This is a genomic window from Streptomyces sp. yr375, from assembly GCF_900110755.1.
Lineage (GTDB): Bacteria > Actinomycetota > Actinomycetes > Streptomycetales > Streptomycetaceae > Streptomyces.
On the sequence record NZ_FOFF01000018.1, the window covers coordinates 55,573 to 110,322 of the forward strand.

Here is a 54,750-nt window from a genome sequence, read left to right on the forward strand (position 1 = left end):
AATTTCCTGCGGGGGTAATCCCGCAGGTCAGTTCCGCCAGGCTCGGGGCGGGGTCGCCGCACGCAGGAGACCCCGCCCCGGGAACCGGCAGACACACAGGAGATAGACGTGATCCAGCAGGAGTCGCGACTGCGCGTCGCCGACAACACTGGTGCGAAGGAAATCCTTTGCATCCGTGTACTCGGTGGCTCCGGTCGCCGCTACGCGGGCATCGGTGACGTCATCGTCGCCACCGTCAAGGACGCGATCCCCGGCGGCAACGTGAAGAAGGGTGACGTCATCAAGGCGGTCATCGTTCGCACCGTCAAGGAGCGCCGCCGTCCGGACGGCTCGTACATCCGCTTCGACGAGAACGCCGCCGTCATTCTGAAGAACGACGGTGACCCTCGCGGCACCCGCATCTTCGGCCCGGTCGGGCGCGAGCTGCGCGAGAAGAAGTTCATGAAGATCATCTCGCTGGCTCCGGAGGTGCTGTAAGCATGAAGATCAAGAAGGGCGACCTGGTTCAGGTCATCACGGGCAAGGACAAGGGCAAGCAGGGCAAGGTCATCGCGGCCTTCCCCCGCGAGGACCGCGTCCTGGTCGAGGGTGTCAACCGGGTCAAGAAGCACACCAAGGCCGGCCCGACCGCCAAGGGCTCGCAGGCCGGCGGCATCGTCACGACCGAGGCGCCTGTCCACGTCTCCAACGTCCAGTTGGTCGTTGAGAAGGACGGCAACAAGGTTGTCACGCGGGTGGGTTACCGCTTCGACGACGAGGGCAACAAGATCCGCGTTGCCAAGCGGACGGGTGAGGACATCTGATGGCTACCACCACGACTCCGCGTCTCAAGACGAAGTACCGCGAGGAGATCGCGGGCAAGCTGCGTGAGGAGTTCTCCTACGAGAACGTCATGCAGATCCCCGGCCTCGTCAAGATCGTGGTCAACATGGGTGTCGGCGACGCCGCCCGTGACTCCAAGCTCATGGACGGTGCCGTCCGTGACCTGACCACGATCACCGGTCAGAAGCCGGCCATCACCAAGGCCCGCAAGTCCATCGCGCAGTTCAAGCTGCGCGAGGGTCAGCCGATCGGTGCCCACGTCACGCTCCGTGGCGACCGCATGTGGGAGTTCCTGGACCGCACCCTGTCGCTCGCGCTCCCGCGCATCCGCGACTTCCGTGGTCTGTCCCCCAAGCAGTTCGACGGCCGTGGCAACTACACCTTCGGTCTCACGGAGCAGGTCATGTTCCACGAGATCGACCAGGACAAGATCGACCGTGTCCGGGGTATGGACATCACCGTGGTCACCACGGCGACCAACGACGCTGAGGGCCGTGCGCTCCTTCGTCACCTCGGCTTCCCCTTCAAGGAGGCGTGAGCGAGATGGCGAAGAAGGCTCTGATCGCTAAGGCTGCTCGCAAGCCTAAGTTCGCTGTGCGTGCGTACAACCGCTGCCAGCGTTGCGGCCGTCCGCACTCCGTGTACCGCAAGTTCGGCCTCTGCCGTGTGTGCCTTCGTGAGATGGCTCACCGTGGCGAGCTGCCGGGCGTGACCAAGAGCTCCTGGTAAACCCCCTTATAAGGGTTCCAGAGGCTCTCGGTAAGTAAAGGGCATTGGTCAGGTGCCCCTCCCTTCATGGCTTAGGCTGGGAGGGTTGGGCGCCTGACGCCCGTACGACTTACTACGCCGTAGGTCCACCGCGCCGCACCCGTCCCGTCTCGGATCGGGGAGAGGGATGGCGCACCAGGAAACCCCGGCGAGAGAGGCCACAGGCCAATTCATGACCATGACTGATCCGATCGCAGACATGCTTACGCGTCTGCGGAACGCGAACTCGGCGTACCACGACTCCGTGACGATGCCGGCATCGAAGATCAAGTCTCACATCGCGGAGATCCTCCAGCAGGAGGGCTTCATCACGGGCTGGAAGGTCGAGGACGCCGAGGTCGGCAAGAACCTCGTTCTCGAGCTGAAGTTCGGCCCGAACCGTGAGCGCTCCATCGCGGGCATCAAGCGGATCTCAAAGCCCGGTCTCCGGGTTTACGCGAAGTCCACCTCCCTGCCCAAGGTGCTCGGTGGCCTCGGCGTGGCGATCATCTCCACGTCGCACGGTCTCCTCACCGACAAGCAGGCCGGCAAGAAGGGCGTAGGCGGAGAAGTTCTCGCCTACGTCTGGTAGCGGAAGGGAACGGAGGAAACAGCTATGTCGCGCATTGGCAAGCTCCCTATCACGGTTCCCGCCGGCGTGGACGTCACCATCGACGGCCAGACGGTCTCGGTCAAGGGCCCCAAGGGTTCGCTGACCCACACCATCGTCTCGCCGATCGAGATCGCCAAGGCTGAGGACGGCGTTCTGAACGTCACCCGCCCCAACGACGAGCGTCAGAGCAAGGCCCTGCACGGCCTGTCCCGCACGCTGGTGGCGAACATGATCACCGGCGTGACCCAGGGTTACGTGAAGAAGCTCGAGATCAGTGGTGTCGGTTACCGCGTGACCGCGAAGGGCTCGAACCTCGAGTTCGCGCTCGGTTACAGCCACCCGATCACGGTCGAGGCCCCCGAGGGAATCTCCTTCAAGGTCGAGAACCCCACGCGGTTCTCGGTCGAGGGCATCGACAAGCAGAAGGTCGGCGAGGTTGCGGCCAACATCCGCAAGCTGCGCAAGCCCGACCCGTACAAGGCCAAGGGTGTCAAGTACGAGGGCGAAGTCATCCGCCGCAAGGTCGGAAAGGCGGGTAAGTAAGCCATGGCATACGGACAGAAGATCCTCAAGGGCGACGCTTACAAGCGTGCCGCGATCAAGCGTCGCCACATCCGGATCCGTAAGCACATCTCGGGTACGGCTGAGCGTCCGCGTCTCGTCGTGACGCGCTCGAACCGCCACATCGTGGCCCAGGTCATCGACGACATCAAGGGTCACACCCTGGCGTCGGCGTCGACCCTGGACACGGCGATCCGCGGCGGCGAGGGCGACAAGTCCGCGCAGGCCAAGTCGGTCGGCGCCCTGGTCGCCGAGCGCGCCAAGGCCGCCGGTGTCGAGGCTGTCGTGTTCGACCGTGGTGGTAACCAGTACGCCGGGCGCATCGCCGCCCTGGCGGACGCCGCCCGCGAAGCCGGACTCAAGTTCTGAGTCGCCCGTCGCGCTAGCGACCTAGGTCGCTGCGTAGCTAGCGGAAAAAGAGAGAGGTAATCCAATGGCTGGACCCCAGCGCCGCGGAAGCGGTGCCGGTGGCGGCGAGCGGCGGGACCGGAAGGGCCGTGACGGCGGCGCTGCTGCCGCCGAGAAGACCGCGTACGTTGAGCGCGTTGTCGCGATCAACCGTGTCGCCAAGGTTGTGAAGGGTGGTCGTCGCTTCAGCTTCACCGCGCTGGTCGTGGTGGGCGACGGTGACGGCACCGTGGGTGTCGGTTACGGCAAGGCCAAGGAGGTGCCGGCCGCCATCGCCAAGGGTGTTGAGGAGGCCAAGAAGCACTTCTTCAAGGTCCCCCGCATCCAGGGCACCATCCCGCACCCGATCACGGGCGAGAAGGCCGCGGGCGTCGTCCTGCTCAAGCCTGCTTCCCCCGGTACCGGCGTCATCGCCGGTGGCCCGGTGCGTGCCGTGCTCGAGTGCGCCGGCGTTCACGACATCCTGTCGAAGTCGCTCGGTTCGTCGAACGCGATCAACATCGTGCACGCGACCGTGGAGGCCCTGAAGGGCCTGCAGCGTCCCGAGGAGATCGCGGCTCGCCGTGGTCTGCCCCTCGAGGACGTCGCTCCCGCGGCTCTGCTTCGTGCGCGTGCCGGGGCTGGTGCGTAATGGCCCGCCTCAAGATCACGCAGACGAAGTCCTACATCGGCAGCAAGCAGAACCACCGTGACACCCTGCGTTCGCTCGGGCTCAAGCGCCTGAACGACGTGGTCGTCAAGGAGGACCGCCCCGAGTTCCGCGGCATGGTGCACACCGTCCGCCACCTCGTGACGGTTGAGGAGGTCGACTGATCATGGCGGAGAACAACCCGCTCAAGATCCACAACCTCCGTCCCGCCCCGGGCGCCAAGACCGCCAAGACCCGTGTGGGTCGTGGTGAGGCGTCGAAGGGTAAGACGGCCGGTCGTGGTACCAAGGGCACGAAGGCCCGTTACCAGGTTCCGGAGCGCTTCGAGGGTGGCCAGATGCCCCTCCACATGCGTCTTCCGAAGCTGAAGGGCTTCAAGAACCCGTTCAAGACCGAGTTCCAGGTCGTGAACCTCGACAAGCTGGCCGCGCTGTACCCCGAGGGTGGCGAGGTCACCGTCGAGGGTCTCGTCGCCAAGGGCGCGGTTCGCAAGAACAGCCTCGTCAAGGTCCTGGGCCAGGGCGAGATCTCCGTGGCGCTGCAGGTGACGGTCGACGCCGTCTCCGGCTCCGCCAAGGAGAAGATCACCGCCGCCGGCGGTACCGTCACCGAGCTCGTCTGACACATCTCAGGCGCGTCTCGATGACTTGAGCGATCCCGACCGGGGATATCCCACAAATGGGGTATCCCCGGTTGGTCGTTCCTAGGCGGTACTCTCGCCGGTAAGGTGACCTGCACTGCCGACTTTCACCGGGTGCTTCTCATGGGGCACCTTCAACGGCAGTCGACCGTTACTCATGTCGTTGCTGTCGTTGTTCTTTATTGGACCCTCAAGACCGTCACCCTTGACGCAGATGCGCGGGGGTCGCAGGAGGCACCGTGCTCACCGCGTTCGCCCGGGCGTTCAAGACGCCCGACCTGCGCAAGAAGCTCCTCTTCACGCTCGGGATCATCGTGATCTACCGGGTCGGGACGCACATCCCGATCCCCGGTGTCGACTACACGTCCGTTCAGCGGTGTGTGGACGAGGCGTCCGGCAACCAGGGCCTCTTCGGTCTGGTGAACATGTTCAGCGGCGGCGCGCTGCTGCAGATCACCATCTTCGCGCTGGGCATCATGCCGTACATCACGGCCAGCATCATTCTTCAACTGCTGACCGTGGTCATCCCGCGTCTGGAAGCCCTCAAGAAGGAGGGCCAGGCCGGCACGTCGAAGATCACGCAGTACACCCGCTACCTGACCGTGGCGCTCGCCATCCTGCAAGGCACCGGCCTGGTGGCCACCGCCCGCAGCGGCGCCCTGTTCTCCGGTTGCTCGGTCGGCTCGAGCATCGTCCCGGACCGCGCGATCTTCACCACCATCGTCATGGTCATCTGCATGACCGCCGGTACGGCCATGGTCATGTGGCTCGGTGAGCTGATCACCGACCGCGGCATCGGCAACGGCATGTCGATCCTGATGTTCATCTCGATCGCCGCGACGTTCCCGTCCGCGCTGTGGGCCATCAAGAAGCAGGGCACGCTGGCGGACGGCTGGATCGAGTTCGGCACCGTCATCCTGGTCGGCCTGGTCATGGTCGGCCTGGTGGTCTTCGTCGAGCAGGCCCAGCGCCGGATCCCCGTGCAGTACGCGAAGCGCATGATCGGCCGCCGGTCCTACGGCGGTACGTCGACGTACATCCCGCTCAAGGTGAACCAGGCCGGTGTGATCCCGGTCATCTTCGCCTCGTCGCTGCTCTACATCCCGGCCCTCGTCGCCCAGTTCTCCAGCGGGACCTCCGGCTGGAAGACCTGGATCGAGACGAACCTCACCAAGGGTGACCACCCGATCTACATCAGCATGTACTTCTTGCTGATCGTTTTCTTCGCGTTCTTCTACGTGGCGATCTCCTTCAACCCCGAGGAAGTCGCCGACAACATGAAGAAGTATGGTGGCTTCATCCCGGGCATCCGGGCTGGCCGGCCGACCGCTGAGTACCTGTCGTACGTGCTCAACCGGATCACCTGGCCGGGTTCGCTGTATCTGGGTCTGATCGCTCTTGTCCCGACAATGGCGTTGATCGGTTTCGATGCGAACCAGAACTTCCCGTTCGGTGGCACCAGCATCCTGATCATCGTGGGTGTCGGTCTCGAGACGGTGAAGCAGATCGAGAGCCAGCTCCAGCAGCGCAATTACGAAGGGTTCCTCCGCTGATGCGTATCGTCCTCGTCGGGCCGCCGGGCGCCGGAAAAGGAACGCAGGCCACTCGCCTGGCCGAGAAGCTGCGCGTGCCGCACATCTCGACCGGCGACCTGTTCCGCGCCAACATCAGCCAGAAGACGGAGCTCGGGAAACTCGCGAAGTCCTACATGGACGCCGGCAACCTCGTCCCCGACGAGGTCACCATCGCCATGGCCAAGGACCGCATGGAGCAGCCGGACGCCGAACTCGGCTTCCTGCTCGACGGTTTCCCGCGCAACGTCTCGCAGGCCGAGGCGCTCGACGAGGTCCTCACCACCGAGGGCATCAAGCTGGACGCGGTCCTGGACCTGGAAGCCCCGGAGGCGGAGGTCGTCAAGCGGATCGCCGGCCGGCGCATCTGCCGCAACGACTCGGCGCACGTCTTCCACGTGACGTACAAGCAGCCCGCGGAGGCCGGCGTCTGTGACGTCTGCGGCGGCGAGCTGTACCAGCGTGACGACGACTCCGAGGACACCGTCCGCACCCGGCTCGAGGTCTACCACACCCAGACCGAGCCGATCATCGACTACTACAAGGCGCAGGGACTGGTCGTGACCATCTCCGCGATGGGCAAGGTCGACGAGGTCACGGCGCGCGCCATGGGCGCGCTGCAGCGTGACGAGGACGGCAAGTAGCAGCGGTGCGGCCGGCGTGGTAGCCGCGTTCGGAATCGCGTAGAGAAAGCCCCTGTCGTCCAGCGCGGACGACGGGGGCTTCTTCGCGCCGTCCCCGTGTGCCGTACATGACACCTTCGCCGTTTCGGCGTACATCCGTGCGTGCGCGTATTCTGGAGCGCCGCATACCAGTGGCCAGGAGGCGCAACTCATCATGGTGCAGATCAAGACCCCCGAGCAGATCGCCAAGATGCGGGCGGCGGGGCTGGTCGTCGCCGCCATCCACGCGGCCACGCGCGAGGCGGCGGTGCCGGGGGCGACCACCAAGGACCTGGACGAGGTCGCGCGCAAGGTCCTGGCGGAGCACGGCGCGAAGTCGAACTTCCTGGGGTACGGCGGCTTCCCCGCCACCATCTGCACCTCCGCGAACGACGTGGTCGTCCATGGCATCCCCTCCGACGAGGTCGTCCTCAAGGACGGCGACATCATCTCCATCGACTGCGGCGCGATCGTGGACGGCTGGCACGGGGACGCGGCGTACACGGCGTTCGTCGGCTCCGGGCACGCCCCCGAGCTGATCGAGCTGTCGCGGGTGACCGAGGAGTCGATGTGGGCGGGCATCGCCGCCATGAAGCTCGGCAACCGCCTGGTGGACGTCTCGCGTGCCATCGAGACGTACATCCGCCGGCAGCCCAAGGCCGGTGGCGGGCGGTACGGGATCATCGAGGACTACGGCGGGCACGGCATCGGCACCGAGATGCACATGGACCCGCACCTGCTGAACTACGTGGACCGCCGGCGGGGCAAGGGCCCGAAGCTGGTCCCCGGCTTCTGCCTGGCGATCGAGCCGATGGTGTCGCTCGGCACCGCGCGCACCGAGGTGCTGGAGGACGACTGGACGGTCATCACGACCGACGGCACCTGGTCCTCGCACTGGGAGCACTCGGTCGCGCTGACGGAGGCGGGCCCGCTGGTGCTGACGGCCCCTGACGGCGGCAAGGCGAAGCTGGCGGAGTACGGGATCGTGGCCGCGCCGGACCCGCTGGGCTGAGCCGCCCCCGCGCTTTGTTGCTTAAGGATCTCCGCCTTGGGGCAGACTCTCTCGATTCGTCTTTCCGGGTGCGCTGACGTAGACTGACTCGTCGGCTCTCGTGCACCCGCATGCCTGCATGCGCCCGTAAGGGAAAGCAAGTGAGTCGATCAAGGTAGTCGATTCGAAGGGCGAAGCGTGGCCAAGAAGCAAGGTGCCATCGAGATCGAGGGCACTGTCGTCGAGTCTCTTCCGAACGCCATGTTCAAGGTCGAGCTCCAGAACGGCCACCAGGTCCTGGCACACATCAGCGGCAAGATGCGTATGCACTACATCCGTATCCTCCCTGACGACCGGGTCGTGGTGGAGCTGTCTCCGTACGACCTGACGCGTGGCCGGATCGTCTACCGGTACAAGTAGATCTTGCCTCTGCCCCGTGCGCTGTCTTGTGTGCGGGGTTGCCGGCAACTGACCCGGAGAACCTCACATCCCATGAAGGTCAAGCCGAGCGTCAAGAAGATCTGCGACAAGTGCAGGGTGATCCGCCGTCATGGTCGGGTCATGGTCATTTGCGAGAACCCGCGCCACAAGCAGCGCCAGGGCTGACCGCAGACGGATCACACCCTCTGCATAGACATCGCAGAGACTTCGCGCGACGCGAGCAGAATTTGTTCATACGCAGAGCCCGGGCACGTCACCATGCGTGCTCGACACCCCCGGTTCGGAGGCTGGGGACCCGGTCCGTACCAAATCTTCCATGGGAATCCCGAGGGAATCCAGGGGAAGAGGACGGCGGCTGGGATTCGGTTCTGCGGAAGACCTCCGAGGATCAACTGGAGCCATTGAATGGCACGCGTTTCCGGTGTCGACATTCCGCGCGAAAAGCGCGTGGAGGTCGCCCTCACCTACGTGTTCGGCATCGGCCGGACCCTCTCCCAGGAGACGCTGGCAGCGACCGGCGTCGACCCGAACACCCGCGTTCGCGACCTCTCCGAGGAGCAGCTCGTCGCGATCCGCGAGTACGTGGACGCCAACATCAAGACCGAGGGTGACCTCCGTCGCGAGGTCCAGGCCGACATCCGCCGCAAGGTGGAGATCGGCTGCTACCAGGGTCTCCGTCACCGTCGTGGTCTGCCCGTCCGCGGTCAGCGCACCAGCACGAACGCTCGTACCCGCAAGGGCCCGCGTCGCGCCATCGCCGGCAAGAAGAAGCCGGGCAAGAAGTAGTCCGCAGCGGACAACGCTTCACCAGCGGTCTTCGCTGTAGGACCGACCACCTCCCCGTAGGAGTAATAGATGCCCCCCAAGGGTCGTCAGGGCGCTGCCAAGAAGGTGCGCCGCAAGGAAAAGAAGAACGTCGCGCATGGCCAGGCGCACATCAAGAGCACGTTCAACAACACGATCGTGTCCATCACGGACCCGGCCGGAAACGTGATCTCGTGGGCCTCCGCCGGCCACGTCGGTTTCAAGGGCTCGCGCAAGTCCACGCCGTTCGCCGCGCAGATGGCCGCCGAGTCGGCTGCCCGTCGCGCGCAGGAGCACGGCATGCGCAAGGTCGACGTCTTCGTCAAGGGCCCGGGCGCCGGTCGTGAGACCGCCATCCGTTCCCTCCAGGCGACGGGCCTCGAGGTCGGCTCCATCCAGGACGTCACCCCGACCCCGCACAACGGCTGCCGCCCGCCCAAGCGCCGCCGCGTCTGATTTGGCGCGGCGGCAGTCCCCGCTGTGCGGGGGTATTCCGCGCCGCCGCGTCTGACGTACGGCTGCTTGGTCTGAGGTTTTCGGGCGGTACGGCTCCCTCGTAAGGGTCGTATCGCCCGTACCCTTGTAGGAGCAGAAGGGCGTCAAATAGCGGGCGCCCCTGACTGAAGGATCGCAACATGCTGATTGCTCAGCGTCCCTCGTTGACCGAAGAGGTCGTCGACGAGTTCCGCTCCCGGTTCGTGATCGAGCCGCTGGAGCCGGGCTTCGGCTACACCCTCGGCAACTCCCTCCGCCGTACCCTCCTGTCCTCGATCCCCGGCGCGGCTGTCACCAGCATCCGGATCGACGGCGTGCTGCACGAGTTCACCACCGTGCCGGGCGTCAAGGAGGACGTCACCGACCTCATCCTGAACATCAAGCAGCTCGTCGTCTCCTCGGAGCACGACGAGCCGGTCGTGATGTACCTGCGCAAGCAGGGTCCGGGTCTGGTCACCGCCGCCGACATCGCGCCCCCGGCCGGTGTCGAGGTGCACAACCCCGACCTCGTCCTCGCCACGCTCAACGGCAAGGGCAAGCTGGAGATGGAGCTGACCGTCGAGCGCGGTCGCGGTTACGTCTCCGCCGTGCAGAACAAGCAGGTGGGCCAGGAGATCGGGCGTATTCCGGTCGACTCGATCTACTCGCCGGTTCTCAAGGTCACGTACAAGGTCGAGGCCACGCGTGTCGAGCAGCGCACCGACTTCGACAAGCTGATCGTCGACGTCGAGACCAAGCAGGCCATGCGGCCGCGTGACGCCATGGCGTCCGCCGGTAAGACGCTGGTCGAGCTGTTCGGTCTCGCCCGCGAGCTGAACATCGACGCCGAGGGCATCGACATGGGTCCGTCCCCGACGGACGCCGCCCTCGCCGCTGATCTCGCCCTGCCGATCGAGGAGCTCGAGCTCACCGTTCGGTCGTACAACTGCCTCAAGCGTGAGGGCATCCACTCCGTGGGTGAGCTCGTGGCTCGTTCCGAGGCCGACCTGCTCGACATCCGCAACTTCGGTGCGAAGTCGATCGACGAGGTCAAGGCGAAGCTGGCCGGCATGGGCCTGGCCCTGAAGGACAGCCCGCCCGGATTCGACCCCACCGCCGCCGCCGACGCGTTTGGCGCCGACGACGACGCGGACGCCGGTTTCGTGGAGACCGAGCAGTACTAAGAGCTCGGGCTCGATGGTCCGTACTCGGGTGCGGGTGCGCTGTGGCTGGTCGCGCAGTTCCCCGCGCCCCTTCCGGGACGCCTCTTCGAGGCCGCCCCGGATCTCCGACAGGCGATCGCCTGCTCGGACACTGACCTCGGTACCTGATACGGCCGGGGCAGACACACAGGAGAAGAACCATGCCGAAGCCCACCAAGGGTGCCCGTCTGGGCGGCAGTGCCGCGCACGAGAAGCTGCTCCTCGCGAACCTCGCGAAGGCGCTCTTCGAGCACGGCCGTATCACCACCACCGAGGCGAAGGCGCGCAAGCTGCGTCCGTACGCCGAGCGTCTGGTCACCAAGGGCAAGAAGGGCGACCTTCACAACCGCCGTCAGGTGCTCCAGGTCATCACGGACAAGAGCATCGTGCACACGCTCTTCACCGAGATCGGCCCGCGCTACGAGAACCGCCCCGGTGGCTACACCCGCATCACCAAGATCGGTAACCGTCGTGGCGACAACGCGCCCATGGCCGTCATCGAGCTGGTCGAGGCGCTGACCGTCGCGCAGGCTGCGACGGGTGAGGCCGAGGCCGCCACCAAGCGTGCCGCGAAGGACGCCGAGGCCGCCGCTCCGGTCGAGGTCGTCGAGGACGCCACGCCGGAGGCCGCTGCCGAGGAGTCCAAGGACGCCTGAGGCTCTGCCTGACGTCGGAAGCGGGTCTGCCCTTCGGGGCGGGCCCGCTTTCGCGTTTTTGGAAGCGGACCCGGTCCTGAGAGGATCTCCACGTGAGTGATGAAGCACAGCCCGGACACGTACGGATACGTCTCGACCTCTCCTACGACGGGACCGGGTTCTCCGGGTGGGCCAAGCAGGCCGGGGGCCGGCGGACCGTGCAGGGGGAGATCGAGGACGCCCTGCGGACCGTGACGCGGTCGACGCGGACGTACGAGCTGACGGTGGCCGGGCGTACCGACGCCGGGGTGCACGCGCGCGGCCAGGTCGCTCATGTCGATCTGCCGGTGGACGTCTGGCGCGAGCACCACGAGAAGCTGCTCAAGCGGCTCGCCGGGCGGCTGTCCAGGGATGTGCGGGTGTGGGCGCTGCGGGAGGCGCCCAGCGGCTTCAACGCGCGGTTCTCCGCCGTCTGGCGGCGGTACGCGTACCGGGTCACCGACAACCCCGGGGGCGTCGATCCGCTGCTGCGGGGCCATGTCCTGTGGCACGACTGGCCGCTCGACGTCGACGCCATGAACGAGGCCGCCCGGCTGCTGCTCGGCGAGCACGACTTCGCCGCCTACTGCAAGCGGCGGGAGGGCGCGACCACCATCCGCACCCTCCAGGAACTGAGCCTGGTGCGCGACGACGCCGGGATCATCACCGCGACCGTCCGGGCCGACGCGTTCTGCCACAACATGGTGCGCTCGCTGATCGGGGCGCTGCTGTTCGTGGGGGACGGGCACCGGGGGCCCGAGTGGCCCGGGAAGGTGCTGGGCGCGGGCGTACGGGACTCGGCCGTGCATGTCGTGCGGCCGCACGGGCTGACGCTGGAGGAGGTCGGGTACCCGGCCGACGAGCTGCTCGCCGCGCGGAGCCGGGAGGCGCGGAACAAGCGGACGCTGCCCGGTGCGGCCGGGTGCTGCTGACGACCTCTTACGGCACGTTCTCGCAGGTCAGTTGTTGGCTGCCGCTGACGCCTGGGCCTCGCCGCGCTGGCGGATGCGCTGGAAGGCGAACTCGGCGAGGTCGTCGCCGGTGGTGAAGGCGGCGGTGTCCTTCGTCGTCACGTTCTTGCCGTTGGTGAAGCCGGTGATCGTGAAGTAGGCGTACCGGCCGTAGGAGTTGGTCGTCGAGCGGCAGATCGCGCCCTCGCAGAAGGCCTTGACGTCGCCGCCGGTGAGGGCCTTGACGATGCTGCGGTCGTCGGCCTGGCTCTTGGTCTTCAGGGCCTGCGCCTCGGTGTCGAAGACGGCCACGCCGACCGTCACCGCGAGGTTGTCCTTGGTGTACGTGATGCGCATCATGCGGGTGCAGCCGTTGGCGGTGAGGACCTTGGCCAGGGTGCCGGCGGCGCCCGAGGTGCAGGTGGTGCTGTCCGCCTTGGGGCCCTTCTTGTACACGGCCGCGTCCTTGGTGAGCTGCGTGCCGGGGAAGAGCAGGTCGGGGCCGTTGGGGGCGGTGTCCTTGGCCTTGCTGGCGACGAACTCCTTCGGGTCCAGCGGGGGCGGGGCGCTGGTCGGCGCGAAGGACGGGTCGGTGGACGCGCTCGGCAGGTCGGCGGTCGCGGGCAGCGAGCCGGTCGGCTTGTTCGCCTCGGCGCTGCCGTTCGCCGACACCACGCCCATGGCCACGGCGGTGCCGACGGCGAGGGTGGCGAGCACGCCGCCGCCTATGAGGAACACCCGGCGGCGCTTGTTGCGCGTCTCGGACGCCTCGGCGAGCGCGGCCCAGTCCGGGGTCCGGCCGTCATCGCCGGAGGCCCACGGCTGCTGGGAGTTCGGTTTCCACGGATCCCACTGGGACTGAGGTCCCCCCTGCCCATAGCTCATGGGCCGCATCTTAGACGGGGAGCGGGGGGTGCCGTTCCGGGACGACGGGCATCGCGGGCCCCGGTCTTCCCGGCGGGGGTGCGGGCAAACGCGACATCTCCGGGTGGTTCGGTACGGCGTTGCCGCGGGCCGCCGTACCGTGCGTCGTGGCGCGTGTGGCGCGGGCCACTCGGGACGGGGGGTGCCCAGGGGGTGCCTGTGGCGGTGGTCGGGGGCGGTGGACGGGGCCGTTTTGACCCGGCCGCCCGGACGCGGGTATCCTGCATCTTCGTTGTGTATTGGCGCGCTCTTCTCACGGGACGGGCCCTTACACCGGTCCACCGGGCCGATGACCAGCGACCAGCACGCGGTATGCGTCGCCGCAGTGCGGTCTGGGCTGTCGTGATCGTCTTCGGTGACCTTGTCAGGACCATTCACTGAAGAAGCGAAGGCTACGAACCGTGCGTACGTACAGCCCCAAGCCCGGCGATGTGACGCGCCAGTGGCACGTCATCGACGCTCAGGACATCGTCCTGGGCCGTCTCGCCACCACTGCCGCGTCCCTCCTCCGGGGCAAGCACAAGCCGATCTACGCGCCCCACGTCGACACCGGTGACTTCGTCATCATCATCAACGCCGACAAGGTGCACCTCTCCGGCAACAAGCGGACCCAGAAGATGGCCTACCGCCACTCCGGGTACCCGGGCGGTCTGCGCTCCGTGCGCTACGACGACCTGCTGGCGAACAACCCGGAGAAGGCCGTCGAGAAGGCCGTCAAGGGCATGCTCCCCAAGAACACGCTCGGCCGTCAGATGCTCTCGAAGCTGAAGGTCTACAAGGGTGACGTGCACCCGCACGCGGCGCAGCAGCCTGTGCCGTTCGAGATCACCCAGGTCGCGCAGTAATTCCGGCCACACCACCCCAAGCTGAAGAGAATCTGAGGAGAACCGTGGCCGAGACCACTGCCGAGCAGCCGCTCGAAGAGACCGAGCTCGTCGACATCGACAGCTACACCACCGAGTCCGAGGTCCCCGTCGAGGGTGAGTACACCTCGGAGTCGCTGGCCTCCCGCTTCGGCGAGCCCCAGCCGGCCGCCGGCCTGGGTCGCCGCAAGAACGCCATCGCTCGCGTCCGGATCGTCCCGGGCACCGGCAAGTGGAAGATCAACGGTCGCACCCTCGAGGACTACTTCCCGAACAAGGTGCACCAGCAGGAAGTCAACGAGCCGTTCAAGGTCCTCGAGCTCGAGGGTCGCTACGACGTCGTCGCCCGCATCTCCGGCGGCGGTGTCTCCGGTCAGGCCGGCGCGCTCCGTCTCGGTGTCGCCCGTGCGCTGAACGAGGCCGACGTCGACAACAACCGCGGCGCGCTCAAGAAGGCCGGCTTCCTCACGCGTGACGACCGTGCGGTCGAGCGCAAGAAGGCCGGTCTCAAGAAGGCCCGCAAGGCCCCGCAGTACAGCAAGCGTTAAGCTTCGCTGCCTGCTCGTACGTCATCCGGGTCGGACCGGACCGGTTTCGGTCCGCCCGTCGTACGTACTCCGAACGCCCCGGCGGCACGCCATAGTGTCGTCGGGGCGTTCGTTTTCTCGCAGCCGTGGGCGTATAACGGCACAAGGTGCTCAAAGGCTTGTGTGATCGGATGTTCAGGGCATCCAATGCCTGAATGCGGAGCCGCCGTGGGCCGACCGACCTCGGTCGATCGTCCGACGCACCCGTCACGGCTTTTGAAACTGACGCTTCCTCAGGAGGACAAGTGGGACGACTCTTCGGCACGGACGGCGTGCGCGGTGTCGCCAACGCGGATCTGACGGCGGAGATGGCGCTCGGCCTGTCCGTCGCGGCGGCGCACGTGCTGGCCGAGGCGGGTACGTTCCGGGGGCACCGGCCGGTGGCCGTGGTCGGACGGGATCCGCGTGCGTCCGGGGAGTTCCTGGAGGCCGCCGTGGTGGCGGGCCTGGCGAGTGCGGGTGTGGACGTGCTGAAGGTCGGCGTGCTGCCCACGCCCGCCGTCGCCTACCTCACCGGCGTGCTCGGCGCCGACCTGGGCGTGATGCTCTCCGCCAGCCACAACGCGATGCCCGACAACGGCATCAAGTTCTTCGCGCGCGGCGGCCACAAGCTCGCCGACGAGCTCGAGGACCGGATCGAGTCCGTCTACGACGAGCACCGCACCGGCGCGCCGTGGGACCGGCCGACCGGCAGTGGCGTCGGCCGCGTCCGCTCCTACGACGAGGGGTTCGACCGGTACGTCGCCCACCTCATCGCCGTCCTGCCGAACCGGCTCGACGGGCTGAAGATCGTCCTCGACGAGGCGCACGGCGCCGCTGCGTGGGTGTCGCCGGAGGCGTTCGCGCGGGCCGGCGCGGAGGTCGTGACCATCGGGGCCGAGCCGGACGGGCTCAACATCAACGACGGCTGCGGGTCCACGCACCTGGACAAGCTGAAGGCCGCGGTCATCGAGCACGGGGCCGCGCTCGGCATCGCGCACGACGGGGACGCCGACCGGTGCCTCGCCGTGGACCACACGGGCGAGGAGATCGACGGGGACCAGATCCTCGCCGTGCTCGCGCTGTCCATGCGGGAGCGGGGGGTGCTGCGCTCGGACACCGTCGTCGCGACGGTCATGTCCAACCTCGGCTTCAAGCTGGCGATGGAGCGGGAGGGGATCCGGCTCGTGCAGGCCGCCGTCGGCGACCGGTATGTGCTGGAGGAGATGAAGGAGCACGGGTACGCGCTGGGCGGTGAGCAGTCCGGGCACGTGATCATCCTCGACCATGCGACGACGGGTGACGGGACGCTGACGGGGCTCATGCTGGCGGCTCGGGTCGTCCAGAGCGGGCGGTCGTTGCGGGAACTGGCCGCTGTGATGGAGCGGTTGCCGCAGGTGCTGGTCAATGTGCCGGATGTCGATCGGGCTCGGGTCGGTTCTTCTGCCGAGCTTGCGGCGGCTGTTGGCGAGGCGGAGCGGGAACTCGGTTCCACCGGGCGGGTGTTGCTGCGGCCTTCCGGGACCGAGCCGCTTGTGCGGGTGATGGTTGAGGCCGCTGATATCGATCAGGCTCGGGCTGTTGCCGGGCGGTTGGCGGATGTGGTGAAGTCCGCGCTCGGTTAAGTGCCGGGTGGGGGTGGGGGGTTCTGTCGTTTGCGGGCTGCGGGTTCGTTGTGGCTGGGTGCGCCCACGCGGCGGAGCCGCAAATCGACACAGCCCCGCGCCCCTGGGGCGTCTGCGCTAGCCCCTGATTGCACGTTGCCGTGCCCAAAGCGCTTTCTGGGCCAGTAGCGTCAGCGTGGAGGCCAGGATGATGCCCAGTAGGTTCAGTAGGAGTTGGGTTGTCGAGCCCCAGGTCTGTTCGGTGTCGCCGTAGCTGAGGGCCACGGCCGCGTTGGCGGCTGCCGGGACCGTCGTGACCGAGATGGCCACGCCCACCAGGGCACCGGACTTCGCGGAGGTCAGGGAGAGGGTGCCGGCGATGCCCGCGAGGACGGCGACGATGAAGGAGAACCAGTCCGGCGCGTAGACGAAGGCGGTCTGAGGGCGGTCGGCCTCCAACTGCTCCTTGCTGAACAGGGCCAGGGCGTCCATGAAGAGGCTGAAGCCCACCGTCACCGCCATCGCCACCGCGAAGCCGGCCAGCAGGGCGATCAGTGAGCGCAGGGCCAGTCGGGGAGCGCGCTGCACGATCGACGTGGAGATGCCGGCCAGCGGGCCGAACTCGGGGCCCACGGCCATCGCCCCCACGATCAGGACCGCGTTGTCGAGCACCACACCGCAGGCCGCGATCATCGTGGCGAGGGTGATGAACGCGACGTAGGTGATGGAGAGCGTCGACTCCTCGTGGGTGGCGTCCGTGAGGTGCTCCCACAGGACCGCGTCGGCGCCCTCGCCGGGCGCCTCCGCCTCGGCCTTGTCGGCGCGCAGGGAGAGCGACAGGTCGATGTTCTCGACGGCGATCGAGCCGGTCTTGTCCAGCCCCAACTGCTGGAGGCGGGTGAGGAGTTCGTCCCCCGCCTCGCGTGCCACGTCGCACAGGACGACGTCGCCGGCCGGGTTGCGGGCCGCGCCCGGCACCACCACGAGGTGGGTGGTGCCGACGGTGTTCTCGATCAGGTGGACCACGTCGTCGGTCCGGTCCGACGGTGTGATCAGGCGCAGGTGCAGCATGGGGGCAGGGTAGCCGTCAGAGTTTGCGCAGGCGCAGGCGCTGCACCTTGTGGTCCGGGCCCTTGCGGACCACGAGGGTGGCCCGGCCGCGGGTGGGGGCGATGTTCTCCACCAGGTTGGGCTTGTTGATGGTGTGCCAGAGGGTGCGGGCGTAGTCGACGGCCTCCTCCTCGGAGACCTGGGTGTACTTCGTGAAGTACGAGTCGGGGTTCTGGAAGGCGGTCTGGCGCAGTTTCCGGAACCGGCTGAGGTACCAGCGCTCGATGTCCTCGGCGCTCGCGTCGACGTACACGCTGAAGTCGAAGTAGTCGGCGAGGCCGACGCGGGTGCGGCCGTCCTTGCCGGGGAGGGCGGGCTGCAGGACGTTCAGGCCCTCGACGATGAGGATGTCGGGGCGGCGGACGGTGAGCCTGCGGTCCGGGACGATGTCGTAGATCAGGTGGGAGTAGACGGGCGCTGTGACCTCGTCCTTGCCCGCCTTGATGTCGGCCACGAAGCGGGTCAGGGCGCGGCGGTCGAAGGACTCGGGGAAACCTTTCCGCGCCATCAGGCCGCGGGCCTCCAGTTCCCTGGTGGGGAGCAGGAAGCCGTCCGTGGTGACCAGCTCCACGCGGGGGTGTTCCGGCCAGCGGGACAGGAGCGCCTGGAGGAGCCGGGCGACGGTGGACTTCCCCACGGCCACGGAGCCGGCGACGCCTATCACGAAGGGGGTGCCGGACTGCGAGCCCTGTTCGCCGAGGAAGGTGTTGAGGGCGCCGCGCAGGCCGTCGGTGGCGCCGACGTAGAGGTTGAGGAGGCGGGAGAGCGGGAGGTAGATGTCGCGCACCTCGTCGAGGTCGATGACGTCGCCGAGTCCGCGCAGCTTCTCGACCTCCTCGGCCGTCAGCGGCAACGGCGTCTTCTCGCGCAGCGCGCTCCACTCGCTTCGGGTGAGGTCGACGTAGGGAGTCGCCTCCGGCCTGTGCCGGTGGGCGCTCCGGGGCATCGGGGAGACCGGGGAGATCACACTCCATTGTGAACGGAGTTTGAACGGGGCGGCGGGTGGGGTCCGTCACGGTCCGGGGGTAGGGGTGAGGTTAGGGGGCGTTCGGGCGTGGGAATTTCCGAAATCGGGCACGTGGAGGGTCTTTCGGGGCGGGGATCGGTCGTAGGCTGCCGCGCATGTGCGGAATCGTGGGATACGTGGGGTCTCAGTCGGCGCTCGACGTCGTCATGGCCGGACTGAAGCGGCTGGAGTACCGGGGGTACGACTCGGCGGGTGTCGCCGTGCCGGCCGACGGGGGGCTGGCCGCCGCGAGGAAGGCGGGCAAGCTCGTCAATCTGGAGAAGGAGCTGACGGAACGGCCGTTGCCGGCCGGGACGACGGGCATCGGGCACACGCGGTGGGCCACCCATGGCGGGCCCACCGACGCCAACGCCCATCCTCATCTCGACAACGCGGGGCGCGTCGCCGTCGTGCACAACGGGATCATCGAGAACTTCGCCGCGCTGCGGGGCGAGCTGGCCGAGCGGGGGCACGAGCTGCTCTCCGAGACCGACACCGAGGTCGTGGCGCATCTGCTCGCCGAGGAGTTCTCCGTGACCGCCGACCTGGCGGAGTCCATGCGGCTGGTGTGCCGGCGGCTGGAGGGGGCGTTCACGCTGGTCGCGGTGCATGCCGACGAGCCCGATGTGGTGGTCGGCGCGCGGCGGAACTCACCACTGGTGGTGGGCGTTGGAGAGGGTGAGGCCTTTCTCGCCTCGGACGTCGCCGCGTTCATCGCCCACACGCGGTCGGCGATCGAGCTGGGTCAGGACCAGGTGGTGGAGCTGCGCAGGGACGGCGTGACGGTGACCGGGTTCGACGGCCGTCCGGCGGACGTGCGCTCGTATCACGTCGACTGGGACGCGTCGGCGGCCGAAAAGGGGGGGTATGACTACTTCATGCTCAAGGAGATCGCCGAGCAGCCCAAGGCTGTCGCCGATACCCTGCTGGGCCGTATCGACGCCTCGGGTGCGCTGACCCTCGACGAGGTGCGGATCCCGGCCGCCGAGCTGCGGAAGGTCGACAAGGTCGTCATCGTCGCGTGCGGTACGGCCTTCCACGCGGGCCTCATCGCCAAGTACGCCATCGAGCACTGGACGCGCATCCCGTGCGAGGTGGAGCTGGCCAGCGAGTTCCGCTACCGGGATCCGATCCTCGACTCGACGTCGCTCGTCATCGCCATCTCGCAGTCCGGCGAGACGATGGACACGCTGATGGCGCTGCGGCATGCGCGCGAGCAGGGGTCCAAGGTGCTGGCCATCTGCAACACCAACGGCTCGACCATCCCGCGTGAGTCGGACGCGGTGCTGTACACGCACGCCGGGCCGGAGGTGGCGGTCGCCTCGACGAAGGCGTTCCTGACGCAACTGGTCGCCTGCTATCTGGTCGCGCTGTACCTCGGCCAGGTGCGCGGCACCAAGTGGGGGGACGAGATCCAGGACGTCGTCCGGGACCTCGCGCAGATCTCCGGCTCCGTCGACCGGGTGCTGGAGACCATGGAGCCGGTGCGGGAGCTGGCGCGGTCGCTCGCCGACAAGGACACGGTGCTGTTCCTGGGGCGGCACGTGGGGTATCCCGTCGCGCTGGAGGGTGCGCTGAAGCTGAAGGAGCTGGCGTACATGCACGCGGAGGGGTTCGCCGCGGGGGAGCTGAAGCACGGGCCGATCGCGCTCATCGAGGAGGATCTGCCGGTGGTGGTGGTCGTGCCGTCGCCGCGCGGGCGGTCCGTCCTCCACGACAAGATCGTGTCCAACATCCAGGAGATCCGGGCCCGGGGTGCGCGCACGATCGTGATCGCGGAGGAGGGGGACGAGGCGGTGGTGCCGTACGCCGACCATCTCGTCCGGATCCCCGTCACGCCGACCCTGCTCCAGCCGCTGGTGGCCACGGTGCCGTTGCAGGTCTTCGCGTGCGAACTGGCGACGGCTCGCGGCAACGAGGTGGACCAGCCGCGCAACCTGGCGAAGTCGGTGACGGTGGAGTAGGGGGTGGTGGAGCAGAGGGGGGAGAAGGGGGCGGTGCGTGCGGTTGTGCCTAGGCTCTGAAGCTGCTCAAGTCGCTTGGCTGGTGCGGAGTTTGACGGTCACGATGATGCGTATGACAGGAATCGCGGGGCTGAAGAAGAAGCAGGACTTCGTGCTGGTCGTCCGGGACGCCGATGTGATCGTGGCGGCGCTGCGGGAGGCGCTGGCCGAGGCCTCCGACGGGGAGCGGGCGGGGCTGGCACGCGCCGTCGCGCTCGCCGAGGCCAAGGCCGCCGCCGACACGTCCCGGTTGCGCGCCGACTGGGTCCACGCCCGGCTGGCCGCCGTCGGTTTCACGGGGGACGTCGGCTCGGTCGACGCGGTGAGGGTGCTGCGGAAGGCGGAGCCGACGCTGAGTCTGCTGGCGGCGGTTCTGCTGCAGAAGGATGCGGTGGCTCGTTCGGAGTGATCCACCCGGGGGGGGGGGGCTAGCGTTGTCTGCGGGTTTTTCGGGCCGTGTGCAGTTTCCAGGTGGCGAAGGCCAGGGGGAGTTCCAGGATCCAGACGCCGACGACCGCGTCCCACTCCGGGGCGGCGGCCGCGGACTCGTCGGCGGTGATGATTCCGCAGAGCAGGCCCCAGGACAGTGCCAGCAGGCCGACGAGGCAGAGGGCGGTGGTCCAGGCCCAGGTGGTGGCGGCGCCTGTGGCGGACTGCCTTGCGGCGGTCTGGTTGCGGGGCTGCGGCTGGGGGATGTGGTCGGGGGCGCGGGCCGGCATGCGTACCGTCGCCTCGGAGGGGACGGCCGCGTCCAGTGCCGCTATGCGTTCCGGGGTCACCCCCCGGTACAGCGTGGGTTCCACGGTGACCGAGAAGCCGTCGTGGCCGGTGAGGCTGCGGGCGCCGTCGGGGCGGGTGGTCATCGCGGCGCAGGCGTCGTAGCGGACGGTGATCGGGCCGCGCGGGGTCAGGAGGCTGACGCCCTCGGCGCCGATGACCAGGGTGACCTGCTCGTCCTCCAGGGACTGGTGGCGGGTGCCGGTGACGGTGGCGGAGGTGCTGGAGAACTGGGGGGCGAGGGTGAGGCCCGCCCAGTCGACGCCCCGGCCGGGGACCTGGAGCAGCGCGCTGTCCCAGGCCTCGCGGGCGACCTCGCGCAGGTCGTCCAGGGTCACCGCGTTCAGCTCCGCCTTGTGCTGCTCGGGGGTGAGGATGCGGTGCCCGAGAAGCAGGCTCAGGGCGTACGAGGGGAGGGTGGCGGCCGCGAGGTCGGGGGTGTCGTACCGCTTGAGGAGTTTGGTGCGGACGGAGTCCAGTTCGGACTGCTCGATGCGGCCCGCGCGGAGGCGGGCGAGGGTGTCGACGAAGCCGCCGACGACCGCGTCCTGCTTCTGCGGGAGGGCGTCGGCGTACGCGGTGAGGGTGGCGAAGTCGGCGTCGCGCGGGGAGTAGTCGGCCTCCGCGGTGTAGGAGTAGCCGCCCTCCTGGCGCAGGTCCTGGAACAGGGCCCGGCCCAGGACGTCCGCGAAGACGCCGGCCGCGGTCGAGCGGCGCAGCACGGAGGTGAGGACGACGTGGCCGTCGTCGCCGCTGATGTACGCGGGGGTGGTGGGCAGCGCGCTGGTCGCGGCGGGGGCGGGGAAGCGGGTGCCCTCGGGGAGGGTCAGGTCCAGGCCCTCGGGGACGTGGTCGCTGGTGATCCAGAGGACCGCGTTGTCGCGGGTGAAGCGGGTCCGCGCCCAGTCGCGCACCTGGTCGGGGGTCAGGCTCCAGGTGCCCAGCTCGTTGTAGCTGGGCAGGCCGTAGCCCTGCGCGCCGTAGCGCCACAGCGGCATCCGGTGCTGGGGGCCGCCGCCGCGGCCGGCCGCCTCCGTGCGGAGGATCTCCTTCTCCGTCTCCAGCCGCTGCATCGGCAGGTCGCGCAGCGCCGCGCACACGCTGTTGAGGTACGTGACGACCTCGTCCTCGCTGCCGTGGACGTGGAAGAGGGTGTACGTGTTCGCCGTCGCGCCGTTGTAGTGCAGGTCGGACAGGCCGAGGCGGTGCAGGGCGAGGTGCTCGACGAGGTGGGTGAGGCCGGCGGTGGCCAGCGTCTCGTCGGCCTGGCCCACCCGGAAGAAGAGACCGGCGGTGATCTCGTTGCCGGACGCGGACGCGGACGCGGACGCGGAGGCGGTCGCGGGGGCGGAGGCGTAGAGGGTGGGGATGTGGTGGGTGGTGGTGTGGGAGACGAGGCCGGTGAGGGGCGTGAGGGCGGTGAGGTCGTCTTGCTTGTGCGGGTTCGTGGTCATCGGGTGTCGCCTCCCCGGCTTTCCAGCGCGGACTTGCGGAAGTTGAGGAACGCCGACTTCTTGTCGGGCAGGTACTGCCACGGGAACTCGGACGCGCGGTCGCCGAGGGACGCGAAGTGCGGGGCCGCGTCCGCGAAGTGGTTGCCGAGCGAGAAGGCGAACGCGAACGCGTTGTGCGCGCCGATCGAGTTCCAGTCGGGCCGGTGGTCCGGGTGCAGTACGGAGACCTGGGCGGCGAAGCGCAGGTCGTCGCGGACCGGCAGGCCCCGCATATAGGCCGCGCCCTCGCCGCCCGGCAGGTCGAGCCACTGCTCGATGTGGACGAGGGCGACCAGAGCGGCGGCGTTCGAACCGTCGGGGGCGGCGGTCGCGCACTCGCGGGCGAAGCCGTGCGCCGCGTCCCACGAGCCGCTCCACTTCGGGCACAACTGCTGGAGCAGTTGCGTCTGGGCGCGGTAGTGGTGGGGGTGGTGGGCGGCCAGCCGGTCGTAGCGGCGGCGGGCCTCCGCCTGCCCCAGTTGCAGGCCGCGCGCGGTCATCAGGCGGGCGGTCCAGGCGGGGGCGTACGCGGGGTGCTCGGCGCACACCTCGATCAGTATCTGCTCGGCCCGCCGCAGCCAGTCGTGGAACTGGCCGAACTGCTCCCGCGAGACGTGCTGGGCGCGGGCGCCGCTGCGGATGTCCCAGCCGATGTAGACGTACCGCTCGGCGAGGAGGGTGCGCGGGAGCGGGTCGGCGGGCTGGTCGGCGGCGGCCCGCTCCAGGAAGTTCTCGACGCCGGGGATGTCGGCGAGGAGGCTGGTGGCCGAGGCGAGTTCGTCGACGGAGTCGAGCGCCGCGAAGTAGTCCCGGACGGCCGGCCAGTCTCCGGCCTGCGCGGCGGTGCGCAGCGGGATCAGCTCGGGGGTGTTGTCGTACGGGTCGAATGTCGGCCCCGACCCCGACCCCGGTCCCTGCCCCGGTCCCGGCCCTGAAGAGCCCGCGCCCGTGGGATTGGTGCTGGTGGTGCTGGTCATGCCTCCGCCCCCTGGCGTCACTGTCCGCGGCGCGCGGGCTGGCCCCCCAGGGCGCGCGGCGGGTTCGTCATGTTCCTGACGTCATGTTCCTGACGTCGTCGTCACGTCGTCGTCTTCTGCTCGGCGTCGTCAAGTTCGGCTTGAGGGCGTCGAGTTCACGTTGACGTGATCATGCTGCCGCAGGCTAGCAGCCGACTGTGACAGTGCGGCCTTAGGGTGCTCGGCATGAGCATCATCGGGGTCGGTATCGACGTTGCCGAGATCGAGCGGTTCGCGGCGTCGATGGAACGGACGCCCGGGCTTGCCCAGCGGCTGTTCCTGGAGAGCGAGTTGTTGCTGCCGAGCGGCGAGCGGCGGGGCGCTGCCTCGCTGGCGGCGCGGTTCGCGGCGAAGGAGGCGTTGGCCAAGGCGCTGGGGGCACCGCCCGGGCTGTTGTGGACGGACGCGGAGGTGTACGTCGAGGACAACGGGCGGCCTCGGTTGCGGGTGCGGGGGACTGTCGCCGCGCGGGCGGCCGAACTGGGCGTTCGGTCGTGGCATGTGTCGTTGAGTCATGACGCGGGTGTCGCTTCGGCGGTGGTGATCGCGGAGGGGTGATGGGCGGGGGCTGGTCCCCACGCGCGGACGGGGCTGATGGGCGTGGGGTGAGCTGACCGGGTGCGGTGGTGGGGGCCGTCGGGGGAGACTCGGGGTATGCGTACTGCCTACTGCGTGGAGACCGTTCGTCGTGCCGAGCGGGCCCTGATGGCCCGGGTTCCGGAAGGGGCGCTGATGCAGCGGGCCGCCGCCGGGCTGGCCGCCGCCTGTGCGGATCTGCTGGGGCGGGTGTACGGGCGGCGGATCGTGCTGCTGGTGGGGAGCGGGGACAACGGGGGTGACGCCCTGTACGCCGGGGCTCGGCTGGCCCGGCGGGGGGCGGGGGTGACCGCTGTGCTGCTCGCGCCCGAGCGGACGCATGCCGGGGGGCTGGCGGCTCTGCGGCGGGCCGGGGGGCGCACGGTCGCGGTCGGCGGGGGAGCGGGGGGCGCGTCGGGGGGTGCGCCGGGTGGGGTGTTCGGTGGGGCGGTGAGTGGGGCTGCTCGTGGGGCTGCTCGTGGGGTTGAGGAGGCTGTTCGGCGGGCTGATCTGGTGGTTGACGGCATCGTCGGGATCGGGGGGCGGGGCGGGCTGCGGCCCGAGGCGGCCGGGTTGGCCGCGGTGGTCGCCGGGGCGCGGGCGCTCGTCGTCGCCGTCGACCTGCCCAGCGGGGTCGACGCCGACACCGGTGAGGTGCACGGGAGTGCGATCCGCGCCGATCTGACCGTCACCTTCGGCACGCACAAGCCGGGGCTGCTCGTCGATCCGGCGCGGGAGTACGCCGGGTCCGTGCGGCTCGTCGACATCGGGCTCGGGGGTGAACTGCCGGACGAGCCCGAGCTGGAGGCCTTGCAGCATGCGGACGTGGCCGCGTTGTTGCCGGTGCCGGGTGGCGAGAGCGACAAGTATCGGCGCGGGGTGGTCGGGATCGCGGCCGGGTCGGCCCGGTATCCGGGTGCGGCGGTGCTGGCCGTCGCGGGGGCGCTGCGGGGCGGGGCGGGGGCCGTGCGGTACGTGGGGCCGGCCGGGGACGCGGTCATCGCGCGGTTTCCCGAGACCCTCGTGTCCGACCAGGGGCCCGGGCACGCCGGGCGGGTGCAGGCGTGGGTCGTCGGGCCGGGTATCGGGGACGACGCGCGGACGGTGGCGGAGGTGCTGGCCGCGGAGGTGCCGGTGCTGATCGACGCGGACGGGTTGCGGCTGGCGGACGCCGATGCGGTACGGGGGCGTGGCGCGCCGACGTTGATGACGCCGCACGCGGGGGAGGCGGCCGCGTTGTTGGGGGTGGCGCGGGAGGAGGTGGAGGGGGCTCGACTGGCTGCCGTGCGGGAGTTGGCGGCGCGGTATCGGGCGACGGTGCTGTTGAAGGGGTCGACGACGTTGGTTGCGGATGTGGGGGGTGTGGCGGGTGTGGGGCATGCGGGGCGGGTCGGGGTGGTGCGGGTGAATGCCACGGGGACTGCTTGGCTGGCCACCGCCGGGAGTGGGGATGTGTTGTCGGGGCTTGCGGGGTCGTTGCTGGCGGCGGGGTTGAGTGCGTTGGATGCGGGGAGTGTGGGGGCGTATCTGCATGGGTTGGCGGGGCGGTTCGCGGCGGCGGGGGCGCCGGTGGGGGCGCAGGATGTGGCGGAGGGGGTTCGGGGGGCTTGGCGGGATGTGGTGACGGGGTAGGGGGTGGGGTTTTTCGCCCCCGCCGCCCCTACCCCTTCTGCGTTTCACGGTGAACTAACGCTGCCTGTCGGCCGCAGGCTCTACCGGTACGCCCCTTGACCACAACTCCTCTGCATGCTCGGCAAATCGAGCGAACATGCCCCCATTGTCGTACTGCCGCAGGTGCAGGAGTGGCGAGTCATGGCCGACCATTCGGGCGAGGTGGGGAGTGACCAGCGCCTCATTGTCGAATCGGAATACGGACAGGGATACGTGGTTCACCGCGTCACCGGGGGCCGAGAATCGCGTTTCCAGACCCTCGTGTGACCCGAGCTTTCCCAGGTTTTCAAGTGTGATGCGAATGCGCGTGGATACTGTGAGCGCCACATCTTCGATCGTTTCTCGATTGCGCGTCACTTCCCCATCCGGGTCGCCCAGGAGGAAGCGTACTCGACAGCCGCTGTCGAGTTTCTGGCGCAGGGTTGAGACGAATGCGGGCTGGTCGAGCCACAGGAAGTAATTCGTGTATCCCGCGAAGAACAGTTCTCCTGTGGAATGGGCGATCAGTTCCCCCCATACGGTTGAAGGGCAGGAAGATCGGTACGGATAAGAACGGATGATCTCCCGGTCGCCACCGGTTTTAATACGGTCCTTGACGGCTTTCGGCCACAACATTTCTTCGTCAACTCCCAACGCCTTGCAGGCGTCTTCCCGGTTCCGGGCGTGCGGGATCAGATCGGCGTCCGCAACCCATCGCTCAACGGTCTTGCCCGAGACGCCCACTCGTGCGGCAAGCTGCCGTGGCGTCAGTCCGGCAGACTGCATAGCGGAACGCAGGGCGGTGTTCAAGGTTCCCCCCGGGGACGTTTGGGCGTTCTTCCACGCTACCGCCGAGGCGTCCCAGGTGTCGCGGCACCTGGACAAAGACGTCCTTGATGGGCCGTCAGCATGGCCGGACAGCAAGGACCCCCGCGACCGTGCGACCGGTCCGGGGGCGTGGCCAACGCTTCAGAGGAGCGTCGACGTGGCAGACCTTATCCGCACCGCACTCGAACGGGTGAGAGCCGTATTCCGGCCCCGTACCCCCGGCAGGCACCGACCCGCTGCATCCCCCGTTGCGCCGCAGTCGTGGGAACACGCGGGCGCTGTCGTTCGGTCCTACGTCGAGCGCCTGGGCGATCCGCCCAGGGACGCCGACACAAGTGCCCAGGCAGACCCTTGGAGGGATGCCAGGTGAGCATGACTATTTCGGTGTACCGGGTCAATCGGGAGACGGGTGTCCGCACACCCGTGCGCGCAAGGCGTCCGGTAAAGCCGGTACAGGTACCGGAAGTAAGCACGAGTTACCCGACGTGCACGTGTACGGGCTGCGGGGGTCGTCCGGAAATGCTGCGCGCCAAATTGGCCGAAGTGAACAGGCGCAGCCGGGGGGAATTGTGATGCGTTCGATCATCAAGGCTGCGGAATGGACGCTGGGTGCGGAAACCGCCGAGGGTGCCCCGCAGGGCATCTACTCCGCCGTACGCATGGCGTGCGGGGCGGAAGCCAAGCCAACCGACAACGAGCCTATGCCTGTTGAGGTATGGGCGCTGAAACACATAGGTCTGAATCCGACTCATCGGCAATTCAAGGCCATGGTCGAGACCTATTGGCGCGTGACCCCGGTAGAGGGCAACCCCTACCGCGAGAGCGACGCCCTGGACGTCTGAGGTGTCGACGGTGTTTCAGGATGGCCTCCCTTGTCTCTTGGAGGCCGGCGTTGATGAGCAGGCTGGGCAGGCTGCCCCTCGTAAGGGTGACCCCACCGCGCGCCGTCCCCGGCCGACGGGTGGCCCGCGTTTCTCTGATCGTGTGATCAGTGTACGAAGTGCGGCTTTTCTTCTTGTTGTCGTGTCTCTTCTTCCCCTTGGGGCCTCCGCCCGCGCCGCCCCCGCGCCGCCCGACCCGCAGAACCAGCTCGTGCCCGGTGTGCCGCCGGGGGTGGATCTGCCCTGGCAGATCGATACGCCCGATCAGGTGCTCGCGCCCACGGTGTACGAGCCGTCTGCCGCCGAGGATGCCGTTGAGCCGCGGGAGGCGGTGGACGGGACGTATGCGCTGGTCGAGTACGTGCCGTTGGAGGAGGTGGCCCTGCGGGTGGCCTGTACCAAGCGGGTGGGGCCTTATCAGCGGGCCGTCGAGCGGTGGCTGAAGTTGACGGTGGACGGGAAGCAGTCCGCCGCCGACTGCCGGGCCATCCGGGCTTTTCAGAAGACTCAGAAGATCCAGCCTGCTATTGGGTTTGCTGGGCCTGTTACCTGGGCTCGGATGCAGCTCATCTCCGCCAAGAAGAATCCGAACGCCGCGAAGAAGTGTCCGGTGCGGGTCTACCGGGTCGCCTGTGTGGATCTCGATCGGCAGGTGACGTGGGTGCAGAAGGGGGCGAAGGTCGTCTTCGGGCCCGTGTCGATGCGGAGCGGGCGGGCCGCCCATCCGACCCGTAAGGGGTGGCACACCGTCTACTGGCGGCACAAGAACCATGTGTCGACCCTCTACAACACCCCCATGCCGTACGCCCAGTTCTTCGACGGCGGCCAGGCCTTCCACGCCGTCTACGGCACCATCCACACCACCATCGGCTCCCAGGGCTGCGTCAATCTCACCCTCGGTGACGCGCGGAAACTGTGGGGTGTGCTGAAGAAGGGCGACCGGGTCTACGTGTGGGGTCACCGGCCCGGTACCTAGGGGGCTGTCCAAGCCCTCTGAGACACTGGGCGCGATGAGTGAGACTGTCGAGCCGCCCGCCAACCCGTCGCGCGCCCGTGCCGAGATCGACCTGGCCGCGCTGCGGGCCAATGTGCGCACCCTGCGTGCCAAAGCGCCCGGGGCGGCGTTCATGGCCGTGGTGAAGGCCGACGGGTACGGGCACGGGGCGCTGCCGTGCGCCCGGGCGGCCGTCGAGGCCGGGGCCGGCTGGGTGGGTACCGCCACGCCCGAGGAGGCGCTCGCGCTGCGCGCGCAGGGCGGGCTGCCCGCCGACGTCAGGATCCTGTGCTGGCTCTGGACGCCGGGCGGACCCTGGCGCGAGGCCATCGAGGCCGACATCGACGTGTCGGTGAGTGGGCTCTGGGCGCTGCGGGAGGTCGTGGGCGCTGCCCGCGGTGCCGGGCTCACTGCCCGGGTGCAGCTCAAGGCCGATACCGGGCTCGGGCGCAACGGGTGCCAGCCCGGGGACTGGGCCGAGTTGGTCGGGGCGGCTCGCCGGGCAGAGGGGGAGGGACTGGTCCGCGTCACCGGGTTGTGGTCGCACTTCGCCTGTGCCGATGAGCCCGGGCATCCCTCCATCGCCGCACAGCTCGGGCGGTTCCGCGAGATGGTGGCGTACGCGGAGGCGCAGGGCGTGCGGGCCGAGGTGCGGCACATCGCCAACTCGCCGGCCACGCTGACGCTCCCGGAGACCCACTTCGACCTGGTCCGCCCGGGCATCGCCATGTACGGCCTGTCGCCCAGCCCCGAGCTGGGTTCCGCCGCCGACTTCGGGCTGCGCCCGGTGATGACCCTCGCGGCCTCTCTCGCCCTCGTGAAGCACGTACCGGGCGCGCACGGCGTGAGCTACGGCCACCACTACGTCACCCCCGGGGCGACGACCCTCGGGCTCGTCCCCCTGGGGTACGCCGACGGTGTTCCCCGACACGCCTCCGGGACCGGACCCGTACTGGTCGACGGCAAGTGGCGGACGGCCGCCGGGCGCATCGCGATGGACCAGTTCGTCGTCGACCTCGGCGGCGACGAACCCCCGCCCGGCGCGGAGGCGGTCCTCTTCGGGCCCGGCGACCGCGGCGAGCCCACGGCGGAGGACTGGGCGCAGGCGGCCGGAACCATCGGGTACGAGATCGTCACGCGCATCGGCGCGCGCGTTCCCCGCGTCTATGTCGATGAGCCAGGACACGGGCAAGGACTTCGGCCGGACAGGAGCGGGACGTGAGCGAGAGCAGCGCGGAGGCAGTGGCGAGTGCCGCCTCGGCGGCCGTCGCCGCCGTCTCCGGTACGGGGACGGGCGGGAGCTGGCGCCGGGCGACCGGTATCGCCGGCGCCGCGATAGGCGTGATCGCCGCGGGCGCGGCGGCCGGTGTCGCCGTGGAACGGATGACCGTGGGGCGCGGCATGCGGGCCAAGGCCCGGCTCGCCCTCGACTCGGCGGGGCCCTACGGCGGACTGCGCGGCACCCCGGGGCGGGCGTACGCCGACGACGGCACCGAGCTGTACTACGAGGTCGACGACGTCGAGCCGCAGGGCGGGCCGCCCGGTCGCCGGCGGCGGCTCTTCGGGCGCAAGGCGCCGCTGCCCGTCACCGTCGTCTTCAGCCACGGCTACTGCCTCACCCAGGACTCCTGGCACTTCCAGCGGGCGGCCCTGCGGGGCGTCGTACGGACCGTGCACTGGGACCAGCGCAGCCACGGCCGCTCCGCGCGCGGCAACGACCAGGTGAACGACGGCGTGCCGGTCACCATCGACCAGCTCGGGCGCGACCTGAAGGCGGTCATCGACGCGGCCGTGCCCGAGGGGCCGATCGTGCTCGTCGGGCACTCCATGGGCGGGATGACGGTGATGGCCCTGGCCGCGCTGGACCCCGAGCTGATCCGGGAGCGGGTCGTCGCCACCGCCTTCGTGGGGACGTCGTCCGGGCGGCTCGGCGAGGTCAACTTCGGGCTGCCGGTCGCCGGTGTGAACGCGGTGCGGCGGGTGCTGCCGGGGGTGCTGAAGGCGCTCGGGCAGCAGGCGGCCCTGGTGGAGAAGGGGCGGCGGGTCACCGCCGATCTCTTCGCCGGGGTCATCAAGCGGTACTCGTTCGCTTCGCGGGACGTCGACCCGGCCGTCGCCCGGTTCGCCGAGCGGATGATCGAGGGGACGCCCATCGACGTCGTCGCCGAGTTCTACCCGGCCTTCACGGACCACGACAAGACCGGGGCGCTGGGCTGCTTCACCGACATGCCGGTGCTGGTGCTGGCCGGGATCGGGGACCTGGTCACGCCGAGCGAGCACAGCGAGGCCATCGCCGACCTGCTGCCGGACGCCGAACTGGTCCTGGTGCCGGACGCCGGGCACCTGGTGATGCTGGAGCACCCGGAAGTGGTCACCGACCGGCTCGCCGACCTCCTCACCCGCGCGGGTGCCGTCCCGGCGGGCGCTACGGTGAATGGCTATGGAAGCACCAGTAGCACCGCACAACCCGGCTGAGCCCGACCCGGTCGGCAACGGCGTGGAGATCGTCGTCAACTCCCCTGCCCAGATGGGGGAGTTGGGTCGCCGACTGGCCAAGCTGTTGCGCGCCGGTGATCTCGTGATGCTCAGCGGGGAGCTCGGCGCGGGCAAGACGACGCTCACCCGGGGCCTCGGCGAGGGGCTCGGGATCCGGGGCGCAGTGACCTCCCCGACGTTCGTGATCGCCCGCGTGCACCCCTCCCTGGGGGACGGTCCGCCGCTCGTCCACGTCGACGCGTACCGCCTCGGCGGCGGGCTCGACGAGATGGAGGACCTCGATCTGGACGTCTCGCTGTCCGACTCGGTGATCGTCGTGGAGTGGGGCGAGGGCAAGGTCGAGGAGCTGACCGACGACCGGCTCCAGGTCCGTATCCACCGGTCCGTCGGCGACACGACGGACGAAGTACGGCATGTCACCGTCACCGGGCTGGGCGAGCGGTGGGCTTCGGCGGACCTGAGTGTCCTGTCCGCCTGACGGCCTGGCGTTGAGCTGACCGACCTCGCCTGACTTCGTGGATATTCCGACAAGGCGTCGGCAAGATGTTGCGTTCGGCGTCTTGTGCGTGGTCACATGGTATCCAGTTCGTGGTTAGGTCTACCTAACTACGCCCGCCCCCCGAACTTCAGGAGGCGTCCATGTCGGCCACGGAATCCACGGAATCCACCGGATCCACGGGGTCCACGAAGTCCGCCGGTGTGTCCATGCGGGACCTGCTGGCGTCGTGCGCGGCGGCCGAGGCCGTTTCGACGCCGCCGCGGCTGCCCGACCTCGCGCTCGTGGAAGAGCCGGCGGAACAGCAGCCCAAAGCCGCTTAGGGCCGGCTCTACGGGATCACCCTTACGGGATCACGCCTACGGCATCACACCTACGGGACCACGACGACCGACTGGCCGATCGTCGCGAAGCCCCACATCGCGTCGCCGTCCGCGACGCTCTCCCGGATGCCGCCCGTGCGCACCGTCGGGTCGGGCTCCGGCAGCGAGCCGTCCAGTGCCGCGCTGAAGCCGATCGTGACGTCGTCCACGGTGGCGAAGCGCACGACGTGTTCGATGGGGGTGCCGTCGGTGCCGGTGACGGCGCCCGAGCGCGAGGTGACGGAGTAGGCGCCCGTGGGCGGGTCCACGCTGCCGGGGGCGACCTTGAACGTGCGGTTGACCTTGCCGTTCGCGGCCACCAGCCAGACCCGGTCGTCGTCCAGCGCGTACACGACCCGCGCGCCCACGCCGGAGTCGGCAGGCAGCGCCGCCGGGTGCTCCTTGTCGGGGTGCGCCCTCGGCACCGGCACCGGGGCCCCGCTGCGCAGCGGCTCGGCGAGGTCGGCGGGGGCGGTCGCCGAGGCCTGGAAGGCGAGGAACCCGACCGTCGCCAGGGCCGCCGCGGTGAGCCCGGTCACGATAGTCGAGCTGTTGCCTGCCACCCGGGACCACCCCGTCCGTTCCGTCTGTTCCGACTGCGTCGTCTGCGCTGACTGTCTGCTCTGGCCGTTCACCTACGGGTCTGTCCCGTACGTCACGTTTCGCGGTGACGTTAGCAGTCGGTGCGGCCTCCGTCGGCGCGGCCGTGTGCGGGGCGTGGGAGCCGTAGGCTGTTTGCGTGCTCTTGCTCGCTCTGGATACCGCCACCCCCGCCGTCACCGTCGCGCTGCACGACGGCACGGACGTCGTCGCCTCCTCGAGTCAGGTGGACGCGCGCCGGCACGGTGAACTGCTGCTGCCGGCCGTCGACCGGCTGCTCGCCGGGGCCGGGCTCAGGCTCGACGCCGTCACCGGGATCGTCGTCGGCGTCGGCCCCGGCCCCTACACCGGGCTGCGGGTCGGGCTGATGACCGCCGACACCTTCGGGCTCGCGCTCGGTGTCCCCGTGCACGGTCTGTGCACGCTCGACGGCCTCGCGTACGCCGCCGACCTCGAAGGACCCTTCGTGGTGGCGACCGACGCGCGCCGCAAGGAGGTCTACTGGGCGCGCTACGCCGACTCCCGGACGCGGCTCTCGGGCCCCGCCGTGGACCGGCCCGCCGACATCGCCGACGAGGTGGCCGGGCTGCCGGCCGTCGGCGCGGGCGCGCTGCTGTACCCGGACGCCTTCCCGGACGCGCACGAGCCCGGGCACGTCTCCGCGGCGGCGCTGGCGAGCCTGGCCGCGGAGCGGCTGGCGGCGGGCGAGGAGCTCGCGGAGCCGCGCCCGCTGTATCTGCGCAGGCCGGACGCCCAGGTGCCGAAGAACTACAAGGTGGTCACCCCCAAGTGACCGATGCCGTCAACGAAGCCGTCAACCCACCCGGTCACCCCGTGCTGCGCGAGATGCGCTGGTGGGACATCGAACCCGTGCTGGAGCTGGAGAAGGACCTCTTCCCCGAGGACACCTGGTCCCGGGGCATGTTCTGGTCCGACCTGGCCCACGCCCGCGGTGCCGAGGCGACCCGCCGGTATGTCGTCGCCGTCGACGAGACCGGCGAGGGCGAGGCGTCCGCCGACGGCCGGACCGTGGGCGGCCGGATCGTCGGGTACGCCGGTCTCGCCGCCTCCGGTGACCTCGCCGACGTGCAGACCATCGCCGTCGCCCGCGCGCACTGGGGCACCGGGCTCGGCGGCCGGCTGCTGACGGAGCTGCTGCGCGCGGCGACCGCGTTCGAGTGCGCCGAGGTCATGCTGGAGTGCCGGATCGACAACGTCCGCGCGCAGAAGCTGTACGAGCGCTTCGGCTTCGAGGCCATCGGCTTCCGGCGCGGCTACTACCAGCCGGGGAACGTGGACGCCCTGGTGATGCGACTGACCGACCCGTCCACATCCGTGGCAGGAACGCAAGGAACCGAGACCAATGGCTGACGAACCCCTCGTACTGGGGATCGAGACCTCCTGCGACGAGACCGGCGTCGGCGTCGTGCGCGGCACCACCCTGCTGGCGGACGCGATCGCCTCCAGCGTCGACGAGCACGCCCGCTTCGGCGGGGTCGTGCCGGAGGTGGCCTCCCGGGCCCACCTGGAGGCGATGGTCCCGACCATCGAACGGGCGCTGAAGGAAGCGGGCGTGAGCCCGAAGGACCTCGACGGCATCGCCGTCACGGCCGGTCCGGGTCTCGCCGGCGCCCTGCTGGTCGGCGTCTCGGCGGCGAAGGCGTACGCCTACGCCCTCGGCAAGCCCCTCTACGGCGTCAACCACCTCGCCTCCCACATCTGCGTGGATCAGTTGGAGCACGGCCCGCTGCCCGAGCCGACGATGGCGCTGCTGGTGTCCGGCGGGCACTCGTCCCTGCTCCTGTCGAGCGACATCACGTCCGACGTCCGTCCGATGGGCGCGACCATCGACGACGCGGCGGGCGAGGCGTTCGACAAGATCGCGCGGGTGCTGAACCTGGGCTTCCCGGGCGGGCCGGTCATCGACCGGTACGCGCGCGAGGGCGACCCGAAGGCCATAGCGTTCCCGCGCGGTCTCACCGGTCCGCGCGACCCGGCGTACGACTTCTCCTTCTCCGGGCTGAAGACGGCGGTCGCCCGCTGGATTGAGGCCAAGCGGGCGGCGGGCGAGGACGTCCCGGTGCGGGACGTGGCCGCCTCCTTCCAGGAGGCGGTCGTGGACGTCCTGACCCGCAAGGCCGTCCGTGCCTGCAAGGACGAGGGCGTCGACCACCTGATGATCGGCGGCGGCGTGGCCGCCAACTCGCGGCTGCGGGTGCTGGCCCAGGAGCGCTGCGAGGCGGCCGGCATCCGGCTGCGCGTGCCGCGTCCCAAGCTGTGCACGGACAACGGCGCGATGGTCGCGGCGCTGGGCGCGGAGATGGTCGCCCGGGGGCGGGCCGCGTCGAGCTGGGACCTGTCGGCGGACTCGTCCCTCCCGGTGACCGACCCCCACGTGCCCGGCCACGACCACGACCATGTCCATGTCCATGTCCATGCCCATGAGGTCGGCAAGGACAACCTGTACTCATGAGGTCCCTGAGGACCATGAGGGTGGTGTCATGACCGTCGCGTTGATGTGGGAGGCCCGGGCGGCGGAGGGCCGGGGCGGCGACCTCCTCGCCTGGGCCCGCGCCCGTGCCGGGGAGCTGACCCCCCGTCCCCTGCGCCGCGAGACCTTCCGCGCGCCGCAGGACCGGGTCCTCGTCATCACCTGGTGGGACACGGCCTACGACGATCCCGACCTGCCCGAACTCCCGGAGCCCGGGGCGGAGTTGGTGACGCGGGCCGTGCACCGGTGGCGGTTCGAGCCGGTCGGGGAGCAGCCGTCCTGGTACGGCGTCCGGTGCGTCTTCCGGCACGTGTCCCTGGGCGTCTACGAGGAGCGCGTCACCCTCTGGACCGCCCACTCCCTCGACGAGGCGATCGAGCACGGGGAGACCGAGGCCGCCGCGTACTGCGCGGACCTCGACGACGTCGCCTACACCGGCTTCGCCGAGGCCTACGCCATGGACGGCGCCCCCGGCGAGGGCGCCGAGGTGTTCTCCCTCATGCGCGAGAGCCCGCTGCCCCCGGGCGAGTACGCGGCACGGTTCTTCGCGACGGGCACGGAGCGGACGGCGGGTCACTGACCCGTAGGGGCCGCCGCCCCCGTCAGCCCCGATCCCGCGCGACGGTCAGCTCACGACCCTCAGCTCACGACCGTCACCTCGCACCGCAGTCGCCGTCCCGTGCCCACCTCGCGCAGCGGGCCGGTCAGCCGTAGCCGGGCCACTTCCCGTACCGCCGCGCTCGATGTCCCCAACCGCAGTTCCAGCGCCCCCGGTTCGACGACGCGTCGGCCCTCGCGGTCGGTGAAGGCCGACAGGTCGGCGTGGAAGTGGAAGGTCACCCGCGCCGACTCGCCCGCCGCCAGCTCCAGGCGCTGGTAGCCGATCAGGCGTACGTCGGGACGGGTGACGGCGGCCACCGGGTCGTGGAGGTACAACTGCACGACCTCCGCGCCCGCCCGCTCGCCCGTGTTGCGGACCGTGACGGCGGCGTCGTACGAGCCGTCCGTCGGGATCTCCGCGTCGGGGCCGGTGAAGTCCTCCCAGGTGAACTCCGTGTACGAGCGGCCGTGGCCGAAGGCGTACAGCGGGGTCGGGTCCAGGTTGCTGACCTGGCCGGCCAGGCCCAGGGGCGGCTGGAGGTAGGTCCAGGGCTGGCCGCCCGGCAGCCGGGGCACGCTCACCGGGAGGCGGCCCGAGGGGTTCACCCGGCCCGAGAGCACGCCCGCGACCGCAGGACCGCCCTCCTCGCCGGGGAAGAACGCCTGGACGACCGCCCCCAGCCGCCCGTGCCAGCGGCCCAGCGCGTACGGGCGGCCGGTGAGCAGGACGAGGACGACCGGGACGCCCGTCGCCACCAACGCGTCCAGCAGCTCGCCCTGGACGCCCGGCAGGGTGAGGTCGGCCACGTCGCAGCCCTCGCCCGAGGTGCCCCGGCCGAACAGGCCCGCCCGGTCGCCGAGCACGGCCAGGCAGACGTCCGCCTCCGAAGCGCGCGCGACGGCCTCCGTGAACCCGGACGGGTCCGGGTCCGAGACCCCGCAGCCTTCCGTGAACGTCACCTTGGCGTCCGGGAGTTCGGCCCGCAGGGACTCCAGGAGGGTCGGGATCTCGATGCCGAGTTCCGCCTCGGGGTGGTGGGTGAGGACATGGGAGGGGAAGGAGTAGCAGCCGAGCATCGCCATGGCGTCCGCCGCCCTCGGACCCACGACCGCGATCCGGGTGTCGGGCGCGAGGGGGAGCAGACCGTCGGGATTGTCCAACAGCACCACCGACTCCTCCGCCAGCCGCCGCGCCAGGGCGCGGTTCGCCGGGGGGTCGAGATCGATCGCCGGGGCGGTCGCCGTCTCGGCCGTCTCGGCGGACCCGGCGGCCTCTGTGGTCTTCGGCTCAGGCTGCCAGTCTTCGTCCAGGAGGCCCAGTTCGCATTTCTGGAGTAGGACGCGGTGGGCGGCCCGGTCGACCAGGGGCAAGGGGATCTCGCCCCGGCGTACCGCCTCGATCAGTACGTCGCCGTAGTACTTCACCGTCGGCAGTTCGACGTCGATGCCGGCTGCCAGGGCGAGGTGGGCGGCCTCGGTGGGGGTGCCGGCGACCCGGTGGAGGGTTTGGAGGAAGCCGATGCCGAAGTAGTCGGCGACGACCGTGCCGGTGAAGCCCCACTCGTCGCGCAGGAGGCGGGTCAGCAGTTCGGGGTCGGCGGAGGCCGGGACGCCGTCGCGTTCCGTGTAGGCGGCCATCACCGAGCGGGCGCCGCCCTCGCGCAGCGCCATCTCGAAGGGCGGCAGGGTGACGTCCGCGAACTCGCGGGTGCCCGCCCGGACCGGGGCGAGGTTGCGGGCGCCCGCCGAGGACGCGTACCCGGCGAAGTGCTTGAGCGTGGCGACGATCCCGGCCGATTCCAGCCCGCGCACATAGGCCGTGCCGACGGTGCCGACCAGGTACGGGTCCTCGCCGATCGTCTCCTCGACCCGTCCCCAGCGCGGGTCGCGGACGACGTCCAGCAGCGGGGCCAGACCCTGGTGGACGCCGACCGCGCGCAGGTCGCGGCCGATCGCCCGGCCCACCTCCTCCACCAGCGGCGGATCGAAGGCGGCACCCCAGGCCAGCGGCACCGGGTAGGCGGTGGCCCGCCAGGCGGTGAAGCCGGCGAGGCACTCCTCGTGGGCGACCGCCGGGATGCCGAAGCGGCTCGCGGCGGCGATCCGGCGCTGGGCGAGCGCCAGTGCGCGGGCGCCGACCGCCGGGTCCACGGGGGCGGTGCCGAAGGACCGGGTCAGTTGGCCGAGCCCCCGGGTGATCAGCTCGTCCCAGTCGTAGTCGGCGGTCATGTCGTGCTGGTGCGGGGCGACTCCGTCGCCGTCCGTCGCGGCGCCGACCCACACGCCGTACAACTGCGCGGTCTTCTCCTCCAGGGTCATCCGGGAGAGGAGGTCGTCGACACGGGCGGCGGCGGGCAGGGCGGGGTCACGCCAGGGGGCGGTGGTCATGAGACTCCTGTCCCTAAGGATTCGAATGTTTCGCAACGCACTTCGAATGTTCCGGGAACCTATGGCGTCCCCATGGGTTCGTCAAGGGGTCGCGTGGGGATACGATCGCCGCCATGACACCCTCGGAGCCCACAGAAACGCGGACAGAAGCGCGGTCGAAGCAGACCGCGACGCTCGCGGAGATCGCTCGTGAGGCCGGCGTATCGGCACCGACTGTTTCGAAGGTCCTCAACGGCCGTGCCGATGTCGCCCCCGCGACCCGCACCCGTGTCGAGGACCTGCTGCGCGCCCACGGCTACCGGCGCCGCCGCGCCGAGGCGACCCGCTCCCCCCTGATCGACCTGGTCTTCCACGAGCTGGAGAGCGCCTGGGCGATGGAGGTCATCCGGGGCGTGGAGGACGTGGCCAGGGACGCCGGGCTGAGCGTCGTGCTGAGTGAGAGCGCGGGCCGCCTCACACCCGGGCGGACCTGGGCCGACCAGGTCGCCGCCCGCCGTCCGCACGGCGTCGTGCTGGTCCTCTCCGGGCTCGACGAGTCCCAGCGGGCGCTGCTGACCAGCCGTTCCATCCCGTTCGTGGTGATGGACCCGGCGGGCGACCCGGGCGCCGACGTGCCGTCCATCGGCGCGACCAACTGGCAGGGCGGGCTTGCCGCCACCCGGCACCTGGTCGAGCTGGGGCACCGGCGGATCGGGGCGATCAGCGGGCCGCCGCAGATGATGTGCAGCCGCGCCCGCGTCGACGGCTACCGCGCCGCGCTGGAGACCGCCGGGCTGCCGGTGGACACCGGGCTGATCATGACCGGCGACTTCCACCACGAGACCGGCTACCGCCTCGGCCGCGAGCTGCTGGCCCGCCCCGACCGGCCCACCGCCGTCTTCGCCGGCAACGACCTCCAGGCCCTCGGCTGCTACGAGGCCGCCCGTGAGCTGGGACTTCGTATCCCGGAGGACGTGAGCGTGGTCGGCTTCGACGATCTGCCGGTGGCCCGCTGGGTCGGGCCGCCGCTGACCACCGTCCGCCAGCCGCTGACGGAGATGGCGGAGGCGGCGGCCCGGCTGGTGCTGGAGCTGGGGCGGTCGACGTCCGAGGAGGCGCCGACGGCGACGCGGGTGGAACTGGCGACGAGTCTGGTGGTGCGGGCGAGCACGGCGCCGCCGACCCCTTAGAGGTTTCCCGGCCGGTCCCTGAGGGCCTGCCGTGGCTGGAAGCCGACGTATTGACGGGTGTGGTGGACGCCTCCACACTCCTCCGAAGCCAATCGGTTGAACGACCGAAACTTTCGGAGGCATCCGCATGAGATCTCTGAGAACAGGCTTGTCCCTGGCGTCGCTCGTGACCGGCTTCGCCTTACTGCTCACGGCGCACGCGGCGCACGCGGCCGACACCCCCCTGCGCGACCTCGGCACCGCCAAGAGCAAGATCATCGGTACGGCGGTCACCGGCTCCAAGCTCACCGGGACCTACGGCGACCTCGCCGGGGCGCAGTTCAGCTCGCTGACGCCCGGCAACGCCATGAAGTGGGGCTCGGTCGAGCCGACCCAGGGCACCTTCAACTGGGCCGAGGCCGACCAGATCGTGGCCTTCGCGCAGGCCCACAACCAGCAGGTGCGCGGCCACACCCTGGTCTGGCACAGCCAGAACCCGAGCTGGCTGACCAACGGCAGTTGGACGCCGACCCAGCTCGGCACTCTGCTCCAGAACCACATCGACACCGAAGTCGGCCGCTACAAGGGCAAGATCGCGGCCTGGGACGTCGTCAACGAGGCCTTCAACGAGGACGGCACCTACCGCTCGACCCTCTGGTACAACGGCCTCGGCACCGACTACATCGCCAACGCCCTGACCTGGGCGCGGGCCGCCGACCCGGCCGCCAAGCTCTACATCAACGACTACAACGTCGAGGGCGTCAACGCGAAGTCGACCGCCCTGTACAACCTGGTCAAGTCGCTGAAGGAGCGCGGGGTCCCGATCGACGGGGTCGGGCTTCAGGCCCACCTCATCGTCGGCCAGTTCCCGGCCACCCTCCAGCAGAACATCCAGCGCTTCGCCGACCTCGGCGTCGACGTGGCGATCACCGAGCTGGACATCCGGATGGCGCTCCCGGCGGACAGCGCGAAACTCGCCCAGCAGAAGGCCGACTACAAGGCGGTCACGGCCGCCTGCGTGGCGGTCGCGCGCTGCGTGAACCTCACCGTGTGGGGCTTCGCCGACTCCGACTCCTGGGTCGACAGCACCTTCCCGGGCTACGGGGCGGCGACGCCGTACGACGCGAACTACGCGCCGAAACCGGCGTACTACGGCATCTCCGAGGCGCTCGGCGGCGGTACGACCACCCCGCCGCCGACGGGCGGCGGCTGCACGGCGACGTACAGCGTGGGCAGCCAGTGGTCCACCGGGTTCACCGGGAACGTGACGATCTCCTGCTCGGGCGCCGCGCTGTCGTCCTGGAAGGCGACCTGGACGTACGGCGCGGGCCAGCAGCTCACCCAGGCCTGGAACGCCACGTGCACCCAGTCGGGCGCGGCCGTCACGTGCGCGAACGCCTCGTACAACGGGACGGTCCCGGACGGCGGTTCGGTGTCGTTCGGGTTCAACGCGAACTGGAGCGGCAGCAACCCGGTGCCGACGGTGACGGTGGGCTGATCCCGGGCCGGTCCAGGTTTCGTCGAGGGCGGACAGGTCGGCCGGCGGTCGTGAGTGCTGAAGGCCGCCGGCCGCGAGTGCGCTGTGCGGGGCGCTGAAATAAATTCGGGTGCGGGTGTCGATCCGTGTCGATCCGGCCGGCTCCCGTTCGACGCAGGGGTGAGAGGCCGGGAATGACCCGGCTCACCTCACCGGAACCGACCCGGAACCCGACCCGGACCCGAGGAGTCACCATGCCCCGCTACCTGTCGCTCGTGCAGATCGACGAGAACAACGCGCCCGCCGAGGGCCCCAGCCCCGAGCTGATGCAGCGCATGGGGGAGCTGATCGAGGAGATCACCAAGGCCGGCGTGATGCTGGAGACCGCCGGACTGACCCCCACCTCGCAGGGCGCCCGGGTGCGCTACGAGGGCGGCACGATCTCCGTCACCGACGGACCCTTCACCGAGACCAAGGAGGCCGTCGGCGGCTACGCGATCATGCAGTGCAAGGACCGGGCCGAGGCCATCGAGTGGACCAAGCGCTTCCTCAAGGTCCACGAGGAGTTCTGGACCGTGACCTGTGAGGTGCGGGAGATCGCGGAGGGCTGAGTCGCCGCCCCGCAGGCCTTCCCAGCCGCGTTCCCTGGCGCGTTCCTCGCTCTGACGGCACGTTCCTTGGTCTGACGGCACGAGGGGTGTTCGATGGTGGGCTGTGGAACAACAGCCCGCCTCGGACCCCCGTACCGCGATCGAGACCGTCTTCCGCCTGGAGTCGCCGCGCGTCATCGCCGCCGTCGCCCGGGTCGTCCGGGACGTCGGCATCGCCGAGGAACTGGCGCAGGACGCGCTGGTCGCCGCCCTGGAGCAGTGGCCGCGCGACGGGGTGCCGGACAACCCCGGCGCCTGGCTCACGGCCATCGCCCGCCGCCGCGCGGTCGACCTGGTGCGCCGCCGGGAGAACTACGCCCGCAAGCTCCAGGAGATCGGCCGCGACCTCGAGGACGTGCCCCCGCCGCCGGAGCCCGCCGACCCCGACGCCATCGACGACGACCTGCTCAGGCTCGTCTTCACCGCCTGTCACCCGGTGCTCTCCGCCGAGGCCCGCACCGCCCTCACCCTGCGCCTGCTCGGCGGCCTCAGCACGCCCGAGATCGCCCGCGCCTTCCTGGTCCCCGAGGCGACGGTCGCCCAGCGCATCGTCCGCGCCAAGAAGACCCTCGCCACCAGGAACGTCCCCTTCGAGGTGCCCTACGGCCCCGACCGCGAGGCCCGGCTCGGCTCGGTCCTCGACGTCATCTACCTGATCTTCAACGAGGGGTACGCGGCCACCGCAGGCGACGACTGGCTGCGCCCGGCGCTGTGCGAGGACGCGCTGCGGCTGGCCCGGCAACTGGCCGCGCTGATGCCGAAGGAGCCCGAGGTGCACGCCCTGGCCGCGCTCCTGGAGTTCCAGGCCTCCCGCACGGCCGCCCGCACCGCCCCCGACGGCGCCCCGGTCCTCCTCAGGGACCAGAACCGCCGCCGCTGGAACCGCCGACTCGTCGCCCGAGGCATCGCCGCCCTCGACCGCGCGGGCGCGACGGCCACCGGCGCGCCCGGTCCGTACGCCCTCCAGGCCGCCGTAGCCGCCTGCCACGCGCACGCCCCCACCTACGAGGACACCGACTGGACGGCCATCGCCACCCTGTACGGCCTGCTGGCCGCCCGCGCCCCGTCCCCGGTCGTCGAACTCAACCGCGCGGTCGCCGTGTCGATGGCGGACGGCCCGGCCCCCGCCCTGGAGATCGTCGACGCCCTCGCCGCCGAACCGGCCCTCCGCGACTACCACCTCCTCCCCAGCGTCCGCGGCGACCTGCTCCTGCGCCTGGGCCGTACGACGGAGGCGAGGACGGAGTTCGAACGCGCGGCGGAACTGACCGCCAACGAACGGGAGCGGGAGCTGCTGCGGGCACGGGCCGCAGCATGCGGCCGCTGACCCGTACCACCCGTACCCACCCGTACGACTCGTAACTCTGTTCTCCCTGTGGCCCTTGAGGACTACAGTGATCCAGCCGCGAGGGAACGGTTGTGCGGTCGGCCTGGGAGGCCCCTGGGGAAGACCCTTAGGGGAGAGCCGCCGACCCCGCCCGCGCGCGGCACCACTGACGTCGTATGACCCGGGGGGTCGACAACTTGAGACTGTTCACGCGCCGCCGCAGCGCTGCGCTCGCCACCATGGCGGTGCTCGCCGCGGCGGGCACCCTGGCCGCCGCACCCGGCGCCGTCGCCGACGACGCCGGACCGTGGCCCGGCACCGAGGGCCGGATCCTCAGCGACGGCGGGGCGCTGGTCGACCCCGCCACCGGCACGGTCGGCCGGATCCCCAACGTGGGGAGCTACGCCACCTGGGCGCCGGACGGCAGCCGACTGGCCAGCGTGTCCGGCCAGATCTCCACCGTGCTGCCCAACGGCACCAAGAAGATCGTCCTGCCGTGGGCCGAGGGCCTGCGCTCCAGCGCCCCGTACGAGGACCTGACGTTCTGGTTCGGCGGCCGTTACATCGTCTTCGCGAGCGGCGGCCAGCTCGCCTACGGTCCCTCCGACGCCGCGTGGGCGCCCGTTCCGCTGCTGCCGGCGAACCTGGAGCCGGCCACCGTCTGCGACTCCGAGCCGAGCGTCGCCCCGAGCGGCCTGGTCGCGTTCGAGCGCCGGGCCGGCGGTTGCGGCGCGGACGCCGCCGGCGTGTACGTCTTCGACAGCGTCAAGAAGACGGTCAAGCTCGCCGTGGCCGACGCCGAGCAGCCCGCCTGGTCCCCGGACGGCACCAAGCTGGCGTTCGTCCGCGAGGACAGCGACGGCAACCCGCAGATCTTCACGGCGAACGCCGACGGCACCGACCTCCAGCAGCGCACCACCGGCCCGCGCCGATTCGCCAACCCGTCCTGGTCGCCCACCGGCAAGCGGATCGTGTTCGACGCCCACACCTCGCCGAACAGCGACGACGTGCACACCACCGAGTACGTCGACCTGGCCACCGGCGACCTGACCAAGGTCGGCGACACCGCGACCGGCGACAACCCCAACTGGCAGCCGCTGCGCAAGAACACCGTCAGCCGGGTCTGGGGCGCCAACGCCTACCTCACCGCCACCGCCTCCTCCCGCTGGACCTGGAACGCCATCGGCGAGAGCCGGCCCGGCCTGATGACGGCCAAGTCCGCGGTGCTGGTCAACCAGGACGACCCGGCGTACGCCGTCACCGCGCCCGCCCTGGCCGGCCGCAAGGCGGGTCCGGTGCTGATGACGCCGAAGACCGGGCTGTCGTCGACGACGAAGGCCGAGCTGAAGCGGACCCTGAAGCCGGGCCTGCCCGTCTACCTGGTCGGCAGCACGTCGGTCCTCGCGGCCACGGTCGCCACCCAGGTGAAGGCGCTCGGCTACACGCCGGTCCGGCTGACCGGCGCGGACCCCTACGCGACCTCGGTCACGGTGGCCAAGACCATCAGCTCCGCCCCGAAGTACGTCTTCCTGGCCGGCGGCGCCGAGTACCGCGCGGCCCTCTCGGCGGCGTCCGCGGCCGGTTCCGACGGGGCGGCCAGCGCGGGCGGTGTCGTCCTCACCAACGGCACCAAGCTGCCGGCGTCGACGCAGTCGTACCTCAACAGCCTGAACCCCGACAAGACCATGATCATCACGGTCGGTGCGGCGGCGAAGTACGCGTTGACCCACGCGAGCTTCTCGCGGTGGCCGTCGACGTACTCGTACTACCCGATCTCGGGCACCACGGACCCGTCCATCTCGGTGGCCATCGCCATGTTCTGGTGGTCCGCGCCGGGCCAGACCGCCCTCGCCTACTCCGGCTCCTGGCGCGACGGCGTGTCGGCCGCGTCGGCGATGAACGTCTTCGCGCCGCTCCTGTGGACCTCCAGCGCCGCCGTCCTGTCGCCCGAGGTCAACAACTACCTCCAGCGCGAGTCCGCCGGCGTCAACTTCACGGCGGCCTTCGGCGTCAACGGCTCGATCTCCCCGGCCGCGCTGAACACCGCGGGCGCCACGATGAGCGCGGGCAGCGCCTACGTCGAGTACGTCCCGTACTTCAACGGCGTCATCCCGCCGGCCGCCGGCCAGACCTCCTTCGCGCAGGGCACGGACGACGACCGGACGGCCGCCCCGGCGCAGCGCCCCGTCGCCCCGGCCGGTGACGCGCACCGGAACATGGCACCGCTCAAGACGCTCCACCGGCAGTAACAGCAGCACCGGCAGTAACCGAGCCGGCAGCAGGCCCGGCGGGGGCGCCGACGAGCATCGTCGGGGCTCCCGCCACCCGGGTCAGGAACACGGTCGCGGAGTTCCGCCCGTGCGGCTTGGGCAGCACCTTCCTGCGCAGTTCCTCCGGCTCGACGGCCGACCCCCGCTTCTTCACGGTGAGGATGCCGACCTCCCGCTCCCGCAGCAGCGCCTTCAACTTCTTGACGTTGAACGGGAGTTGGTCGGTGATCTCGTAGGCCACGGCGTACGGGGTGGCGCGCAGGGCGTCGGCGGTGACGTAGGCGATGGTCTCGTCGATCAGCCCGCCGTCGAGCTCCCGGGCTACGTCCGCGACCAGATGCGCCCGGATGACCGCGCCGTCGGGCTCGTACAGATACCGCCCGACCAGCCGGACCGCCGGGTCGGGCAGACCGGCGCCGAGCAGCGTCCGCGGCCCCGGCAGCAGGGTCGCCCGGACGGCCCCCGGCGCGCCGGCCCCGAACCACAGCACGGCCTCCTTCACGTCCCCGCCGTCCGAGATCCACTCGGCCTCGGCCGCGGCGGGGATCGCCTCGTGCGGCACGCCGGGCGCGATCTTCAGGGCGGCGCGGGGCGCGGCCAGGGCGGCCCCGATCGCCCACGACAGGGGCGGCGAGTAGGCCTCCGGATCGAAGATCCGCCCGCGCCCGCCGCGCCGCGCCGGATCGACGAAGACGGCGTCGTAGCCGCTCGTGTCGACGTCCGTGACGTCCGCCTCGCGCACCTCGACGAGGTCGGCGAGCCCGAGCGCGTCGGCGTTCGCGCGCGCCACGGCCGCCGTCAGCGGGTCCCGGTCCACGGCCAGCACCCGGATCCCGGCCCGGGCCAGCGCGATCGCGTCGCCGCCGATCCCGCAGCACAGGTCGGCCACCGAGGTCACGCCGAGCGCCTTCATCCGCGCGGCCCGGTAACCGGCGACACTCGCCCGCGTCGACTGCTCCACCCCGTTCGGCGTGAAGAACATCCGCCCGGCGTCCGCCGCCCCGAACTTCACCGCCGCCCGCTGCCGCAGCCGGGCCTGCCCGAGGGCGGCGGACACCAGTTCGGCGGGGTGCTCGCGGCGCAGCCGGGTGGCGACGGCGAGCTCGTCGGCGGGGTCGGTGCCGCGCACGGCGTCGAGGAGGGCGCGGCCCTCGGGGGTGAGGAGGGGGGCTAGATCGGTCACCGGGTTCACCTGGCCATTGTGGGCCAGTCGGTGGACGGTGCGCTTCCGGCGGCGGTGTCGGGCGGGGTTCCGGGGCGGTGACTGCGAGGATCCGGCGCCATGGGACCTGTCGTACAAAATGATGACAACAACGTCCGTTCTCCGCACCCGAATCGACGCCGGGCACCGCGCCTGGCGGGCATCCGCGCCGCGGCCGCCGTCCTCACCCTGGCGGCCATCGCGACGGGCTGCGGAGGGGGCGTCAAGGGAACGGGAACGGGGACGGGAGCGGGAGCGGGCACGGGAACCCGCCCCGCGCCGGGCGGCCAGCGACCGGACCGGGCGGCACCCCCCGAGGCCCCGGCCGCCCGGGCCCTGCACACGTACGCCTCACGACTGCGCGCCGCCCAGCAGGCCCGCGTCGCCGCGGCGAAACGCTGGGGTCTGCGGAAGGTCCCGCTGACGCCCCCCGCGCCGCCCGCGCACAAACCGGAGATCACGACCCGCGAGGGCTTCGAGGTCGACGACCACGAGGAACTCGGCCTCCCCCCGGTCTTCACGACGGTCCCGACCAAGGACAAGGTCGTCTTCCTCACCATCGACGACGGCGCGGAGAAGGACCCCGCGTTCCTGCGGATGATGAGCGAACTGCACATCCCCTACACGGCCTTCCTCAGCGACTACCTGATCAAGGAGGACTACGGCTACTTCAAGAAGATGCAGGCCCAGGGTGTGGTCCTGAACAACCACACCCTCCACCACCCCTACCTGCCGGCCCTCTCCTACGCCCGCCAGAAGCGCGAGATCTGCGGCATGCAGGACGTCGTCGAGAAGCACTACGGCAAACGCCCCGCCCTCTTCCGGCCGCCCTACGGCAACTACAACCAGGACACCCTGCGCGCCGCGAAGACCTGCGGCGTGCGCTACGCCCCGCTCTGGGACGAGGAGGTCTTCGTCGACCACTGGGAGTACCGCGAGGCGGACCAGGACCTCCACCCCGGCGACATCGTCCTGAGCCACTTCCGGGGCCGCGGCGAATGGAAGGGCACTATGCCCGACATGGTCCGCAAGTTCCTCGACAAGGTCACGGCCGAGGGCTACGCGGTGGCCCGCCTGGAGGACTACCTGTGAGAACGCGGCCGACCCCGACCCCCCGCCTGACCCTGGCAGCCATGACAGCCCTGACGCTGTTGACGACCACCCTGACGGGCTGTGCCCAGTCCGTCGACCCGATCGAACGCCTGGGCAAGAAGGCCGCGACCCGAGTGAACCCACCCGCCCAGGCCCCGTACCACCGCTGGGGCCTGACGACCCCCTTGCCCGCAGCACCCCCCCACCCGGCCCCCCGCCCCCTGCCAGGCACCCCAGACACACCGGCCCTGACCCCTGTCCTCACGACGATCCCGACCACCGACAAGGTCGTCTTCCTCACCTACGACGACGGCGCGGAACGCGACCCGCGCTTCGTCGACATGGTCCGCGAACTGCGCCTCCCGGTGAGCCTGTTCCTGACGGACACCGTGGTCGGCCCCGGCTACGGCCACTTCGCCCGCCTCCAGTCCGTAGGCGCGAACATCCAGAACCACACCCTGGACCACCCCGCCCTGCGCGGCCTGCCCTACCCCGGCCAGCGCGCCGAGATCTGCGGCCAACAGGACAAACTCCGCTCCCGCTTCGGCCGCCGCCCCCACCTCTTCCGCCCGCCCTACGGCACCTACGACATCACCACCCGCCGCGCCGCCGCCGACTGCGGCATCACCGCGATCATCCTCTGGCGAGCCGCCATGGGCCCCACCCACCTCACCTACACCCAAGGCTCCCCCCACCTCCACCCCGGCGACATCATCGCCGTGGCCCCGGACGAGACAACCCCCCCAGGCCTGAGAACCCGAACAGCAAGACTCCTACGCCAAATCCAGAAGCAGGGCCTGACGGTGGCCCGCCTGGAGGACTACGTCTAAGGGTTGTTCAGGAGCCCAGCCCCGGACACTTTCCATCGCAGGCCTGGGGTCTGCTTTTCAGCCTGTCCGGGTTCGAGGGCAAGGCCCTTCCATCACCGACCGGGCGTCTGCCTTTCAGCCCGTCCGGGTTTGAGGGCGAGGCCGACCGGACGTCTGCCTTTCAGCCTGTCCGGGTTTGAGGGCGAAGCCCCTCCATCGCCGACCGGGCGGCTGCCTTTCAGCCCGTCCGGCGTTTGAGGACGAGGCCCCTTAAGGGCCGAAGCGGGGGCCTGGGGGCGGCAGCCCCCAGTACAAGGCCCACACCAGCACCGCCAACAAGGACACTCACGCCAACTGAAAACCGGCCGACGCGCCGCCGGCATTGGCACTCCGCTTGACCGAGTGCTAATCGCAGTCATAGTCTCACTTCTGGCACTCCCCCCTGGAGAGTGCCAACAGCGACGGGCAGGTCCGGCACCCGCGACGACGGATCCACCTGGTCGCCACCTCAGACAGTTAACCCCGTGAGATCTCCGAAGGGGGAGGTCGGATCGTGACGACCACCAGCTCCAAGGTTGCCATCAAGCCGCTCGAGGACCGCATTGTGGTCCAGCCGCTCGACGCCGAGCAGACCACCGCCTCTGGCCTGGTCATCCCGGACACCGCGAAGGAGAAGCCCCAGGAGGGCGCCGTCCTCGCAGTGGGCCCGGGTCGCTTCGAGAACGGCGAGCGCCTGCCGCTCGACGTCAAGGTCGGCGACGTCGTCCTGTACAGCAAGTACGGCGGCACCGAGGTGAAGTACAACGGCGAGGAGTACCTCGTCCTCTCGGCTCGCGACGTGCTCGCGATCATCGAGAAGTAATTCACCCAGTTTTGCAGTGAACTGCGCCCCTGGCCCCCGCGACTTTGTGAAGCCGGGTGCTGGGGGCGCCGTTCGTCCCACGTTTTCCGAGAGGGCTGAACCGCTTCCATGGCGAAGATCCTGAAGTTCGACGAGGACGCCCGTCGCGCCCTCGAGCGCGGCGTCAACAAGCTTGCCGACACGGTCAAGGTGACGATCGGCCCCAAGGGCCGCAACGTCGTCATCGACAAGAAGTTCGGCGCACCCACCATCACCAACGACGGCGTCACCATCGCCCGCGAGGTCGAGCTCGACGACCCGTACGAGAACCTCGGCGCGCAGCTCGTGAAGGAGGTGGCGACCAAGACCAACGACATCGCGGGTGACGGCACCACCACCGCCACGGTCCTGGCCCAGGCGCTCGTCCGCGAGGGCCTGAAGAACGTCGCCGCCGGCGCCTCCCCGGCCTCCCTGAAGAAGGGCATCGACGCCGCCGTCAAGGCGATCTCCGAGGAGCTGCTCGCCTCGGCCCGCCCGATCGACGACAAGGCCGACATCGCCGCCGTCGCCGCGCTGTCCGCGCAGGACACGCAGGTCGGCGAGCTCATCGCCGAGGCGATGGACAAGGTCGGCAAGGACGGTGTCATCACCGTCGAGGAGTCCAACACCTTCGGTCTGGAGCTGGACTTCACCGAGGGCATGGCCTTCGACAAGGGCTACCTGTCGCCGTACTTCGTGACGGACCAGGAGCGCATGGAGGCCGTCCTCGAGGACCCCTACATCCTCATCAACCAGGGCAAGATCTCCTCGATCTCCGACCTGCTGCCGCTGCTGGAGAAGGTCATCCAGACCAACTCCTCCAAGCCGCTGCTGATCATCGCCGAGGACCTGGAGGGCGAGGCGCTCTCCACCCTCGTCGTCAACAAGATCCGCGGCACCTTCAACGCGGTCGCCGTCAAGGCCCCGGGCTTCGGTGACCGTCGCAAGGCGATGCTGCAGGACCTGGCCGTCCTCACCGGCGCCACCGTCATCTCCGAAGAGGTCGGCCTCAAGCTCGACCAGGTCGGCGTCGACGTGCTCGGCTCCGCCCGCCGCGTCACCGTCACGAAGGACGACACCACGGTCGTCGACGGCTCCGGCAACCACGAGGACGTCGTCGGCCGCGTCAACCAGATCAAGGCCGAGATCGAGAACACGGACTCCGACTGGGACCGCGAGAAGCTCCAGGAGCGCCTCGCGAAGCTGGCCGGCGGCGTGTGCGTGATCAAGGTCGGCGCCGCCACCGAGGTGGAGCTGAAGGAGAAGAAGCACCGCCTCGAGGACGCCATCTCCGCGACCCGCGCCGCGGTCGAGGAGGGCATCGTCTCCGGCGGTGGCTCCGCGCTCGTCCACGCCGCCAAGGTGCTGGAGGGCGGCCTGGGCAAGACCGGCGACGAGGCCACCGGTGTCGCGGTCGTCCGCCGCGCCGTCGTCGAGCCGCTGCGCTGGATCGCCGAGAACGCCGGCCTGGAGGGCTACGTCATCACCTCCAAGGTCGCCGAGCTCGACAAGGGCCAGGGCTTCAACGCCGCCACCGGCGAGTACGGCGACCTGGTCAAGGCCGGCGTCATCGACCCGGTCAAGGTCACCCGCTCCGCCCTGGAGAACGCCGCCTCCATCGCCTCCCTCCTCCTGACGACCGAGACCCTGGTCGTCGAGAAGAAGGAAGAGGAAGAGCCGGCCGCCGGCGGCCACAGCCACGGCCACGCCCACTGACGCGAGTCGGTAGACGGCAGTACCGAAGGCTCGGCACCCGCGAGGGCACCGAGCCTTCGGCGTACCACGGGTCAGATCAGAGGCGAGTCCCGGGGCGAAGGGGAGGAAGAGGAGACCACGCCGATGGTCGCCGAGCTCACCGACGGTGTGGGGATCGCCGTCCCGCATCGGAACGGCCGCCGTTCTGCGCGTACGCCACTCACTTCCACTCGATGCTGGCACGGCAAGCCATTCAGGTCATGCGCGCTCCATGATCCGTCGGGTGTCGGTGAATCCAGCAGAGCGCCACTACGCCCACGCGGCCCTTAGGCACTACAAGGACGCCATTGTTCGGGCAACGACGACGGCGACCGCGCGGGCCGTTTCCGGCAACTCACCGGCGGCTGGCAGTCCGAGGCGGCTGGTCAAAGAGGCCGAGAGGTACGTGCCGAGTGACCCGCAGGACGACACCCTGGTGCGCACCGGCCCGCGTCATCCGGAAGATCCGGCCCTTCTCATCGAGGAGCTGATTTCCCTGGGCGTCATGCGGCGCCGTCGTGACGGCCGTATCGACGTGCCTGACGTCTACCGCATCGCGTTCAACGTGGGCCGCAAGGGCGGGGTCCCCAGGAGGGTGGCCGGCTGACGTCCGGGGGTTCGATCGGGACAGGGAACGAGTCGTCGTAGGTTCGGTGAGTAGACCGAAGCTGTTTGGTCGGCTGTGGAGGCACGGATCATCCGAACTCGCTCTGCCTACGCCATCACGGATACGGGAACGCGTTCCTCACACGTCGGACGGCCGGAGCGCGGCGGCCGTACTCGCGTCCGGCCAGAGGCGGTTGGCGCGGTCTGCGGTGTAGCGTGCGGCCAGGTTGTCCTGGATACGGCCGTGGCGGAACGCATAAACGGCTCCGGCCTGTCGCAGCACCCCACGCTGGTGGGCGTCGTCCAGAAAGGCCCGGACCCGCCAGGGCAGCTTGCCGGTCAAGGGCAGCCAGAAGCGGACGACAATAAGCCACCGACCCCAGGAGTGGGCCCCGACACCGAACGCGATTCCGACCGCGGGTCCGCACACGAGTCCGGCCACGGGGTCGGTCAATACTCCCGGAACCAGCCCGTAGGCGGTGCCGACGGTCACCGTCTGGAACAGGGCGTACCGGCGGTTGGACCACAGGAGCGCCTGAGGTGTGACGACGGTGTCCAAACGGGTGGGCGCGAGCAGAGCGGCTCCCAGGGCGAAGGCCAGCCCGATGGCGAACCCGAGGCTCACCCAGACGCGGTACGACCCGGTGGGCGCGGGCAGACGGGCGAGCAGGCAGACGCTGCCGACCGCGAGTCCGCCCGCGCTGCCACCGACCATTGCTAGCCCGACCTCCCGCCGCAGGGGGCGTACCTCGGCATCCGGGTCCTTGAGCCGTGCCAAACCGGAAAGCAGTCCGCCCAGACCGCTTGCCGTTCCGCCGGCGAGGGCCAGCGAGAGCCAGCCCCATTCCTGCACCATCGGATGCCCGATCAGTGCGACGGCGAGACCTCCGATCGGTCCGACAGCCAGTTGAGTCAGGACATGCCGTGCCCGGCCCGACACGCGGAGCGCCATCCGTGCCGGGACGGGACTTCGGGACCGTCCGGTCAGGGTGCCTAGCAACAGCAGCAGTGCCGCGACTCCCGCGGTCCCGCCGCTGGTTCCGAAGGTCAGCCAGCCCGTGACCGCTCCGAGCAGTGCCGCCGGGACGGCGAAGGCAAGGCTTCGCTGAGCTTTGGGCACGGCGTCGGCCAGGTCCCACCATGCGATGTCCCTACGGCCCGGTCGCTGGGCGAGATAGCCGAGCCAGCGCATGGCGTTCTCGGTACGCCATGCGCCGCGACGTTCGTAGACAGCGGGAACGAATCGGTCCAGCAGGTGGTTCTCGACTGCTGACGAGGTGGGGAACTGTCTGGTGTCGAACAGGATCTCGGGGTTCTGCCCACCGTCGCTGTAGATGCTCCGGGCGAGGCCGACCATCAGCGGGGTGGAGAGCGCCTGTTCGACGGGGTTGGCCACGAGGCCGTCGTTGGCTTCCGAGCGGGCGGCGAACAACGAGGCCCAGTGGGTGGCCGAGGACTCGGTCTGGGCTGTCCTCGGCAGATAGAGACGGAGGTCGTCCGGTGTGAGAGGCGTCAGGACGATGACAGCGGCACGAGCCAGCGTGCGGCTCCCACGCACGGTTCGGGCGTAGGCATCGGTGGTGCTGGTGATCACCAGCGGCATCGACGTTTCACTCAACTCCTTCAGGGCGTCCTTGTACAGGCCGGGCGAGATCTCGTCGAAGCCGTCGAGGACAGGGAGGATCCATCCCTCGTCAACGAGAGCCTCGGCCAGCCGCACCCCGCCGGGGCCGGTGGCGTCCATGTTGTAAGCCTGAGCAAGGGACGCGACGAGGAAGTCCCTCAGCGCTGTGTCGGGGTCCCAGTCATGCAGACGGAAGACGATGGGAACAGGGTCCTGTTCAGGTCGCCGGGAGTCGAGCAGCATCAGGGCCAGCCGCTGGGCCACCACCGATTTACCCGAGCCGCGTTCCCCGAGAATGACCAGTCTGCCGCTCGTGCGTCGGTAGACGTCCTCGATGGCGTCGAGTCGCCCGGCTAACTCCAGTTGCTGAGGAACGGCCTCGCCGAGCCCTGTACCGACGATGTTGGCCTGCTGCGCGACGAGATCGCAGGGTGCGGCGGTGAAACGTAACTGGATGGGCGGAGGAGTCGAGACTCTGCGCAGTTGTTCTTGTTCCGTGCCGTCCCGGTACGCCTGACGGGCCACTACTTCGGCCGCTTTGCGCAGCCAGTCCTCCAGCGACTCCGGTGCGGGAGCGCCTAAGTGTTGGACCTGCTTGGCGATGAAGAGAATTCCGGAGTTGGCCACGCCGGACTCGGTCTCGGCCGGGCCGGTGTGCGATACACGCCAAGGCGTCTTTCCAGGGCGTCGTCCTGCCATCGAGAGTGCTCCTCAGAAGTCGTCGCTGACGCCGGTGTTCGCCTTGCCTCCGTGGCTACTGGCGTCCCCGGTGTCCTCGGCCTCACCTCCGGTTCGGGATGCGACGCCGGTGTTCGCCCTGCCACCGTCGGTGGTGACGGCCCTGCCCGTACGCACGGCCCGTCGGGCGGCACCGGTTGCGTTTGTGGCGGGACTACCGAGCAGGGCGACGAGCAGCCCCGCGATTCCGGTGACGCACCCGATGACGCTTGCCACCTGCCCGGCGGTGTCGAGGTCCGCCAGCACCCAGCTCGCGACCGTCGCCACGACGAGCACCAGACAACCGGTGATGACGGCACTTCTCTTCCATCCCTGCATGAACACCATCCTCCAGCGTGCGGAACCTGCTGATCCGGGCCTTGGATGGACGAACACAACGAAGTCACCTACGACTGCTGGATCGGTGATCCGTACGACAACAGGGTGGGGTCGATCGATCACGCCAGGTACCGCCAGCCGTTCGGCCCCTGCGCAGGAAAGGCGGGAAGGCCCACGTGAAGCTGACGGCCGCGACGCCGGCGAGGACGGCCGCCGCGGGCCATGTCACTTGTCCCGAGACACCCAGCTCCGGAAGCAGCCCCCGTTCCGACAAGGAACGGGGGCTTCTCCCCTTGCGGGCGGTCTGTGCGTCCCTGCTTCAGATCTCCAGCGCGTCCAACGCCCCCAACTGCCCCATCAGCCCGAGTCGGTCGTACTCCCACCAGGCCTCGGCGATCTTCCCGTCCGCCGTGCAGCGGTGGATCGTCGTCCCGGTCATGGTCACGTTCCGGCCGGTCGCCGGGATCCCCATGAAGTCGCCCTTGTGGGTGCCGTTCCAGGTCCACCGGGTGCACACGCGGTCGTCCTGGCAGATCTGGTCCTCGATCCGGAACGCGAAGTCGAAGCCGGCCCGCCACATCTCGACCTCGCGCCGCATCGCGTCCATGCCCATGGTGTCCTGCTCGTTGGACGGATCATGGTCGTGGTAGTCCTGGGCGATCAGCCCGTCGAGCGGCGGCAGTTCGCCGTGCATGGCGATCGCGTCGAAGAACCGCCGCGCGGTGCTCGCGTACAGCGTGTCGTCGCGTACGACGTCGAGATCGGTGAAGGTCGGCATCTCGTCGCACAGCGCCACCAGTTCCTGGAAGACCTTGCCGGTCTCCGGAAGGTTCGAGTTCCGCATCGCCTCCTCGTACGACGGGAACTCCACGATCTCGATGAAGTGCGAGGCGTCGGAACGGTCCTTGCCGACCACCGCGTGCGTCGCCGTCCGCTTCCCCTT

Annotated in this window: 58 protein-coding genes and 1 pseudogene (1 of these 59 only partly in view); 47 read left to right on the top strand and 12 right to left on the bottom strand. The window is 69.9% G+C overall.

The features are described 5' to 3' along the window. Positions 1 to 108: 108 nt before the first annotated feature. The 20 genes from rplN to truA all read left to right on the top strand — a co-directional run bounded on the left by rplN (position 109) and on the right by truA (position 12,191). Positions 109 to 477 (top strand): 50S ribosomal protein L14, encoded by a 369-nt coding sequence (gene rplN / locus BMZ82_RS19415; RefSeq protein ID WP_003992364.1) that lies wholly within the window; start codon positions 109 to 111, stop codon positions 475 to 477. Positions 478 to 479: 2 nt separating this feature from the next. Then, the gene (gene rplX, locus BMZ82_RS19420; protein WP_006376030.1) at positions 480 to 803 is read left to right on the top strand and encodes a 50S ribosomal protein L24; all 324 of its coding nucleotides are present in this window, start codon (positions 480 to 482) and stop codon (positions 801 to 803) included. Then, positions 803 to 1,360, top strand: coding sequence for a 50S ribosomal protein L5 (gene rplE / locus BMZ82_RS19425; RefSeq protein WP_020132628.1), 558 nt, complete (start codon positions 803 to 805; stop codon positions 1,358 to 1,360). Before rplX ends, rplE begins: the two co-directional genes overlap by 1 nt. Positions 1,361 to 1,365: 5 nt before the next feature. Further along, positions 1,366 to 1,551 (top strand): type Z 30S ribosomal protein S14, encoded by a 186-nt coding sequence (locus BMZ82_RS19430; RefSeq protein WP_030890724.1) that lies wholly within the window; start codon positions 1,366 to 1,368, stop codon positions 1,549 to 1,551. A gap of 211 nt (positions 1,552 to 1,762) precedes the next feature. Next, a complete protein-coding gene (rpsH, locus tag BMZ82_RS19440) occupies positions 1,763 to 2,161 on the top strand; it encodes a 30S ribosomal protein S8 (protein WP_013001411.1) in 399 nt (132 codons plus the stop codon). Positions 2,162 to 2,185: 24 nt separating this feature from the next. Continuing rightward, positions 2,186 to 2,725 (top strand): 50S ribosomal protein L6, encoded by a 540-nt coding sequence (gene rplF / locus BMZ82_RS19445; RefSeq protein ID WP_093777435.1) that lies wholly within the window; start codon positions 2,186 to 2,188, stop codon positions 2,723 to 2,725. A 3-nt stretch (positions 2,726 to 2,728) separates the two neighbouring features. Beyond that, positions 2,729 to 3,112 (top strand): 50S ribosomal protein L18, encoded by a 384-nt coding sequence (rplR, locus tag BMZ82_RS19450; protein ID WP_093777437.1) that lies wholly within the window; start codon positions 2,729 to 2,731, stop codon positions 3,110 to 3,112. 64 nt (positions 3,113 to 3,176) lie between these two features. Continuing rightward, positions 3,177 to 3,782, top strand: coding sequence for a 30S ribosomal protein S5 (rpsE, locus tag BMZ82_RS19455; RefSeq protein WP_020132624.1), 606 nt, complete (start codon positions 3,177 to 3,179; stop codon positions 3,780 to 3,782). Next, positions 3,782 to 3,964 carry a 50S ribosomal protein L30 gene (gene rpmD, locus BMZ82_RS19460; RefSeq protein WP_005313525.1) on the top strand — a complete coding sequence of 61 codons (183 nt, stop codon included), beginning with the start codon at positions 3,782 to 3,784 and terminating at the stop codon, positions 3,962 to 3,964. The genes rpsE and rpmD overlap by 1 nt, the downstream gene beginning before the upstream one ends. A gap of 2 nt (positions 3,965 to 3,966) precedes the next feature. Beyond that, the gene (rplO, locus tag BMZ82_RS19465; RefSeq protein WP_003974249.1) at positions 3,967 to 4,422 is read left to right on the top strand and encodes a 50S ribosomal protein L15; all 456 of its coding nucleotides are present in this window, start codon (positions 3,967 to 3,969) and stop codon (positions 4,420 to 4,422) included. A gap of 257 nt (positions 4,423 to 4,679) precedes the next feature. Further along, on the top strand, positions 4,680 to 5,993 hold the full coding sequence (gene secY, locus BMZ82_RS19470) for a preprotein translocase subunit SecY (RefSeq protein WP_093777439.1): 1,314 nt from the start codon (positions 4,680 to 4,682) through the stop codon (positions 5,991 to 5,993). Beyond that, a complete protein-coding gene (locus tag BMZ82_RS19475; protein WP_093777441.1) occupies positions 5,993 to 6,655 on the top strand; it encodes an adenylate kinase in 663 nt (220 codons plus the stop codon). Before secY ends, BMZ82_RS19475 begins: the two co-directional genes overlap by 1 nt. A gap of 193 nt (positions 6,656 to 6,848) precedes the next feature. Further along, positions 6,849 to 7,685, top strand: coding sequence for a type I methionyl aminopeptidase (gene map / locus BMZ82_RS19480; RefSeq protein WP_093777443.1), 837 nt, complete (start codon positions 6,849 to 6,851; stop codon positions 7,683 to 7,685). A 177-nt stretch (positions 7,686 to 7,862) separates the two neighbouring features. After that, the gene (infA, locus tag BMZ82_RS19485) at positions 7,863 to 8,084 is read left to right on the top strand and encodes a translation initiation factor IF-1 (RefSeq protein ID WP_003948620.1); all 222 of its coding nucleotides are present in this window, start codon (positions 7,863 to 7,865) and stop codon (positions 8,082 to 8,084) included. A 72-nt stretch (positions 8,085 to 8,156) separates the two neighbouring features. Next, complete coding sequence (rpmJ, locus tag BMZ82_RS19490) at positions 8,157 to 8,270, top strand: 50S ribosomal protein L36 (protein WP_003998809.1); 114 nt, start codon at positions 8,157 to 8,159, stop codon at positions 8,268 to 8,270. 240 nt (positions 8,271 to 8,510) lie between these two features. Then, positions 8,511 to 8,891, top strand: coding sequence for a 30S ribosomal protein S13 (gene rpsM / locus BMZ82_RS19495; protein ID WP_057584669.1), 381 nt, complete (start codon positions 8,511 to 8,513; stop codon positions 8,889 to 8,891). A 69-nt stretch (positions 8,892 to 8,960) separates the two neighbouring features. Beyond that, the gene (gene rpsK / locus BMZ82_RS19500) at positions 8,961 to 9,365 is read left to right on the top strand and encodes a 30S ribosomal protein S11 (RefSeq protein ID WP_010354218.1); all 405 of its coding nucleotides are present in this window, start codon (positions 8,961 to 8,963) and stop codon (positions 9,363 to 9,365) included. Between the two features lie 179 nt (positions 9,366 to 9,544). Continuing rightward, entirely contained in the window at positions 9,545 to 10,567 is a 1,023-nt protein-coding gene (locus tag BMZ82_RS19505) for a DNA-directed RNA polymerase subunit alpha (protein ID WP_003966937.1), read from the top strand. A gap of 179 nt (positions 10,568 to 10,746) precedes the next feature. Further along, positions 10,747 to 11,241, top strand: a complete 495-nt coding sequence (rplQ, locus tag BMZ82_RS19510) for a 50S ribosomal protein L17 (protein ID WP_093777445.1) — start codon at positions 10,747 to 10,749, stop codon at positions 11,239 to 11,241. A gap of 92 nt (positions 11,242 to 11,333) precedes the next feature. Beyond that, positions 11,334 to 12,191 (top strand): tRNA pseudouridine(38-40) synthase TruA, encoded by an 858-nt coding sequence (gene truA, locus BMZ82_RS19515; protein WP_093777447.1) that lies wholly within the window; start codon positions 11,334 to 11,336, stop codon positions 12,189 to 12,191. Positions 12,192 to 12,218: 27 nt separating this feature from the next. On the opposite strand, the gene BMZ82_RS19520 is transcribed toward truA, so the two are convergent. Next, a complete protein-coding gene (locus BMZ82_RS19520) occupies positions 12,219 to 13,094 on the bottom strand; it encodes an alpha/beta hydrolase (RefSeq protein ID WP_093777449.1) in 876 nt (291 codons plus the stop codon). A 440-nt stretch (positions 13,095 to 13,534) separates the two neighbouring features. Between BMZ82_RS19520 and rplM the strand changes: the two genes are divergently transcribed. The 3 genes from rplM to glmM all read left to right on the top strand — a co-directional run bounded on the left by rplM (position 13,535) and on the right by glmM (position 16,187). Beyond that, positions 13,535 to 13,978, top strand: coding sequence for a 50S ribosomal protein L13 (rplM, locus tag BMZ82_RS19525; RefSeq protein WP_020132189.1), 444 nt, complete (start codon positions 13,535 to 13,537; stop codon positions 13,976 to 13,978). A 44-nt stretch (positions 13,979 to 14,022) separates the two neighbouring features. After that, positions 14,023 to 14,544 (top strand): 30S ribosomal protein S9, encoded by a 522-nt coding sequence (rpsI, locus tag BMZ82_RS19530; protein WP_093777451.1) that lies wholly within the window; start codon positions 14,023 to 14,025, stop codon positions 14,542 to 14,544. A 284-nt stretch (positions 14,545 to 14,828) separates the two neighbouring features. Further along, positions 14,829 to 16,187, top strand: coding sequence for a phosphoglucosamine mutase (glmM, locus tag BMZ82_RS19535; protein WP_093777453.1), 1,359 nt, complete (start codon positions 14,829 to 14,831; stop codon positions 16,185 to 16,187). A gap of 117 nt (positions 16,188 to 16,304) precedes the next feature. Here glmM and BMZ82_RS19540 read toward each other — a convergent pair whose 3' ends face one another. Both BMZ82_RS19540 and coaA read right to left on the bottom strand, forming a co-directional pair. Continuing rightward, a complete protein-coding gene (locus BMZ82_RS19540) occupies positions 16,305 to 17,237 on the bottom strand; it encodes a TIGR00341 family protein (protein WP_093777455.1) in 933 nt (310 codons plus the stop codon). A 16-nt stretch (positions 17,238 to 17,253) separates the two neighbouring features. Then, positions 17,254 to 18,222 (bottom strand): type I pantothenate kinase, encoded by a 969-nt coding sequence (coaA, locus tag BMZ82_RS19545; RefSeq protein ID WP_177244560.1) that lies wholly within the window; start codon positions 18,220 to 18,222, stop codon positions 17,254 to 17,256. A gap of 176 nt (positions 18,223 to 18,398) precedes the next feature. On the opposite strand from coaA, the gene glmS reads away from it, so the two are divergent. After that, positions 18,399 to 20,246 (top strand): glutamine--fructose-6-phosphate transaminase (isomerizing), encoded by a 1,848-nt coding sequence (glmS, locus tag BMZ82_RS19550; RefSeq protein WP_093777459.1) that lies wholly within the window; start codon positions 18,399 to 18,401, stop codon positions 20,244 to 20,246. A gap of 112 nt (positions 20,247 to 20,358) precedes the next feature. After that, positions 20,359 to 20,694 carry a hypothetical protein gene (locus BMZ82_RS19555; RefSeq protein ID WP_093777461.1) on the top strand — a complete coding sequence of 112 codons (336 nt, stop codon included), beginning with the start codon at positions 20,359 to 20,361 and terminating at the stop codon, positions 20,692 to 20,694. A gap of 19 nt (positions 20,695 to 20,713) precedes the next feature. Here the strand turns inward: BMZ82_RS19555 and BMZ82_RS19560 are convergent, their stop codons facing one another. Both BMZ82_RS19560 and BMZ82_RS19565 read right to left on the bottom strand, forming a co-directional pair. Then, entirely contained in the window at positions 20,714 to 22,516 is a 1,803-nt protein-coding gene (locus BMZ82_RS19560) for a M16 family metallopeptidase (RefSeq protein WP_093777463.1), read from the bottom strand. Then, entirely contained in the window at positions 22,513 to 23,532 is a 1,020-nt protein-coding gene (locus tag BMZ82_RS19565; protein ID WP_093777465.1) for a hypothetical protein, read from the bottom strand. The genes BMZ82_RS19560 and BMZ82_RS19565 overlap by 4 nt, the downstream gene beginning before the upstream one ends. Before the next feature lie 225 nt (positions 23,533 to 23,757). Between BMZ82_RS19565 and BMZ82_RS19570 the strand changes: the two genes are divergently transcribed. Then, positions 23,758 to 24,129: a holo-ACP synthase gene (locus BMZ82_RS19570; RefSeq protein WP_093777467.1), complete on the top strand. Its 372-nt coding sequence runs from the start codon at positions 23,758 to 23,760 to the stop codon at positions 24,127 to 24,129. Positions 24,130 to 24,225: 96 nt separating this feature from the next. After that, positions 24,226 to 25,779 (top strand): bifunctional ADP-dependent NAD(P)H-hydrate dehydratase/NAD(P)H-hydrate epimerase, encoded by a 1,554-nt coding sequence (locus BMZ82_RS19575; protein ID WP_093777468.1) that lies wholly within the window; start codon positions 24,226 to 24,228, stop codon positions 25,777 to 25,779. A 54-nt stretch (positions 25,780 to 25,833) separates the two neighbouring features. On the opposite strand, the gene BMZ82_RS19580 is transcribed toward BMZ82_RS19575, so the two are convergent. Beyond that, the gene (locus BMZ82_RS19580) at positions 25,834 to 26,607 is read right to left on the bottom strand and encodes a helix-turn-helix domain-containing protein (protein ID WP_256252002.1); all 774 of its coding nucleotides are present in this window, start codon (positions 26,605 to 26,607) and stop codon (positions 25,834 to 25,836) included. A gap of 590 nt (positions 26,608 to 27,197) precedes the next feature. On the opposite strand from BMZ82_RS19580, the gene BMZ82_RS19585 reads away from it, so the two are divergent. From BMZ82_RS19585 to BMZ82_RS19610, 6 genes are all read left to right on the top strand, one after another. Further along, complete coding sequence (locus BMZ82_RS19585; protein WP_093777472.1) at positions 27,198 to 27,467, top strand: DUF7848 domain-containing protein; 270 nt, start codon at positions 27,198 to 27,200, stop codon at positions 27,465 to 27,467. A 181-nt stretch (positions 27,468 to 27,648) separates the two neighbouring features. Further along, positions 27,649 to 28,482, top strand: coding sequence for a L,D-transpeptidase family protein (locus BMZ82_RS19590; RefSeq protein WP_256252003.1), 834 nt, complete (start codon positions 27,649 to 27,651; stop codon positions 28,480 to 28,482). Positions 28,483 to 28,516: 34 nt separating this feature from the next. Continuing rightward, positions 28,517 to 29,722, top strand: coding sequence for an alanine racemase (gene alr, locus BMZ82_RS19595; protein WP_093777474.1), 1,206 nt, complete (start codon positions 28,517 to 28,519; stop codon positions 29,720 to 29,722). Beyond that, positions 29,719 to 30,975 (top strand): alpha/beta fold hydrolase, encoded by a 1,257-nt coding sequence (locus BMZ82_RS19600; protein WP_093777476.1) that lies wholly within the window; start codon positions 29,719 to 29,721, stop codon positions 30,973 to 30,975. The genes alr and BMZ82_RS19600 overlap by 4 nt, the downstream gene beginning before the upstream one ends. Continuing rightward, a complete protein-coding gene (gene tsaE, locus BMZ82_RS19605; RefSeq protein ID WP_093777564.1) occupies positions 30,941 to 31,474 on the top strand; it encodes a tRNA (adenosine(37)-N6)-threonylcarbamoyltransferase complex ATPase subunit type 1 TsaE in 534 nt (177 codons plus the stop codon). The genes BMZ82_RS19600 and tsaE overlap by 35 nt, the downstream gene beginning before the upstream one ends. Positions 31,475 to 31,635: 161 nt before the next feature. Beyond that, the gene (locus BMZ82_RS19610) at positions 31,636 to 31,815 is read left to right on the top strand and encodes a hypothetical protein (protein ID WP_093777478.1); all 180 of its coding nucleotides are present in this window, start codon (positions 31,636 to 31,638) and stop codon (positions 31,813 to 31,815) included. Between the two features lie 50 nt (positions 31,816 to 31,865). Here BMZ82_RS19610 and BMZ82_RS19615 read toward each other — a convergent pair whose 3' ends face one another. Beyond that, the gene (locus tag BMZ82_RS19615; protein WP_093777480.1) at positions 31,866 to 32,417 is read right to left on the bottom strand and encodes a hypothetical protein; all 552 of its coding nucleotides are present in this window, start codon (positions 32,415 to 32,417) and stop codon (positions 31,866 to 31,868) included. Positions 32,418 to 32,593: 176 nt separating this feature from the next. Between BMZ82_RS19615 and tsaB the strand changes: the two genes are divergently transcribed. The 4 genes and pseudogenes from tsaB to BMZ82_RS41900 form a co-directional block, all read left to right on the top strand. Further along, positions 32,594 to 33,247 (top strand): tRNA (adenosine(37)-N6)-threonylcarbamoyltransferase complex dimerization subunit type 1 TsaB, encoded by a 654-nt coding sequence (gene tsaB, locus BMZ82_RS19620; protein ID WP_093777482.1) that lies wholly within the window; start codon positions 32,594 to 32,596, stop codon positions 33,245 to 33,247. Between the two features lie 53 nt (positions 33,248 to 33,300). Continuing rightward, positions 33,301 to 33,825 carry a ribosomal protein S18-alanine N-acetyltransferase gene (rimI, locus tag BMZ82_RS19625; RefSeq protein WP_093777566.1) on the top strand — a complete coding sequence of 175 codons (525 nt, stop codon included), beginning with the start codon at positions 33,301 to 33,303 and terminating at the stop codon, positions 33,823 to 33,825. Next, positions 33,818 to 34,927 (top strand): tRNA (adenosine(37)-N6)-threonylcarbamoyltransferase complex transferase subunit TsaD, encoded by a 1,110-nt coding sequence (tsaD, locus tag BMZ82_RS19630; protein ID WP_093777484.1) that lies wholly within the window; start codon positions 33,818 to 33,820, stop codon positions 34,925 to 34,927. Before rimI ends, tsaD begins: the two co-directional genes overlap by 8 nt. 28 nt (positions 34,928 to 34,955) lie before the next feature. After that, positions 34,956 to 35,213: pseudogene (locus BMZ82_RS41900) on the top strand (hypothetical protein); the annotation flags it as partial. A 371-nt stretch (positions 35,214 to 35,584) separates the two neighbouring features. On the opposite strand, the gene BMZ82_RS19640 reads toward BMZ82_RS41900, so the two are convergent. Continuing rightward, entirely contained in the window at positions 35,585 to 37,933 is a 2,349-nt protein-coding gene (locus tag BMZ82_RS19640) for a beta-xylosidase/alpha-l-arabinosidase (protein ID WP_093777486.1), read from the bottom strand. 113 nt (positions 37,934 to 38,046) lie between these two features. Between BMZ82_RS19640 and BMZ82_RS19645 the strand changes: the two genes are divergently transcribed. From BMZ82_RS19645 to BMZ82_RS19665, 5 genes are all read left to right on the top strand, one after another. Next, positions 38,047 to 39,102, top strand: a complete 1,056-nt coding sequence (locus BMZ82_RS19645; RefSeq protein ID WP_093777488.1) for a LacI family DNA-binding transcriptional regulator — start codon at positions 38,047 to 38,049, stop codon at positions 39,100 to 39,102. Between the two features lie 127 nt (positions 39,103 to 39,229). Then, entirely contained in the window at positions 39,230 to 40,579 is a 1,350-nt protein-coding gene (locus BMZ82_RS19650; RefSeq protein WP_177244561.1) for a glycoside hydrolase family 10 protein, read from the top strand. 233 nt (positions 40,580 to 40,812) lie between these two features. Then, the gene (locus BMZ82_RS19655) at positions 40,813 to 41,169 is read left to right on the top strand and encodes a YciI family protein (RefSeq protein WP_093777492.1); all 357 of its coding nucleotides are present in this window, start codon (positions 40,813 to 40,815) and stop codon (positions 41,167 to 41,169) included. Between the two features lie 103 nt (positions 41,170 to 41,272). Then, complete coding sequence (locus BMZ82_RS19660) at positions 41,273 to 42,535, top strand: RNA polymerase sigma factor (RefSeq protein WP_093777494.1); 1,263 nt, start codon at positions 41,273 to 41,275, stop codon at positions 42,533 to 42,535. A 197-nt stretch (positions 42,536 to 42,732) separates the two neighbouring features. Further along, positions 42,733 to 44,784 (top strand): cell wall-binding repeat-containing protein, encoded by a 2,052-nt coding sequence (locus BMZ82_RS19665; protein ID WP_256252004.1) that lies wholly within the window; start codon positions 42,733 to 42,735, stop codon positions 44,782 to 44,784. On the opposite strand, the gene BMZ82_RS19670 is transcribed toward BMZ82_RS19665, so the two are convergent. Next, complete coding sequence (locus tag BMZ82_RS19670; RefSeq protein ID WP_256252005.1) at positions 44,762 to 45,988, bottom strand: class I SAM-dependent methyltransferase; 1,227 nt, start codon at positions 45,986 to 45,988, stop codon at positions 44,762 to 44,764. The two genes, BMZ82_RS19665 and BMZ82_RS19670, sit on opposite strands and share 23 nt — an antisense overlap. Before the next feature lie 99 nt (positions 45,989 to 46,087). Here BMZ82_RS19670 and BMZ82_RS19675 point away from each other — a divergent pair, with 99 nt between their 5' ends. The 5 genes from BMZ82_RS19675 to BMZ82_RS40255 all read left to right on the top strand — a co-directional run bounded on the left by BMZ82_RS19675 (position 46,088) and on the right by BMZ82_RS40255 (position 51,128). Further along, positions 46,088 to 47,098, top strand: a complete 1,011-nt coding sequence (locus tag BMZ82_RS19675; protein ID WP_177244562.1) for a polysaccharide deacetylase family protein — start codon at positions 46,088 to 46,090, stop codon at positions 47,096 to 47,098. Positions 47,099 to 47,139: 41 nt separating this feature from the next. Beyond that, entirely contained in the window at positions 47,140 to 47,928 is a 789-nt protein-coding gene (locus BMZ82_RS19680) for a polysaccharide deacetylase family protein (RefSeq protein ID WP_093777574.1), read from the top strand. A gap of 532 nt (positions 47,929 to 48,460) precedes the next feature. Continuing rightward, a complete protein-coding gene (gene groES, locus BMZ82_RS19685) occupies positions 48,461 to 48,769 on the top strand; it encodes a co-chaperone GroES (protein ID WP_020132158.1) in 309 nt (102 codons plus the stop codon). A gap of 108 nt (positions 48,770 to 48,877) precedes the next feature. Beyond that, positions 48,878 to 50,503, top strand: coding sequence for a chaperonin GroEL (groL, locus tag BMZ82_RS19690; RefSeq protein ID WP_093777498.1), 1,626 nt, complete (start codon positions 48,878 to 48,880; stop codon positions 50,501 to 50,503). A 250-nt stretch (positions 50,504 to 50,753) separates the two neighbouring features. Further along, positions 50,754 to 51,128, top strand: a complete 375-nt coding sequence (locus tag BMZ82_RS40255) for a hypothetical protein (RefSeq protein WP_143098878.1) — start codon at positions 50,754 to 50,756, stop codon at positions 51,126 to 51,128. 138 nt (positions 51,129 to 51,266) lie between these two features. On the opposite strand, the gene BMZ82_RS19700 is transcribed toward BMZ82_RS40255, so the two are convergent. The 3 genes from BMZ82_RS19700 to BMZ82_RS19710 all read right to left on the bottom strand — a co-directional run. Continuing rightward, on the bottom strand, positions 51,267 to 53,450 hold the full coding sequence (locus BMZ82_RS19700; protein WP_093777502.1) for an NACHT domain-containing protein: 2,184 nt from the start codon (positions 53,448 to 53,450) through the stop codon (positions 51,267 to 51,269). Positions 53,451 to 53,462: 12 nt separating this feature from the next. Beyond that, positions 53,463 to 53,807: a hypothetical protein gene (locus tag BMZ82_RS40765; protein WP_177244564.1), complete on the bottom strand. Its 345-nt coding sequence runs from the start codon at positions 53,805 to 53,807 to the stop codon at positions 53,463 to 53,465. Between the two features lie 319 nt (positions 53,808 to 54,126). Continuing rightward, a protein-coding gene (locus BMZ82_RS19710; protein ID WP_093777506.1) for an ester cyclase crosses the window boundary here: on the bottom strand, positions 54,127 to 54,750 show its 3' portion. 84 nt of this gene lie beyond the right edge of the window; only the last 624 of its 708 coding nucleotides appear in the window; its start codon lies off the right edge, out of view; the stop codon is at positions 54,127 to 54,129.

Excerpts from the sequence above, each read along its gene's own strand:
- rimI (WP_093777566.1), top strand. The coding sequence starts at position 33,301 with ATGCGCTGGTGGGACATCGAACCCGTGCTGGAGCTGGAGAAGGACCTC.
- BMZ82_RS19700 (WP_093777502.1), bottom strand. The coding sequence starts at position 53,450 with ATGGCAGGACGACGCCCTGGAAAGACGCCTTGGCGTGTATCGCACACC.
- BMZ82_RS19475 (WP_093777441.1), top strand. The coding sequence starts at position 5,993 with ATGCGTATCGTCCTCGTCGGGCCGCCGGGCGCCGGAAAAGGAACGCAG.
- tsaE (WP_093777564.1), top strand. The coding sequence starts at position 30,941 with ATGGAAGCACCAGTAGCACCGCACAACCCGGCTGAGCCCGACCCGGTC.
- glmS (WP_093777459.1), top strand. The coding sequence starts at position 18,399 with ATGTGCGGAATCGTGGGATACGTGGGGTCTCAGTCGGCGCTCGACGTC.
- BMZ82_RS40765 (WP_177244564.1), bottom strand. The coding sequence starts at position 53,807 with ATGCAGGGATGGAAGAGAAGTGCCGTCATCACCGGTTGTCTGGTGCTC.
- BMZ82_RS19540 (WP_093777455.1), bottom strand. The coding sequence starts at position 17,237 with ATGCTGCACCTGCGCCTGATCACACCGTCGGACCGGACCGACGACGTG.
- rplQ (WP_093777445.1), top strand. The coding sequence starts at position 10,747 with ATGCCGAAGCCCACCAAGGGTGCCCGTCTGGGCGGCAGTGCCGCGCAC.
- rplX (WP_006376030.1), top strand. The coding sequence starts at position 480 with ATGAAGATCAAGAAGGGCGACCTGGTTCAGGTCATCACGGGCAAGGAC.
- rpmJ (WP_003998809.1), top strand. The coding sequence starts at position 8,157 with ATGAAGGTCAAGCCGAGCGTCAAGAAGATCTGCGACAAGTGCAGGGTG.
- BMZ82_RS19640 (WP_093777486.1), bottom strand. The coding sequence starts at position 37,933 with ATGACCACCGCCCCCTGGCGTGACCCCGCCCTGCCCGCCGCCGCCCGT.
- rpmD (WP_005313525.1), top strand. The coding sequence starts at position 3,782 with ATGGCCCGCCTCAAGATCACGCAGACGAAGTCCTACATCGGCAGCAAG.
- groL (WP_093777498.1), top strand. The coding sequence starts at position 48,878 with ATGGCGAAGATCCTGAAGTTCGACGAGGACGCCCGTCGCGCCCTCGAG.
- BMZ82_RS19585 (WP_093777472.1), top strand. The coding sequence starts at position 27,198 with ATGCGTTCGATCATCAAGGCTGCGGAATGGACGCTGGGTGCGGAAACC.
- BMZ82_RS19430 (WP_030890724.1), top strand. The coding sequence starts at position 1,366 with ATGGCGAAGAAGGCTCTGATCGCTAAGGCTGCTCGCAAGCCTAAGTTC.
- coaA (WP_177244560.1), bottom strand. The coding sequence starts at position 18,222 with ATGCCCCGGAGCGCCCACCGGCACAGGCCGGAGGCGACTCCCTACGTC.
- BMZ82_RS19610 (WP_093777478.1), top strand. The coding sequence starts at position 31,636 with ATGTCGGCCACGGAATCCACGGAATCCACCGGATCCACGGGGTCCACG.
- BMZ82_RS19560 (WP_093777463.1), bottom strand. The coding sequence starts at position 22,516 with ATGACCACGAACCCGCACAAGCAAGACGACCTCACCGCCCTCACGCCC.
- BMZ82_RS19675 (WP_177244562.1), top strand. The coding sequence starts at position 46,088 with ATGGGACCTGTCGTACAAAATGATGACAACAACGTCCGTTCTCCGCAC.
- tsaD (WP_093777484.1), top strand. The coding sequence starts at position 33,818 with ATGGCTGACGAACCCCTCGTACTGGGGATCGAGACCTCCTGCGACGAG.
- BMZ82_RS19575 (WP_093777468.1), top strand. The coding sequence starts at position 24,226 with ATGCGTACTGCCTACTGCGTGGAGACCGTTCGTCGTGCCGAGCGGGCC.
- rplR (WP_093777437.1), top strand. The coding sequence starts at position 2,729 with ATGGCATACGGACAGAAGATCCTCAAGGGCGACGCTTACAAGCGTGCC.
- rplF (WP_093777435.1), top strand. The coding sequence starts at position 2,186 with ATGTCGCGCATTGGCAAGCTCCCTATCACGGTTCCCGCCGGCGTGGAC.
- rpsM (WP_057584669.1), top strand. The coding sequence starts at position 8,511 with ATGGCACGCGTTTCCGGTGTCGACATTCCGCGCGAAAAGCGCGTGGAG.
- rpsE (WP_020132624.1), top strand. The coding sequence starts at position 3,177 with ATGGCTGGACCCCAGCGCCGCGGAAGCGGTGCCGGTGGCGGCGAGCGG.
- BMZ82_RS19505 (WP_003966937.1), top strand. The coding sequence starts at position 9,545 with ATGCTGATTGCTCAGCGTCCCTCGTTGACCGAAGAGGTCGTCGACGAG.
- BMZ82_RS19570 (WP_093777467.1), top strand. The coding sequence starts at position 23,758 with ATGAGCATCATCGGGGTCGGTATCGACGTTGCCGAGATCGAGCGGTTC.
- map (WP_093777443.1), top strand. The coding sequence starts at position 6,849 with ATGGTGCAGATCAAGACCCCCGAGCAGATCGCCAAGATGCGGGCGGCG.
- BMZ82_RS40255 (WP_143098878.1), top strand. The coding sequence starts at position 50,754 with ATGATCCGTCGGGTGTCGGTGAATCCAGCAGAGCGCCACTACGCCCAC.
- BMZ82_RS19520 (WP_093777449.1), bottom strand. The coding sequence starts at position 13,094 with ATGAGCTATGGGCAGGGGGGACCTCAGTCCCAGTGGGATCCGTGGAAA.
- BMZ82_RS19645 (WP_093777488.1), top strand. The coding sequence starts at position 38,047 with ATGACACCCTCGGAGCCCACAGAAACGCGGACAGAAGCGCGGTCGAAG.
- rplO (WP_003974249.1), top strand. The coding sequence starts at position 3,967 with ATGGCGGAGAACAACCCGCTCAAGATCCACAACCTCCGTCCCGCCCCG.
- BMZ82_RS19565 (WP_093777465.1), bottom strand. The coding sequence starts at position 23,532 with ATGACCAGCACCACCAGCACCAATCCCACGGGCGCGGGCTCTTCAGGG.
- BMZ82_RS19680 (WP_093777574.1), top strand. The coding sequence starts at position 47,140 with ATGACAGCCCTGACGCTGTTGACGACCACCCTGACGGGCTGTGCCCAG.
- rpsK (WP_010354218.1), top strand. The coding sequence starts at position 8,961 with ATGCCCCCCAAGGGTCGTCAGGGCGCTGCCAAGAAGGTGCGCCGCAAG.
- rplE (WP_020132628.1), top strand. The coding sequence starts at position 803 with ATGGCTACCACCACGACTCCGCGTCTCAAGACGAAGTACCGCGAGGAG.
- BMZ82_RS19650 (WP_177244561.1), top strand. The coding sequence starts at position 39,230 with ATGAGATCTCTGAGAACAGGCTTGTCCCTGGCGTCGCTCGTGACCGGC.
- BMZ82_RS19655 (WP_093777492.1), top strand. The coding sequence starts at position 40,813 with ATGCCCCGCTACCTGTCGCTCGTGCAGATCGACGAGAACAACGCGCCC.
- rpsH (WP_013001411.1), top strand. The coding sequence starts at position 1,763 with ATGACCATGACTGATCCGATCGCAGACATGCTTACGCGTCTGCGGAAC.
- BMZ82_RS19555 (WP_093777461.1), top strand. The coding sequence starts at position 20,359 with ATGACAGGAATCGCGGGGCTGAAGAAGAAGCAGGACTTCGTGCTGGTC.
- alr (WP_093777474.1), top strand. The coding sequence starts at position 28,517 with ATGAGTGAGACTGTCGAGCCGCCCGCCAACCCGTCGCGCGCCCGTGCC.